43 protein-coding genes and 1 tRNA gene (1 of these 44 running past the window's edge) are annotated in these 57671 nt (G+C 62.6%); 15 read left to right on the forward strand and 29 right to left on the reverse strand.

The genetic code is table 11. The features are described 5' to 3' along the window. Positions 1–445: 445 nt before the first annotated feature. The 9 genes from NKI18_RS18415 to NKI18_RS18455 form a co-directional block, all read right to left on the reverse strand. Positions 446–1594: an adenylate/guanylate cyclase domain-containing protein gene (locus NKI18_RS18415; protein WP_352618519.1), complete on the reverse strand. Its 1149-nt coding sequence runs from the start codon at positions 1592–1594 to the stop codon at positions 446–448. A 13-nt stretch (positions 1595–1607) separates the two neighbouring features. Beyond that, complete coding sequence (locus NKI18_RS18420) at positions 1608–1955, reverse strand: response regulator (protein WP_352618521.1); 348 nt, start codon at positions 1953–1955, stop codon at positions 1608–1610. 14 nt (positions 1956–1969) lie between these two features. Beyond that, a complete protein-coding gene (locus NKI18_RS18425; protein ID WP_353020216.1) occupies positions 1970–4528 on the reverse strand; it encodes a GAF domain-containing protein in 2559 nt (852 codons plus the stop codon). A gap of 61 nt (positions 4529–4589) precedes the next feature. Beyond that, entirely contained in the window at positions 4590–5150 is a 561-nt protein-coding gene (locus NKI18_RS18430) for an SCO family protein (protein ID WP_352618526.1), read from the reverse strand. Between the two features lie 20 nt (positions 5151–5170). Beyond that, positions 5171–6178 carry an ABC transporter substrate-binding protein gene (locus NKI18_RS18435; RefSeq protein WP_352618529.1) on the reverse strand — a complete coding sequence of 336 codons (1008 nt, stop codon included), beginning with the start codon at positions 6176–6178 and terminating at the stop codon, positions 5171–5173. A 46-nt stretch (positions 6179–6224) separates the two neighbouring features. Then, positions 6225–7235, reverse strand: coding sequence for an ABC transporter substrate-binding protein (locus NKI18_RS18440; RefSeq protein ID WP_352618531.1), 1011 nt, complete (start codon positions 7233–7235; stop codon positions 6225–6227). 46 nt (positions 7236–7281) lie between these two features. Continuing rightward, positions 7282–8331: an ABC transporter substrate-binding protein gene (locus tag NKI18_RS18445; RefSeq protein WP_352618533.1), complete on the reverse strand. Its 1050-nt coding sequence runs from the start codon at positions 8329–8331 to the stop codon at positions 7282–7284. Between the two features lie 29 nt (positions 8332–8360). Next, complete coding sequence (locus tag NKI18_RS18450; RefSeq protein ID WP_352618536.1) at positions 8361–9374, reverse strand: ABC transporter substrate-binding protein; 1014 nt, start codon at positions 9372–9374, stop codon at positions 8361–8363. Between the two features lie 569 nt (positions 9375–9943). Beyond that, complete coding sequence (locus tag NKI18_RS18455; RefSeq protein WP_353020219.1) at positions 9944–11476, reverse strand: helicase HerA-like C-terminal domain-containing protein; 1533 nt, start codon at positions 11474–11476, stop codon at positions 9944–9946. 275 nt (positions 11477–11751) lie between these two features. Between NKI18_RS18455 and NKI18_RS18460 the strand changes: the two genes are divergently transcribed. From NKI18_RS18460 to NKI18_RS18475, 4 genes are all read left to right on the forward strand, one after another. Beyond that, positions 11752–13194 (forward strand): methylmalonyl-CoA mutase subunit beta, encoded by a 1443-nt coding sequence (locus tag NKI18_RS18460; RefSeq protein ID WP_352618541.1) that lies wholly within the window; start codon positions 11752–11754, stop codon positions 13192–13194. After that, a complete protein-coding gene (gene scpA, locus NKI18_RS18465) occupies positions 13191–15314 on the forward strand; it encodes a methylmalonyl-CoA mutase (RefSeq protein WP_352618544.1) in 2124 nt (707 codons plus the stop codon). Before NKI18_RS18460 ends, scpA begins: the two co-directional genes overlap by 4 nt. Positions 15315–15387: 73 nt before the next feature. After that, positions 15388–15609 carry an AbrB/MazE/SpoVT family DNA-binding domain-containing protein gene (locus NKI18_RS18470; RefSeq protein WP_352618547.1) on the forward strand — a complete coding sequence of 74 codons (222 nt, stop codon included), beginning with the start codon at positions 15388–15390 and terminating at the stop codon, positions 15607–15609. Further along, positions 15606–15995 carry a type II toxin-antitoxin system death-on-curing family toxin gene (locus NKI18_RS18475; protein WP_352618549.1) on the forward strand — a complete coding sequence of 130 codons (390 nt, stop codon included), beginning with the start codon at positions 15606–15608 and terminating at the stop codon, positions 15993–15995. Before NKI18_RS18470 ends, NKI18_RS18475 begins: the two co-directional genes overlap by 4 nt. Here NKI18_RS18475 and NKI18_RS18480 read toward each other — a convergent pair. Together NKI18_RS18480 and NKI18_RS18485 are read right to left on the reverse strand one after the other, a co-directional pair. Further along, the gene (locus NKI18_RS18480; protein ID WP_352507466.1) at positions 15992–16465 is read right to left on the reverse strand and encodes a GreA/GreB family elongation factor; all 474 of its coding nucleotides are present in this window, start codon (positions 16463–16465) and stop codon (positions 15992–15994) included. The two genes, NKI18_RS18475 and NKI18_RS18480, sit on opposite strands and share 4 nt — an antisense overlap. A 113-nt stretch (positions 16466–16578) precedes the next feature. After that, positions 16579–17388, reverse strand: coding sequence for a class I SAM-dependent methyltransferase (locus NKI18_RS18485; protein WP_352618552.1), 810 nt, complete (start codon positions 17386–17388; stop codon positions 16579–16581). 21 nt (positions 17389–17409) lie between these two features. Here NKI18_RS18485 and NKI18_RS18490 point away from each other — a divergent pair, with 21 nt between their 5' ends. Further along, positions 17410–18195: a TetR/AcrR family transcriptional regulator gene (locus NKI18_RS18490; RefSeq protein WP_352618555.1), complete on the forward strand. Its 786-nt coding sequence runs from the start codon at positions 17410–17412 to the stop codon at positions 18193–18195. A gap of 91 nt (positions 18196–18286) precedes the next feature. After that, a complete protein-coding gene (locus NKI18_RS18495) occupies positions 18287–19663 on the forward strand; it encodes a TIGR03808 family TAT-translocated repetitive protein (RefSeq protein ID WP_352618558.1) in 1377 nt (458 codons plus the stop codon). On the opposite strand, the gene NKI18_RS18500 is transcribed toward NKI18_RS18495, so the two are convergent. Together NKI18_RS18500 and NKI18_RS18505 are read right to left on the reverse strand one after the other, a co-directional pair. Then, entirely contained in the window at positions 19656–20660 is a 1005-nt protein-coding gene (locus tag NKI18_RS18500; protein ID WP_352618561.1) for an asparaginase, read from the reverse strand. The two genes, NKI18_RS18495 and NKI18_RS18500, sit on opposite strands and share 8 nt — an antisense overlap. A 26-nt stretch (positions 20661–20686) precedes the next feature. Beyond that, entirely contained in the window at positions 20687–21853 is a 1167-nt protein-coding gene (locus NKI18_RS18505; RefSeq protein WP_352618563.1) for an acetyl-CoA acetyltransferase, read from the reverse strand. A gap of 224 nt (positions 21854–22077) precedes the next feature. On the opposite strand from NKI18_RS18505, the gene betI reads away from it, so the two are divergent. The 5 genes from betI to betB are packed head-to-tail and all read left to right on the forward strand — an operon-like array spanning position 22078 to position 28380. Beyond that, a complete protein-coding gene (gene betI, locus NKI18_RS18510; protein WP_352454288.1) occupies positions 22078–22668 on the forward strand; it encodes a transcriptional regulator BetI in 591 nt (196 codons plus the stop codon). Next, entirely contained in the window at positions 22665–24194 is a 1530-nt protein-coding gene (betC, locus tag NKI18_RS18515; protein WP_352618566.1) for a choline-sulfatase, read from the forward strand. The genes betI and betC overlap by 4 nt, the downstream gene beginning before the upstream one ends. Further along, a complete protein-coding gene (locus tag NKI18_RS18520) occupies positions 24194–25201 on the forward strand; it encodes a threonine/serine dehydratase family protein (RefSeq protein WP_502900719.1) in 1008 nt (335 codons plus the stop codon). Before betC ends, NKI18_RS18520 begins: the two co-directional genes overlap by 1 nt. Positions 25202–25204: 3 nt before the next feature. Further along, positions 25205–26857, forward strand: a complete 1653-nt coding sequence (gene betA, locus NKI18_RS18525; protein WP_352618572.1) for a choline dehydrogenase — start codon at positions 25205–25207, stop codon at positions 26855–26857. A gap of 59 nt (positions 26858–26916) precedes the next feature. Beyond that, positions 26917–28380, forward strand: a complete 1464-nt coding sequence (gene betB, locus NKI18_RS18530) for a betaine-aldehyde dehydrogenase (protein ID WP_352618575.1) — start codon at positions 26917–26919, stop codon at positions 28378–28380. On the opposite strand, the gene NKI18_RS18535 is transcribed toward betB, so the two are convergent. After that, positions 28344–30614, reverse strand: coding sequence for an AGE family epimerase/isomerase (locus NKI18_RS18535; RefSeq protein ID WP_352618578.1), 2271 nt, complete (start codon positions 30612–30614; stop codon positions 28344–28346). The two genes, betB and NKI18_RS18535, sit on opposite strands and share 37 nt — an antisense overlap. A 17-nt stretch (positions 30615–30631) precedes the next feature. Further along, the gene (locus tag NKI18_RS18540; protein WP_502900720.1) at positions 30632–32146 is read right to left on the reverse strand and encodes a phosphomannomutase/phosphoglucomutase; all 1515 of its coding nucleotides are present in this window, start codon (positions 32144–32146) and stop codon (positions 30632–30634) included. A 205-nt stretch (positions 32147–32351) separates the two neighbouring features. Here NKI18_RS18540 and NKI18_RS18545 point away from each other — a divergent pair. Beyond that, positions 32352–32428, forward strand: a tRNA-Pro gene (locus NKI18_RS18545). Positions 32429–32497: 69 nt separating this feature from the next. On the opposite strand, the gene NKI18_RS18550 is transcribed toward NKI18_RS18545, so the two are convergent. From NKI18_RS18550 to NKI18_RS18565, 4 genes are all read right to left on the reverse strand, one after another. Beyond that, a complete protein-coding gene (locus NKI18_RS18550; protein ID WP_352503453.1) occupies positions 32498–34117 on the reverse strand; it encodes an ABC transporter ATP-binding protein in 1620 nt (539 codons plus the stop codon). A gap of 1 nt (position 34118) precedes the next feature. Next, positions 34119–35237, reverse strand: coding sequence for an ABC transporter permease (locus tag NKI18_RS18555; protein ID WP_352618583.1), 1119 nt, complete (start codon positions 35235–35237; stop codon positions 34119–34121). Next, positions 35230–36153, reverse strand: coding sequence for an ABC transporter permease subunit (locus NKI18_RS18560; RefSeq protein WP_352618586.1), 924 nt, complete (start codon positions 36151–36153; stop codon positions 35230–35232). The genes NKI18_RS18555 and NKI18_RS18560 overlap by 8 nt, the downstream gene beginning before the upstream one ends. Positions 36154–36312: 159 nt before the next feature. Continuing rightward, positions 36313–37905, reverse strand: a complete 1593-nt coding sequence (locus NKI18_RS18565; RefSeq protein ID WP_352569899.1) for a peptide ABC transporter substrate-binding protein — start codon at positions 37903–37905, stop codon at positions 36313–36315. Between the two features lie 382 nt (positions 37906–38287). On the opposite strand from NKI18_RS18565, the gene NKI18_RS18570 reads away from it, so the two are divergent. Together NKI18_RS18570 and NKI18_RS18575 are read left to right on the forward strand one after the other, a co-directional pair. Beyond that, positions 38288–38767 carry a TadE family protein gene (locus NKI18_RS18570; RefSeq protein ID WP_352618589.1) on the forward strand — a complete coding sequence of 160 codons (480 nt, stop codon included), beginning with the start codon at positions 38288–38290 and terminating at the stop codon, positions 38765–38767. Position 38768: 1 nt separating this feature from the next. After that, on the forward strand, positions 38769–40553 hold the full coding sequence (locus NKI18_RS18575; protein ID WP_352618592.1) for a pilus assembly protein TadG-related protein: 1785 nt from the start codon (positions 38769–38771) through the stop codon (positions 40551–40553). 16 nt (positions 40554–40569) lie between these two features. Here the strand turns inward: NKI18_RS18575 and bglA are convergent, their stop codons facing one another. From bglA to NKI18_RS18625, 10 genes are all read right to left on the reverse strand, one after another. Beyond that, the gene (bglA, locus tag NKI18_RS18580; RefSeq protein ID WP_353020225.1) at positions 40570–42198 is read right to left on the reverse strand and encodes a beta-galactosidase BglA; all 1629 of its coding nucleotides are present in this window, start codon (positions 42196–42198) and stop codon (positions 40570–40572) included. Continuing rightward, on the reverse strand, positions 42188–44221 hold the full coding sequence (glgX, locus tag NKI18_RS18585; protein WP_352618596.1) for a glycogen debranching protein GlgX: 2034 nt from the start codon (positions 44219–44221) through the stop codon (positions 42188–42190). The genes bglA and glgX overlap by 11 nt, the downstream gene beginning before the upstream one ends. Beyond that, the gene (locus NKI18_RS18590; protein WP_352618599.1) at positions 44221–45849 is read right to left on the reverse strand and encodes an alpha-D-glucose phosphate-specific phosphoglucomutase; all 1629 of its coding nucleotides are present in this window, start codon (positions 45847–45849) and stop codon (positions 44221–44223) included. Before NKI18_RS18590 ends, glgX begins: the two co-directional genes overlap by 1 nt. Positions 45850–45852: 3 nt before the next feature. Then, entirely contained in the window at positions 45853–47298 is a 1446-nt protein-coding gene (gene glgA, locus NKI18_RS18595; RefSeq protein ID WP_352618600.1) for a glycogen synthase GlgA, read from the reverse strand. Positions 47299–47301: 3 nt separating this feature from the next. Further along, positions 47302–48567, reverse strand: a complete 1266-nt coding sequence (glgC, locus tag NKI18_RS18600) for a glucose-1-phosphate adenylyltransferase (protein ID WP_352618603.1) — start codon at positions 48565–48567, stop codon at positions 47302–47304. Positions 48568–48602: 35 nt separating this feature from the next. Further along, a complete protein-coding gene (gene glgB, locus NKI18_RS18605) occupies positions 48603–50816 on the reverse strand; it encodes a 1,4-alpha-glucan branching protein GlgB (protein ID WP_352618606.1) in 2214 nt (737 codons plus the stop codon). Between the two features lie 145 nt (positions 50817–50961). Then, positions 50962–53430, reverse strand: coding sequence for a glycogen/starch/alpha-glucan phosphorylase (locus NKI18_RS18610; protein WP_352618608.1), 2469 nt, complete (start codon positions 53428–53430; stop codon positions 50962–50964). 175 nt (positions 53431–53605) lie between these two features. Further along, positions 53606–54394 (reverse strand): ATP-binding cassette domain-containing protein, encoded by a 789-nt coding sequence (locus NKI18_RS18615; protein WP_352618611.1) that lies wholly within the window; start codon positions 54392–54394, stop codon positions 53606–53608. Further along, positions 54391–55473, reverse strand: a complete 1083-nt coding sequence (locus NKI18_RS18620; protein ID WP_023679302.1) for an ABC transporter permease — start codon at positions 55471–55473, stop codon at positions 54391–54393. The genes NKI18_RS18615 and NKI18_RS18620 overlap by 4 nt, the downstream gene beginning before the upstream one ends. 88 nt (positions 55474–55561) lie before the next feature. Beyond that, positions 55562–56578 carry a sugar ABC transporter substrate-binding protein gene (locus NKI18_RS18625; RefSeq protein WP_352449223.1) on the reverse strand — a complete coding sequence of 339 codons (1017 nt, stop codon included), beginning with the start codon at positions 56576–56578 and terminating at the stop codon, positions 55562–55564. A 230-nt stretch (positions 56579–56808) separates the two neighbouring features. On the opposite strand from NKI18_RS18625, the gene NKI18_RS18630 reads away from it, so the two are divergent. Further along, positions 56809–57671: the 5' portion of an ROK family transcriptional regulator gene (locus tag NKI18_RS18630; RefSeq protein ID WP_352618614.1), read on the forward strand. 367 nt of this gene lie beyond the right edge of the window; the window shows 863 of its 1230 coding nt (coding positions 1–863); its start codon is at positions 56809–56811; the stop codon falls past the right edge of the window.

Consider the following 57671-nt stretch of genomic DNA (forward strand, 5'->3'; position numbering starts at 1 on the left):
GCGGATGGCCGCCTGTCACCTCTGATCAAATACAGCCTCACCGGCGCTGCCGACGAAGCGTCAGCCTCGAAACCCGCGCCCTCCCGCGCGAGCGGGTTAGTTCCCTGACCCAAATCCGTCTTCGGCAGGCCGAGCGTTCGGATGACCGCTTTGCGCCCGATGACAGTCATTCCCACGCCCGTCCATTCACCAAAAGCGGACATTGCTATTGCAGAGGGCGCGGGCAGCCTATGTGATGGGTTTCGGTCGCCGGCCCCGGCCCCAGGCCAACACGTGGATGGCCGGCATCCGAAACCCATCACATAGGCTGCCATCGGGTTGCTACTGGCAGAACGCACACTTTCTCCCCGTTGCGGGCGGTTTCGGGATCGGTCGTGGCTGGGATGCTTTGTGCCGACGGTTCGACGGGTCGTATCGTCCGAAAGAGACCGGAGTGCGTCTAAAGCTAGCCTGGCCGACCGAACCACCGCACGATTTCATAGGCAGGCATTGGTCGGCGAAAACCCTTCAGCGTCAGATCGCCAACAAGAACGGATTCGACCAGCGACTCGACAGCGCCGCGGACCCGTTGGCTAACGAGAATCTGGCGGGACTTGGCGGCCTCGCACAATCGGGCGGCATGGTTCGACACGGTGCCAATGACGGCATAGTCCGAGCGCCGATCAAAACCGATGCGCCCGATGGTTGCGTGGCCCCTGGCAATGCCGATCCCAAAGCCAAGCAAATAGTCCCGCTTGCGCCATCGCTCTGAGTGCCCGTCAATCGCGTCGCGCATCGCAGCAGCCATTGAGACGGCTCTCTCGCTGTGGTCGGCGCATGGCAGTGGATCGTTGAAAACCACGACGATACCGTCGCCCACGAACCGCTCCAGAGTCCCCTCGTGGCGGACAATTTGTTCACCAAGACAGGAATGATACTCGGCAAGAACTGTCATGACTTCTTCGGGTTCGGCGGTCTCCGCGAAGGCTGTAAAGCCGCGCAAATCGCAAAAGACAACGGTCACCTCGCGACGGTGGCTCTGCAAGAGCGCATCTCCATTGCCCGCCGCAACGATGAGGTCGGCGACCTGTTCGGGCAGGAACCGCCTAAGCCGCGCCATTCGCTCGAGCTCCGTCACCTGCTCAGCCACGGTTTGCTCGAGCGAGCGATTCCAGTCGGAAAGTTGCGCGGCTTGGTCCTCAAGGCGTTTGGCTTGGCTCGCGACAGTGTCGTGAAGCGCCTTCTGGCGCAGCATGGAGCGCACCCGCGCTAACAGCGCCCTGTGCTCGAAGGGCTTAGTCAGATAGTCGTCGCCACCGGCGTCCAGCCCCTCGACCACGTCGCGCGTGTCGGCTTTCGCGGTGACCAGAATAACGGGGATCGATCGCAGCGATTGATCGTGCTTGAGCACGCGTACCACACTGATGCCGTCGAGCTTCGGCATCATGATGTCGAGCAGGATCAGATCCGGCGTGAGTTCGCGGGCTTTCGCAAGCCCCTCTTCACCATCGGCGGCGGTTGCAACTTCGTAGCCATTCGCCTCGAGGCGCATGCGCAGGATCTCGAGGTTTTCCGGAGTATCGTCGACCGCGAGAATGCGAGCCGGATCGTGCACGGCGCTGCCTCCCTCAAGAAAGGAACCCGCGAATCTCGGAAAGCAGCTGGCGCGGACTGAATGGCTTGGCAATGTAACCATCGCACCCAGCAGCAAGGGCTTTCGCCTCGTCGCCCGACAACGCGTAGGAGGTGACGGCGATAATCGGAATGTGCCGGAGCGCCGGGTCGGCCTTGATGCGGCGAGCCGCTTCGTACCCGTCAATCACCGGGAGCTGAATGTCCATAAGTATCAGGTCTGGCTTGTGCGCTCCGGCTGCAGCGATGCCGGCGGCGCCGTCCGCCGCCTCGATCAGTTCGTATCCGGTGGTGGCAATGAGATCGCGGATGATCTGGCGGTTGTCCTCGGTGTCTTCCACCATCAGGATTCGTTTGCTCATGCGGCCCTCACGTCTTCATTCACCCGGATTGGTACCTTCAGACGGAATGTCGACCCTGACCCGATCACGGACTCGACGTCTATGGTTCCGCCATGCATTTCGACGATGCGCTTCGAGATCGCCAGGCCAAGACCCGTACCGCCCTTCTGCCTGGTACTGCTGTTGTCGACCTGCTGGAATTCTTCGAAGATGAGAGCCTGGTCCTTGGACGCGATGCCGGGACCGGTGTCTCGGACGGTCATCTCGAAGTGCCCGTCGACCGCATCGGCAAGAATATCGACCGCACCCGTTTCGGTGAACTTGACGGCGTTGCCTGCAAGATTGAGCAGGACCTGCGTCAAACGGCGTTCGTCCCCGCGGCCGATTGGAAGGTTCTCGGCAACAGTCGTTGAAAGCTCAAGACCCTTCGCCCGTGCCAGCGGCTCTACAGCCGTAACGGTCGATCGAACAATCTGCGCGACGGAGTAGTCCTCGATCGCCAGCGTGAGCTGGCCGGCTTCGATCTTGGAAAGGTCGAGTACGTCGTTGATGAGCCCGAGGAGGTGACGACCGTTTGCCTGCACGCGCGCGACGGTCGTCTTTGCCTTGTCCGGGAGTTCGCCGTAGATGCCGTCGACCAGCAGCTCTGTGAAACCCAAGACCGAATTGAGCGGTGTCCTGAGTTCGTGGCTCATATTCGCGAGGAACTGGGACTTGTGGCGGCTAGCTGCCTCCAGCTCCCGGCTTTTCTCCTCGATCTCACGGAACAGCTTGGCATTCTGGATCGCGAGCACCGATTGGGCTGCGAAGGTCTCCAGCAGGTGGACAACTTGCTCATGGAAGGCACCTGGCTTGTAGCGCCTGACGACCAGTGCACCGACGATCTTGTTGGGCCTCAGCAGCGGAACGATCAGGATACCGCGATATCCGGCTTCGACGATCGTCTTTCTTACAAGGAAGGATGAGGCCTCCTCGCTGAGGTCGGCAAACTGCACCGGCATGCAGCGCTCGGGTGCGTCGCCGATCCCCATGTCGGCCAGCCCGATCGTCTGGTGTGAGACTGCGGCTATAAGCTCATCGCTCATACCGAAGTTTGCGCGCGGACGGAATTGCTGCCGCGTGCTGCTGAACACGTAGATGGTGCCAGCATCCGTCTCCGACAACTGGACCGCTTTGGCGACGATCGTTTTCAGCACCGTATCGAGATCCAGCGTCGAATTGACCGCCTTGCTCACCTCACCAAGCGCCTCGAGCTCACCAACAGACGCGGCAAGCTCGCGCGTCCGTGACTGCACCGCCTCGAAGAGCCGCGCATTCTCGATGGCGATCACCGCCTGGTCGGCAAATGTCTCGACGAGCGCGATCTCCTTGGGATCGAAAGGTTGCGGCTCAACCCTCGTCATGACGAATACGCCAACGAGATCACCTTCCCGCGACAGCGGGGCAGCGAGGACGGTGCGGAATCCGCCTGCCTCAGCGATCAAGGCAACGCGGTAGTCCGGATCAGCGGTCACGTCTTCGATTTGCACGATCCGCCGTTCTTCGATTACGCGCCCTACGGCGGAGCCTCGGCCTGCGGCGAGCGCGGGAAGTGGATTGGCGTCGACATAAGCACGGAAACTGGGCGGGTAGCCATGCGTCGACACATAGCGGAATACGCCATCCAGCAACTGCACGATACCACCCTTGTCGGCACGGCAGAGCCTGACAGCCGATTCCACCAACGTATCGAGCACGACCTGCAGATCGAAGGTAGAGCGGCTGATGACCTTCAGAACGTCTGCGGTGGCTGTCTGCTGCTGAAGGGCTTCGTCGAGCTGCTGGGTGCGCGTCTCAATCTCCTGATACAGGCGCCCCAGCTGGTCGGAGGTCTGGTTGACATTAGCGGCGAGTACTCCAAGTTCGTCGCGATTGGCGACGGCAACCTGTTGGGCGAAGTCGCCGGCCGCTATCTGGCTGAGACGCGTCTCGATCTTCTTGACCGGTTCGATCAACGACCAGGAGATGATGTAGCCGAGCCCCAACGCCAGCAGGATACTGCCCACAGCAAACGAGACCACGATCAGTCTGGACGTGCCGTACGCACCCTCGGTCGTTTCGATGGCCACTACCATGTCGGCCTCGGCCATGTTGACCAGCTGGTTTGTCAGCCGCTCGAGGCTATCAGCCGACGGTATGATTTCATCAAGCTGAACCTTGCGCGCCTCCTCAGTGCGGCCGGCGCGGACGAGCTCTGCCACGTGCGTCACCCCGGCCGTCAGCCGTTCGTACTCTTCCCTGACCTGGCCAAGCACTTCCACCTCGGCTTTGGCGACGAACTCCATGCGGTCGAGGTCGTAGCCGAACTGGTTGAGCTGGCGCAGCGCCGCATCCAGCATCCGGTCGTCCTGAAGCAAAAGGGCGGTGGAGATGCCGTAGAGCTGGGTGGTCGTATCGTGCTGGACCTGGCGATAGGCTGCTATCCGGCGCTGCAACTTGATCAGCTCGTTTGTTTGATCATTGACCCCACTCAGCACCTGCAACCCGACGGCCCCGAGCACGATCAGCAGGCCGACAATCGACAGGAACGCGATCAAGAGCTTGGTCTGGACGCGCGCCGGCAGCCGGGCAACCCAGCCAACGAGCCGGTTCGTTATGCTATTTGGATTCGTCCAAGAGGCTGAGAAGGTCATCCCGGAACTCCTCCAGGTCGAACCGGACACCAAGATACTGTACTCGCAAGATGCCACCGGGGTCCACGAGCGACGTCAACAAGGTATGGTCGACATCTCCGTTCGCCGCCTTCTTCGCGATGACCCCGTATTTCCGTCCAACCTCATGGACAATCGCCGGATCACCGGTAAGAAACGACCAGCCCTTCAGATCGGCGCCAAAATTCTGCGCATATTCCTTCAAAACATCGGGCGTGTCGCGCTCCGGGTCGACGGTGATCGAAACGAAGGCGATTTTCGGTCCGAATGCACTACCCAACTTTTCCTGCACGCTGGCCATATGGGCGGTCAGCATGGGGCAGACGTCGGTACAGTGCGTATAGATGAATGAGACGGCGACCACCTTGCCGCGAAAGTCGTGCAGCGACACACGCACACTGTCCTGCGATACCAAGGTAAAGTCCGGCGCCTGTCCGATCGTCGGCAGGCGCTCGTCGTGCGGCGCGTCGTGCGCGTGTGCCGGCCCGGCCATCAGCGCCAGCAGCAAGATGCGCGCCGGCCACTCGCTCACGTTTTCATCTCGCGCTTGACCTCGTTGAAAAGGCGCCAATCCGTGCCGTTCGCGATGATCTCGTTTGGGCTCGACTTAACAATGCCGGCTTCATGCAGCCGCAGCGAGAAGAACCTCATCGTGTCCTCGGGATCGAAGTCGCGCCAATCAGAGTATGGGAGCTCGCGGAGCGACTGCACGGCGTAGTCGTATTGTTCGGTGTGTCCGCCATCCACCAGCAGGCGTGCCACCCGTTCCGGTTCGGCCGCGCAGATGTCGGCCGATTTGATGATGGCCCGGATGACGCGCTTGGTGGCAGCTGGATTCTTCTCGGCATACGCGGCGTTGACCGCCAGCATGCAGCAGTAATATTGTGACCACGGCCGGTCCTTGGAACTGTCGAGGATGACGTGGCCGACTTTGCGGGTGCGCAGGTCCTGAGCCTCAGGCGGAAAAGCCAGGAAGGCGTCGACCTTGCCCTCGGCGAAGAGCTCCGCCGGCTTTGCCTCGCCGACGATCCATTCGATGTCGCGTTGCGGATCGAGGCCGATATAGGTCGCCATAGCACTGACGAAGATATGCGGATCCGACGATAGATTGCCGCCGACGCCGACTTTGCGGCCCTTGAGATCCGCGATGCTCTTGATGTTCTCGCGTCCGAACAACTCGTAGCAGCCGACATGGACTCCGGAGATCACCTTGATCGGAGCGCCAGTGTCGACCGGAATGATTAGGGCCGTGGCAAAGTCAATGCCGAAGTCGATGTCGCCGCGCGCCAGCATCTCGGTCTGGGCGATACCGGCCTCGGCGGCCACGAAGCCGAAATCTGAGAACCCCTCTGCGCGGATCAGATCCTCGGCGACGTACTGCGGAGCGATGCAGATACCCGGCGCCGCCGCAAAGCGGGCGACCGTGGTTTCAGGTGCCGCTTCGGCGGCGGCCGCGTTGCGGCCCCTTGCAAGACCCGCACCTGCGAGCGCGGACAAGCCTGTGAGGAAACGGCGACGGTTCTGTACAATCTGCACGAGCTTCTCCTTCCCTTGAAAAAGACACCGCGTGTCGGCGATAGGTCTACGTCTTCAGCTCCTGCTTTAGTTGATCGAGAAAGCGCCAATCCGTTCCGGTGGCGATTATCTCTTGCGGGCTCGACTTGATTATGCCCGTTTCGTACATGCGCAGCGCGTAGAAGCGCATCGAGGCTTCGGCATCGAAATCCCGCCATCTGTCGTACCGGACGTCGCCAAGCGTTTGCAGCGCGAGTTCGTAGCTGGGGACGAAACCTCGATCGACCAGCTGCCCTGCAGTCCACAAGGGATCTGAGACACAGAGGTCGGCGCCCTTGAGTATGGACCGCAGGACGCGCTTTGTCGCCGCCGGATATCTGTCTACATAATCCGCAGTCGCGGAAATCATGCAGCAGAAGTGCTGCGACCACGGCGGGTCCGTGGTCGAGTTGAGGATCGTGTGGCCTACTTTCCTGGAGCGAAGTTCCTGTGTGCGGGGCGGTTGGCCGAGCACTGCATCGTACTTTCCTTCGACGAAGCCTTCCGCAAAATTGTGCTCTTCGATAACCCATTCGATGTCGTTGACGGGATCGAGCCCAACATAGGCGGCCATCAGAGAAACCAACAGGTATTGCGGCGAATCAAGCGTAAAGACCCCAACCCGCTTTCCCCGCAGGTCCGAGATGCCTTTGACGCTGTCGTTGGCGATCAGTTCGAGGCACCCGGAGTGCAGTCCGCTTAGTACCCTGATCGGCACTCCTGCATCGATCGACGCCAGATGAATCGGCACGTAGTTCACACTGAAATCCGTCTCGCCGTTTGCGATCCACGCCGAATGATCAACCTTCTTGTCACCTTGCACATAGCGGACATCGGTGAACCCCTCGGCGCGCAGCATCTCTCCGGCGAGGTACAGGCCCGCCCAGCAATAGGCGCCGCCGATGTACCGGGGCAGGCGGACCGAGGTGGTCTCCGGCAGCGGCTCAGCCCAGGCTTGTGTCGAGGTGCCGATAAGGCCCGCGGCGCCGGCTGACGCAGCGCCGGCTAGGAAACGGCGGCGGTTCTGGATGATCTGCATAAGCCTCTCCTTCCCTCGATAGGGCGCGCGGCGTGTTGGCGATTGCCTACGTCTTCAACTCCTTCTTCAGTTCGCTGAAGAAGCGCCAGTCGGTGCCTTGGGCCAAGAGCTTCTGGGGGGTGCTCTTGAGCATCCCGACCTCGTGGAGGCGCAAGGCGTAGAAGCGCAGGGTGTCCTCAGCGCTATACTCACGCCAACCGTAGGGGAGCCCCTTTATGACCTGGAGGGCATGGTCATAGCGCCTAGTATAGCCCTGCTCCACCAAGTACTGCGCGGACTGCTCCGGCTCGCTGGCGCAGAAATCCGCCGCTTTCAAGATGGCGCGGAGGGCGCGTTTGGTAGCCACCGGATACGTGCGGACGAACTCCCGGTTCCCAGCCAGCATGCAGCAGAAGTATTGGGACCAGGGCCGGTCCACGGTGCTGCTAATCACCACATGGCCGATCTGCCGCTCCCGCATCTCCTGCGGTTCGGGGGGAAAGCCTAGGTAGGCATCGATCTTCCCCTCACTTAGGAGCCGGATGGACTCGGGTCCCGGATGCGTGACGAAGTGTATGTGCTTATGGAGGTCCAGGCCCACATAAGCCGTCATAGCGGCGAGAAAGACGTATCGGCTGGAATCTAGCGCTGGCACGGCCACGGTCTTCCCCTTGAGGTCGCGGATCGACTGGATGCGATCGGTGCCGAACAGCTCAAAGCAGCCGACGTGGAGTCCTGCCAGGATGACGATGGGATCCCCCGCTTCCAGGCGGAGAAGGAGCGGGGCGGCGAAATGCGCACTGAGGTCGGCTTCACCAGAGGCGAGGGCCGGCGCAATGTCTGCGGTCCCCTCTTTTTGGAGGTAGTGCACCTCAGTGAACCCTTCGCTGCGCAGCAGTTCTTCGGCTACATACTGGGGGGCCTGACAGATGCTCGGAATCCGGATGAGCCGGATCCGCGTCGTCTCAGGCGGTGTCTCCGCAGCGGCTCGCCTGCGGTCGCTAGTCGTTTCCGGCGGTGGCTCTGAGGGAAGCGATTGCTGGACCCCAACTAGGCTGGCGGCGCCGGCTGCCGAAAGGCCGGCCAGGAAACGGCGGCGGTTCTGGATGATTTGCATGCCCACGTCTCCCCTTGAGACAAAAGGGATCAGGTTTTCAGCTCACGCTTCAACTCGTCGAGGAAGCGCCAGTCCGTTCCGTCGGCGATGGTCTGTTGCGGGCTCGATTTGATCATGCCCGTCTCCTGCATGCGCAGTGTGTAGAACCGCAGGGAGTCTTCAGGATCGAATTCCCGCCACCGGTCGTACCGGATATCCTTCAGCGTTTGGAGCGCGTAGTCATACGATGGGACGAAATCTCGATCGACCATCTGCCGGGCCACCCTCTGCGGATTCGACACACAGAGGTCAGCCGCCTTGAGGATGGATCGCAAGACCCGCTTGGTCGCCACTGGGTACCTGTTCACGTAGTCCGTTGTCGCGGAGACCATGCAGCAGAAATACTGTGACCATGGGCGGTCGACGGCATTGTTGAGTATCGTGTGGCCGATCTTCTTGGCGCGCAGCTCCTGCGGCTGGGGCGGCGTGCCGAGGAATGCATCGATCTTTCCTTGGACGAAGAGCTCCGTCGGGGTGGCGTCTTCAGTCAGGACCCATTGGATATCGTTCACGGGATCGAGCCCGACATAAGCGGACATGAGAGTCAGCCACACGTGTCGCGAGTTATTGAAACCATCCACGCCCACCCTCTTGCCCCGCAGATCCGCGACGCTGCGGATGCTCTCCTTGGCGATCAGTTCGAGGCATCCCGAGTGCAACCCGGTTAGCACCTTGATCGGCACGCCGGCATCGATCGACGCGATCTGATTCGGCGGAAAATTCACAGAGAAATCCGTCTCACCACGTGCGATCCACTCCGATTGGTCGACGCTCCTATCGCCTTCTACGTAGCGAACGTCGGTGAAGCCCTCTGCGCGCATCAGTTCCCCGGCGATGTAAGCGCCTGCCCAGCAGTAGGAACCACCAACCCACTGCGGCAGACGAACCGTGGTCGTTTCCAGCGGCGGTTCCGCGTGTAGTGACTTCGGAAGTCCGACGATACCGGCAGCGCCTGCCATTGCAGCACCGGCCAGGAATCGGCGGCGGGTTTGCATGATCTGCATCGGAACGCTCCTCTCTTCCGAACTGCAAAAAGGCAATCCTGGCCGGAACCGAGCAAAAGAGATTTCGGCAGAGGTAGGTGGTCTCGTGAGCGCGACGAGTAGTTGTGGATTCTAGCGCGCCCAGTCCGATGCGGGAGTCTTGCGCTCTCAGTCGCCGGCTCATGTATTAGCAATCGACGATATGCCACGATACGCCCAATTTGCGTTGGTTGCGAGCGCAAAACTTACTCCGCCAAACATCCTGCCAACGCCTCGCGGCCAGGAGACCGTTTGCGCGGTTGCGAATGCCACTTCGAGTTTCTTGCGACCGTTCCGAATGATCGCACAAAAGTCTGCTTCGGGTCAGATTGAGAAACTAAAGCTGGCTTACAGACGTCCGCTATCGTCATCCTGAGGTCCCGGAGCCGCCATTCCGCTTGGGCCCCGATCAAGACGTTCGGCGCATCGCCGCCAAGCGGCCGCTCTTTCCGCATAGCCGCCGTCCGCTGTCCTCCAGATCTGGCTACTGGCGCTTGATGCCAAGACAGAATTTGCCAACACAGATGCCCGCCCTTCGGTGCGATGCCCCCTCACCGCCCTCTGGACAGGCTCCCCAAAATCCCGCGGACGATCGCCCGTCCGACCGACGAGCCGACCGAGCGCACGACTGCTTTGATCGCCGCCTCCGCCACCGTCTGACGGTTGGAGGGCCGCGGCGCGCGGCGGCCGCCGGCTGGCTGGGGGTCGTCATTGCCGAAGCCGGGAATGGTCCAGCGCGAACGGCCGCTTTCCTGTTGCTGCGCCTGCGCCTCCTGGGCGTCCTTGGCCTTCTTCTGCAGCATCTCGAAGGCCGATTCGCGGTCGATGGTCTGGTCGTATTGTCCGGCAACCGGGCTCTCGGTGATCAGCTTGCGGCGCTCGTCGGGCGTGATCGGGCCAAGCCGCGATGACGGCGGGCGGATCAGCGTCCGCTGCACCATGGACGGCACGCCCCCGGCTTCCAGCGTCGAGACCAGCGCCTCGCCCGTGCCGAGCTGCGTGATCACGGTTGCGCAGTCGAAATCGGGATTGGGCCTGAACGTCTCGGCCGCCGTCTTGACGGCCTTCTGTTCGCGCGGCGTATAGGCACGAAGTGCGTGCTGCACCCGGTTGCCGAGCTGGGCCAGCACCGTTTCAGGGATATCCAGCGGATTCTGCGTGACGAAATAAACGCCGACGCCCTTCGAGCGGATCAGCCGGACCACCTGCTCGACGCGGTCGATCAGCACCTTCGGCGCGTCGTCGAACAAAAGATGCGCCTCGTCGAAGAAGAAGACCAGCTTCGGCTTGTCGGGATCGCCGACCTCGGGCAGTTCCTCGAACAGCTCCGACATCAGCCACAGAAGGAACGTCGCATAGAGCCGCGGATTCATCATCAGCTTGTCGGCGGCGAGCACGCTGATGGCGCCGCGTCCATCGCGCGTGGTGCGCATGATGTCGGATATCCGCAATGCCGGCTCGCCGAAGAAATTCGCGGCTCCCTGCTGCTCCAGGACCAGCAGCGTGCGCTGGATCGCGCCGACCGAAGGTTTCGTCACATTGCCGTAGCGGGCGCCGATCTCTTCGGCGCGGTCGGCGATATTGGCCAGCAGTGACTGCAGGTCCTTCAAATCGAGCAGCAGAAGGCCTTCCTCGTCGGCGATGCGGAAGGCGATGTTCATGATGCCTTCCTGCGCGTCGGAGAGGTTCATCAGCCGCGACAGAAGCAGCGGCCCCATCTCCGAGATGGTGGCGCGGATCGGGTGGCCCTGTTCGCCGAACAGATCCCAGAAGATGACCGGGAATTCCTGGAATTCGTAAGGATCGAGCTTGACCTGCTCGGCCCGCTTGACCAGGAAATCCTGCGCTGTGCCCATCATGGCGATACCCGACAGGTCGCCCTTGATGTCGGCGCAGAATACCGGCACGCCGGCATTGGAGAAACCCTCGGCCAAAATCTGCAGGGTCACCGTCTTGCCGGTGCCGGTCGCGCCGGTGACCAGGCCGTGACGATTGCCATACTGCAGCAAAAGCTGTTCGGGCCGCTGATAGCTGTCGTCCGGCTTGCGGCTGGCCCCTATGAAGATACTGGTATCGTCGGCCATGTGTCCGGTCTCCGCAAACCCCTAGGATTGAATGCCCTGATCCCTTGAAGAAAAGGGAGCCCCGCCGCAGGTATAGTGAGGCCATTGCGCAGCGACAATGGGCACCGTCGAAAATGGCTTTTGGAGCTTGCGGAACCTGCCCATGTTTGGCAATCGGTTGACGGTCGGCATCACGGAAGGCGTGTTGCACGGCATGTGTGCTGCATTGTGATATCGGGCCGGGGACCGTAGACTGACATAGTCGGCCGCTGCGGCCGCTAGAACGAGGAGAACCGATGGGCGCCGGTGCCTTGACCCAGGATGCCGAACTTCCGAACGCCGACCGGCAACGATGGCTGGCGCTGGCGGAGAAGGCGCTGGCCGGCGGGTCCTTCGAGGAAAAGCTCGTCTCACATACGGACGACGCCATCCGCATCGAGCCGCTCTACGAGCGTTCGGTCACGGCGGAGCCTGTCGTGCGCGCCAACCCGGGATTACCGTGGATCGTCAGCCAGCGCATCGACGATCCGGACATAGGCCGCGCCAGTGCGCAGGCGCTGGAAGACGTCGCGCAGGGTGCCACCGGACTGTCGCTTGTCTTCGAGGGTGCGCCGAACGCCTTCGGCTATGGCTTGCCGAGAACGGCGGAGGCGCTGGAGGGCGTGCTCGACGGCGTGCCGCTCAACCGCATCCAGATCCGCATCGACGCCCATCCCTGGAGCCGTGCCGTGGCCGACTGGCTGGTGGCGTTTTTGACCAAGCGCCGCTCCGACCCGGCAAAGCTCAACCTCTCCTTCGGCATCGATCCGGCGGCGATCTTTGCCGGGACCGGCAGGCTGCGCATGTCGATCGAGGCTTTGCAGGCTTCGATGCCGCAGTCGCTGGCGCATTTCTTTTCGATGGGGGTGCCCGGCGTGCTACTGGAGGCCGACGGGCGGGTATTCCACAATGCCGGCGCCACCGAGGCGCAGGAGCTTGGCACCATGCTCGCCTCGGCCGTCTCCTATTTGAGGCTGTTCGAGAAGGCGCGCCAGCCGCTCGTCTACGCGGCGCCGCATATCGGTTTTGCGCTCAGCGTCGACCAGGACCAGTTCGTGTCGACGGCCAAGGTCAGGGCGTTGCGCAGGCTGTGGGCGCGTGTCCAGGAGGCCTGCTCGATACCGCCCTCCACCGCCAGCATCCATGCCGAAACCTCCTTCCGGATGATTACGGCGGCCGACCCGGAAACCAACATCCTGCGCACCACCATCGCCGCTTTCGCGGCTGCCGCCGGCGGCGCGGATTCGATCGCCATCCTGCCGCACACGATCGCGCACGGCCTGCCCGCGGGCTTTGCCCGCCGCGTTGCCCGCAACGCGCAACTGATCATGGCCAGCGAAAGCCACGTCGATCACGTCGCCGATCCGGTTTGCGGTTCGGGCGCCGTCGAAGCGCTGACTGCGGAGCTCTGCGCGGCGGCCTGGCAGGAGTTCCAGCAGATCGAGGCGGAAGGCGGCGTGCTGACCAGCCTTGAGCAAGGCCACATCCAGAGGCGCGTCCAGGCAGCTTCCGCCCGCCGCAACGCAGCCTACCAGGCGGGCGAACGGGCGATCGTCGGCACGACGCTGCACCCGTCGAAGACCGAGCGTCCGGTCGAGACGCTGGCGGCGGAGCGGCGGCCTGCCTTCACCGAAGGCGTTGCGGTGTGCGAGCCGCTATTTCCGATCCGCATCGATCAGTCGATCGGAGCCGTACCATGATCCCGGATTTCAGCCAGATCGGCTGGTCGCCGCCACGGCGGGTGCCGGTCGAGGTCAAAGGCCAGCGGATGACGCCGGAAGGCATCGCCGTCAAGCATCTCTACAACCAGGGCGATCTCAAGGGCTTGCCGCACCTCGATACCTATCCGGGCCTGCCGCCTTTCGTGCGCGGCCCCTATCCGACGATGTATGTCCAGCAACCCTGGACGATCCGGCAATATGCCGGCTTCTCGACGGCCGAAGAGTCCAACGCCTTCTACCGGCGCAACCTTGCCGCCGGCCAGAAAGGCCTGTCGGTCGCCTTCGATCTCGCCACGCACCGCGGCTACGACAGCGACCATACGCGCGTCGCCGGCGATGTCGGCATGGCCGGCGTCGCCATCGATTCCATTCTCGACATGCGCCAGTTGTTCGACGGCATCCCGCTTAACGAGATGACGGTATCGATGACGATGAACGGCGCGGTGCTGCCGATCATGGCGCTCTATATCGTCGCGGCGGAGGAACAGGGCGTCGCGCAGAAGGATCTCACCGGGACCATTCAGAACGACATCCTGAAAGAGTTCATGGTGCGCAACACCTACATCTATCCACCAAAACCTTCGATGCGGATCGTGTCGGACATTTTTTCCTACACGTCGAAGCACATGCCGAAATTCAATTCGATTTCGATCTCCGGCTACCACATGCAGGAGGCAGGTGCGACGGCGGACCTCGAGCTCGCCTACACGATTGCCGACGGTATCGAATATGCCCGCGCCGGCGTCGCGGCCGGCCTCGACATCGACCGTTTCGCGCCGCGCCTTTCCTTCTTCTGGGCGATCGGCATGAATTTCTTCATGGAAGTCGCGAAGCTGAGAGCAGCGCGCCTTTTGTGGGCCAGCCTGATGCTGAAGAACTTTTCGCCGAAAGACGAGCGCTCGCTGTCGCTGCGCACCCATTGCCAGACTTCGGGCTGGTCGCTGACGGCGCAGGATCCCTACAACAACATCATCCGCACCATGATCGAGGCGATGGCGGCGACTCAAGGGCATACGCAGTCGCTGCACACCAATTCCTTCGATGAGGCAATGGCGCTGCCGACCGACCATTCGGCCCGCATCGCCCGCAACACACAGCTCATCCTGCAGAAGGAATCCGGCACGACGCGCATTATCGACCCGTGGGGCGGCTCCGCCTATGTCGAACGGCTGACACATGATCTGGCGGCGCGTGCGCTTGCGCATATCGAGGAAGTCGAGAGCCTCGGCGGCATGGCTGCGGCGATCGAAAAGGGCCTACCGAAGCTGCGCATCGAAGAGGCTGCCGCGCGTACCCAGGCGCGCATCGATTCAGGCGAACAGATCGTGGTCGGTGTCAATGCCCACCGTCCCGGCGCGGACATCGAAGTCGACGTGCTGAAGATCGACAATGCCGAGGTCAGGGCACGGCAAATGTCGAAGCTGCAGCGGCTGAAAGGCACGCGTGACGTCGCCGCCGTCGAGAGCGCGCTCGATGCGCTTACCCGTGCTGCCGGGAGTAACGGAAACCTGCTGGAATTCGCCATCCGGGCCGCACGCGCCAACGCCACGGTCGGCGAGATTTCGCTGGCGCTGGAAAAGGTTTTCGGCCGCCATGTCGCCTCGGTGCAGACGATCTCCGGGGTCTATCGCAACGCGCTCGGCGACAATCCGGTGGTCGACCGGCTGCAGGACAAGATCGTAGCGTTCGAGGAAAAGTCCGGCGGCAAGCCGCGCATTCTGGTCGCCAAGATGGGGCAAGACGGCCATGATCGCGGCCAGAAAGTGATCGCCACCGCCTTTGCCGACCTAGGCTTCGACGTCACCGTCGGGCCGATGTTCCAGACTCCGGACGAGATCGCCAGGCTGGCGGTCGAGCATGACGTACACATCGTCGGCGCCTCGTCGCTGGCAGCAGGCCATTTGACGCTCATTCCCGAACTCAAGCTTGCACTGAAGAAGTTGGGCCGCGACGACATGCTGATCGTCGCCGGCGGCGTCATCCCGCCGCAGGATTACGACTCAGTCCGGCAGGCAGGCGCCACTGAAATCTTCCCGCCCGGCACGGTCATCCCGGAAGCTGCGGAGCGGCTGATGGATCGGCTGCTGCAGGCCGGCTGACGCTTTGTTATAATGTCTGTTGTAACAAGAAGCACGCTGAGTTATAATCAGCGTTGCAACAGGATGCCTCACCATGAACACGACCATTCGCAAGATCGGCAATTCCGAAGGCGTGATCCTGCCGAGGGAGCTTCTCGACCGCCTGAACCTGAAGGCTGGCGACCAGCTTCAAATCGTCGAAACAGGTGACGGCCTTGCGCTGAAGCCGGTGGACGACAGCTTCGAGCAGCAAATGAAAGCCGCCCGCGAGGTCATGGACAAATACAAGGTCGCGCTTCAGAAGCTCGCCGAATGAGCTGGGAGTTTCTGACGCGGCGTGCAGTCGAAGCGATGCACGCGGAGCAGTTGCGCCGACACGGCGGAGCACAAGGCTTGAGGGATGAAAATGCCCTCGAATCGGCGCTCGCTCGCGCCGAAAACAAGGCCAACTGCGGAGACCCGTCGGTTGAGGAATTCGCAGCCACCTATGTCTTCGGCATTGCCAGAAATCATTCCTTTGTGGACGGCAACAAACGCACGGCCATTGTCGCGGCCGGCGCATTTCTGATTGTGAATGGTTATGCCCTGTCGGCCAATGACGGCATGCTTTACGAATTCGTCATGGGCGTCGCCGCCGGCGAAATCGACGAGGCTGGTGCCGCGGCGTTCTTCCGCGATCATGTCGTCAAACTCGAAGACTAACTGTCGGAGAGCTTGACGATCTCCCATTCCTTGCCGTTGACCACGGCAACTTCGCCGACCTTCTTGCCGAACAGCGCCATCGCCATCGGCGACATATGGGAAATTGTCCCTTTGCCCGGATTGGCTTCGTCCTCGCCGACGATCTTCCAGTGCACCTTCTTGCCGTCGTCGCTTTCCAGGGTGACACCCATGCCGAAACGAACCAGGTCGCTGCCCGGTTCGGGCACCGAAAGCTCGGCGCTTTCACGCCGCGCCGTCCAATAGCGGAGATCACGCGACACCAGCGCGATGCGCTCGCGGTCGGCCCTCTTCTCGGCTCTGCCCAGTTCGTCGCGCAGAGCGGCCACCTCGGCATCGATCAGCGCCATGCCGCGTTCCGTGACCAGATTGCGGTGATGGCTGATCGGCCGCTCGCCGATGCCGGCGATGGCGTTTTCGCTGTCTTCCTCGCGGGTGAAGGCCCTGCTCATCCGACGAACTTAGGCTTGCAATGGCGACTCCACAAGCCATTGCTGATGAAGCTCAGTAACAGCTGCTTGGGGTGTAAAGCTGACCATGCGAATGCCTCAACGCGCTATCGCGCTTAGAGCGCCGTAAGGCTAAGGTCCGGCTGCGCAATTAGATAGCGGAGCCCCTTGGTTCCGACGTCGCCTCGCTCAGCGATATTGAAGCCGAGCCGGCCGAGATCCGCTGCGATTTTGTCCAAATCGACGTAACCATGCCGGTGGAGCCGAAACGTGCTCTTCCGGCGCGGCGGTTTTGCAAAATCGACAATAAGCACGCGACCGCCCGGCTTCAGGACGCGGAAGGCTTCTCTGCCAAAATCCTCGCGGCCCTTCTTCGGAAGATGGTGGAACATCAGCGTGCTGAGGACGACATCAAATTCCCCATCCTTGAAAGGCAGTTCCTGAGCGGTGGCGGTCGAGAACCCGACTTGTAACCCGGCCCGCCGGGCCTTTGCCGTTGCGCGCGCAACCATTTCGGCGGAGGCGTCGACGCCGTCCACACGCCCCTCCGGCCCCACCTTCTGTCTGACGAGGAGCGCGGTGGTGCCGGTGCCGCACCCGACATCCAGGACCACTTCTCCCGGTTTCAGCTCCGCAAAGCTTAATATCCTTTCGCGAAAAGCACGTTCGCGACCGAAGGTCAGAAGCCACGCCAGCATATCGTACAGGGCGGCGGAATGAAGCGTGATGCCGACATGCGGCGCCTTCTCCTCGCCGGCGGCCGGTCTGCGGTCCTTGGCGGACAGCCGCCCGTGAGCGCTTTGCCATATCAATAAGCTCGCGACTACGACGAGTGCACCAGCATGAAGCAGGAGGACGGGAACTCCCAAGGAAAAGACCGCATTTGCCTGTCCCAACGAGAAAAATGCCGCGAGCACCACGGCCACTTTGACGAGCGCGACTAGCGCATGCCCTCCAACTATTGTTCCGAAAAGACGTTGGTGCATTGCTTTATCTCCGGCCAGCCGTGCATCGCGCTGGGCCTTCCGCAAGAGCATAGGATACTGGACAGTGTGTCCAGTATCAGTTTTACTGGCCACATCGCACCGACGCGCCCAATACTGGACGATTTGGTGTCCTTTGGCCGGAAAAGGATGTTGCCGATGCCAGCCGGACCGATCGACCGTCGGGTCGCCAGGACCCGCAGCCGACTGCAGCAGGCGCTTTTCAGACTGACCGCCGAGAAGGGATATACGGCGATCACGGTCGAGGATATCTGCAGGGAAGCCGATGTCGGCCGCTCGACTTTCTACACACACTATCCCGACAAGGACCGCTTGAGGAAAGCAACGATCGACGACCATCTGAAGACCTTGCAGGCGCACGGTGCCGAACGCTATTCGCAGCGAAACGCCAAGGGCTTTTCCTTCAGCGGTCCGGTGTTCGAGCATGCTCTTGCCACGCGGGAGATGCACCGTGCGCTGATGGGCGGGAAAAAGCGCGAAATGCCAGAAGAGATCCGCGGCTGGATAAGCAGGCAGGTTCGCCATGAGTTGGCGAATATCCAAGGTGATCAAGGCGGGGCCAGACTTGAGATCGCCACACGCTTCATCGTTGGCGCGTTCTTTGAAGTGATGCACTGGTGGCTTGAGAGGGATACGAAGCTGTCCCCCGCGGAGATCGACCAGACATTCCTGCAACTTGCCTTCAACGGGGTAAATGCGGTGATCGCTGAGCCAACGAGGATCGAATAGGGGCCAAGCGTCAGATTTTCACCACGAGTTCGACCGGGCTAGTCTGGCACGAATCCTGCGGCGTGAGCGTTGGACGCAAGGATCTGTGCCGATGTTGAACAGACGAACGCTGCTTGCGCAGACCGCCGGCTTTGCCGTCATGGGGCTTTCGCTCGGCAAGGCAGCGGCGAAAAACCTTCCCGGCATCGAGAAAGCCGCGATGCGTGGCGCGATCAACGCGACCGAGCGCGGCGTCCGGCCCGGCGCGCTAGACGATCAGAGCAAGGCTTTCACCAAGCTGCTGCGCGACGCGCACGACCGCGACATGCCGGTGTTCCTGCCGCCGGGGATCTATATCGTTTCCAACCTGTCGCTGCCCGGCCGCGTGCGCCTGTCCGGCGTGCCGGGCGCATCGCGGATCGTCTATGGCGGCAATGGCCATCTCATTATGGCCGAACGGGCCGAGCATATCGAACTCAGCGGGCTGGTGTTCGATGGCAGCAACCGCTGGATGGGCGACTACACGCAAGGCCTGCTCGATCTGCGCCGCATCGCCCATCTGGTCGTCGACAACTGCCAGATGACCGGCAGCGGCAAGAACGGTCTGGCGCTCGAACATGCCTCGGGCCGAATCGAGCGCTCGGCGATATCCGGTGCGGCCGATGCCGGCATCTATTCGGTCGAGGCCGATGGCCTGGAAATATCAGGCAATAGCGTCTCCGACTGCGCCAATGGCGGCATCTTCGTGCACCGCTGGCAGGCGGCGGAAGACGGCACCATCGTCAGCGGCAACCGGATCGAGCGCATCCAGGCGCGCAGCGGCGGAACCGGCCAGAACGGCAACGGCATCAATGCGTTCCGCGCCGGCAACGTCATCATCTCCGGCAATATTGTCTCGGATTGCGCGTTCTCGGCGATCCGCGCCAACAGTTCCAGCAATTTGCAGATCACCGGCAACACCTGCTCGCGTTCGGGCGAGACGGCCGTGTATTCCGAATTCTCGTTCGAAGGCGCCGTCATCGGCAACAACATCGTCGATGGTGCTGCGAACGGTATTTCGATCGTCAACTTCAACGAAGGCGGCCGCATGGGCGTGTGCTCCGGCAACATCGTCCGCAACCTGTCGACCAGCGGTCCCTACCCTGCGGACGCGCCCGGCTTCGGCGTCGGCATCAGCGTCGAGGCCGACACCACCGTTTCCGGCAATGTCGTCGAGAATGCGCCGCTCTACGGCATGCAGATCGGCTGGGGACCGTTCATGCGCAATGTGGTCGCCACGGGAAACATCGTCCGCAAGGCCGGAACCGGCATCGTCGTCAGCGTGGTCGAAGGTGCCGGAACGGCAATCATCTCCGACAATGTCATCGACCGAGTCCAGAACGGCGCGATCGTCGGCCAACGCTGGGCCGAGCGAGTGACCGGTGACCTCGCCGCATCAGGCAATGCCGGCTACGCGCATTTGACCGTCGAGCGCAACCACGTCAGTTGAGGGTGGCCGTCGGCCGGAGCGCGCCGACCTTGGCGCCGATCCGGCTCTCGACGGGCGGATTTGCCTGTTCGATCAATTTCGCAGCGAGCGCCTGGTCGGCGTGCAGCAGCTTAGCCAGCACGGCCGCGACCATCACTTCAGCGGCGCGGCCGGCGCCATCGTCGCATTTCAGCGCGATGCCAAGGCCGAGCTCCGGAAGGGCGGCGCAAAAAACACCTTCGGCGCCTCCCTTGACGAAAATCCGGCCCGGCGCGGCCTCCATCATCGCGACATCGGACCTGCCCGTGCCGGCGACGAAAAACGGCTCGGCCATGCAGGCAGAAAGCAGCCGCTTCGCCGCCCGGGCGCGCACCGGCTCGAAGCCGGCACCTGTCGCCATGCGGGCAAAGCCAAGGGCAAAGCTGCGCAACGGCACGGCATAGGTCGGAATCGAGCAGCCGTCGGTGCCGCGGTGATCGGCGTCATGGGCAGCACCGGTCACCGCCTGCATCGCTTCGCGCACCATCTCCTGCGAAGCATGGCCAGCCTTGACGTAACCACGATGGGCGATGCCGCTGTGAACGCAGGTGCATAGGAAGCCTGAGTGCTTGCCGGAACAATTGTTGTGCAAGGTGTTCGGCGCACGGCCGGCGCGCGCGAGCGCCAGCGTCGCCCCGTGGCTCGACGGCCAATGCGCACCGCATTCGAGTGCCGTCTCGTCGAGGCCGGCTTTCGCCAGCATGGCGCGCGCCAGCTCGACATGTGGCGGCTCGCCGGAATGGGAGGCGCAGGCCAGCGCCAGCTCCCGGTCACCGAAGCCGTAGGCATCGGCAGCGCCGCTCTCGACCAGCGGCAGCGCCTGGATCGCCTTGACCGCCGAACGCGGGAACACCGGCTGTGCCGTGTCGCCGATCTCCCAGACAGGCTTGCCGTCAGCGTCGAAGACGGCAACAGCGCCGCGATGGGCGCTCTCGACGATTGCGCTGCGCAAGACTTCGACCAGAACCGGATTTGTCATGTCACCTCCCGCAAATGCGGGCGGGTTTATCTGATCCGGTCGAGAATGGAAACGTAGTTGGCGACCGCGGCGCCGCCCATGTTGAAGATGCCGCCGAGCTTTGCTCCCGGCACCTGGATGCCGCCCGCCTCGCCGACGAGCTGCATGGCGCCCAGCACATGCATGGATACGCCGGTGGCGCCGATCGGATGGCCCTTGGCCTTCAGCCCGCCCGACGGATTGACCGGCAGCCTTCCATCTTTCGCCGTCTCGCCATCCAGGGCCAGCTTGGCGCCCTCGCCCGGCTTGGCCAAGCCCATCGCCTCATACTCGATCAGTTCGGCGATGGTGAAACAGTCATGCGTCTCGACGAAGGACAGGTCGCCGAGCGTCACGCCCGCCTGCTTCAGCGCCTGGTTCCAGGCCTGCTCGCAGCCTTCGAAGGCGAGAATGTCGCGCTTCGACATCGGCAGGAAATCCTGAACATGCTCATTGGCGCGGAAGGCGACGGCGCGGCGCATCTTCAGCGCCGTGGCCGTGTCGGCAAGGACAAGCGCGGCGGCACCGTCCGACACCAGCGAGCAGTCTGTGCGCTTCAGCGGACCGGCGACGAAGGGGTTTTTTTCGCTTTCCTGCCGGCAGAACTCGTAGCCGAAATCCTTGCGCATCTGCGCGTAGGGATTGTCGACGCCGTTCTTGTGGTTCTTGGCGGCGATCATCGCCAGCGCATCCGATTGGTCGCCGTAGCGCTGGAAATAGGCTTGGGCGATCTTGCCGAAGACGCCAGCGAAGCCTGCCGGCGTGTCACCGTCCTCCGGCAGATACGAGGCCTTGAGCAGGTTCTTGCCGATCTCGGGACCGGGCGTCGTCGTCATCTGCTCGGCGCCGACCACCAGCACGATACGGGCGGCATTGGCGTCGATGGCGCGGATGCCTTGCCTGACCGCCGCCGAGCCGGTGGCGCAGGCGTTCTCGACGCGGGTCGCCGGCTTGAAGCGCAGCCGGTCATCGGCCTGGAGGACCAGGCTCGCGGTGAAATCCTGGGCGGAAAACCCGGCGTTGAAGTGGCCGAGCACGATCTCGTCGACGTCATCTGGACCGATGCCGGCATGATCGAGCGCCTCGACTGCCACCTTGGTGATCAGGCCCTCCAGCGTCTCGCCTTCGAGCTTGCCGAAGCGCGAATGCGCCCAACCGACGATGCATGCTGTCATGGCGATCTCCATCCTGTGGACCCGGGCTACGCGATACTGCGCGCGCATCAGCATTGTTCAAGCATGAACCGTTTCGCAGGCCTCGTGAAGGGGCCAGAACCGCACAATCGCTTGATCTTGATCATCTGGTCATAGTGCCTGGCTTTTGCCAGCAAATCAGGTCGGATTTTTGTTGATTGATGCGTCAATAAAAAATAATCTTGTCCCAACAGGCCGGAGCAGGAATGCCGAAACTCGGAATGGAGCCGTTGCGCCGCAGGGCGCTCATCGACGCAACGATCTCGGCGATCGGCGAGCGCGGTTCGCTTGATGTGACGATGTCGGAAATCGCCGGGCGCGCCGGCGTGTCCTCGGCGCTTGCCCACCATTATTTCGGCGTCAAGGACGAATTGCTGTTGGCGACGATGCGGCACATCCTGAGCGAGCTCACCGCCGATACGCGCCGTGCACTTCGCGCGGCCGGCACGGCGCGCCAGCGCGTCTCGGCGGTGGTCGCGGTCAATTTCTCCGACATCCAGTTCCAGCCCGAAACGATCGCCGCCTGGCTCGCCTTCTATGTCGAGGCGCAGAAATCGGCAGCACTCCGCCGGCTGCTCAAGGTCTATGCGCGCCGGCTGCATTCCAATCTGCTCAGCGGGCTGGCCGGCATCCTGCCGAGAAGCGAGGCCGACCGGGTCGCCGAAGCGACCGCGGCGCTGATCGACGGGCTCTATATCAGGCGCGCGCTGAAGGACGGTGTTCCCGATGCCGCGACCGCGATTGCACTGGTCGAGGACTATCTCGAAACGAAGCTCAGCGGACGGCAGAAGCAGTGACATCCAAGCGACCCAACATCCTGATCGTCATGGTCGATCAGCTCAACGGAACGCTGTTTCCGGATGGGCCGGCGGACTTCCTGCACGCGCCGCATCTGAAGGCGCTCGCCGCGCGTTCGGCGCGTTTTTGCAACAATTACACGGCCTCGCCGCTCTGCGCGCCGGGCCGCGCCGCATTCATGAGCGGCCAGTTGCCGTCACGCACCGGGGTCTATGACAACGCCGCCGAATTCGCGTCTTCGATCCCGACCTTTGCCCATCATCTGCGCGCCGCAGGTTATCACACCTGCCTCTCCGGCAAGATGCATTTCGTCGGGCCGGACCAGTTGCACGGTTTCGAGGAGCGGCTGACCACCGACATCTATCCGGCCGATTTCGGCTGGACACCCGACTATCGCAAACCCGGCGAGCGCATCGACTGGTGGTATCACAATCTCGGCTCCGTCAGCGGCGCCGGTACTGCCGAGATCACCAACCAGCTGGAATATGACGACGAGGTCGCCTTCCATGCGGTGCAGAAGCTTTATGATTTTGCCCGCGTCTCCGACGATGCCGCACATCGGCCCTGGTGCTTGACGGTTTCCTTCACCCATCCGCACGATCCTTACGTCGCACGGCGGCAATACTGGGACCTCTACGAGGATTGCCCGGCGCTCGAGCCTGAGGTCGGCTTCATTCCCTACGACAGGCAGGACCCGCATTCGCAGCGGCTCTACCGCGCCAGCGACTATGACAGGTTCGACATCACCGCTGAGCAGATACGCCGCGCACGGCGCGGCTATTTCGCCAATATCTCCTATCTCGACGACAAGCTCGGCGAATTGATGTCGGTGCTCGAGCACACACACATGCTCGACGACACGATCATCCTGTTCTGCTCGGACCATGGCGACATGCTGGGCGAGCGCGGCCTGTGGTTCAAGATGTGCTTTTTCGAAGGTTCGGCGCGGGTGCCGCTGATGATCGCCGGCAAGGGCATCGCCGCCGGCCTGATCGGCACGCCGGTCTCCAATCTCGACGTGACGCCGACGCTTTGCGACCTCGCCGGCATCGACATCAGCGCGATTGCGCCGTGGACTGACGGCCAGTCGCTGCTGCCGTTGCTGAACGGAAAGAAACGCTCCGCGCTGGTGCTGATGGAATATGCCGCCGAAGGCTCCAATGCGCCGATGGTGGCGATGCGCGAGGGCCGCTACAAATTCATCCATTGCGAGATCGATCCGCCGCAACTGTTTGATCTTGAATCGGATTCGCAGGAACTGACCAATCTCGCCGCCGATCCGGCCAATGCGGCATTGGTGGCCGCTTTCACCGACAAGGTGCGGGCGCGCTGGGACATGGCGGCCTTCGACGCGGCGGTGCGTGCCAGCCAGGCACGCCGCTGGGTGGTCTACCCGGCGCTGCGCAACGGCACCCATTATCCCTGGGAATTCCAGCCGCTGCAGAAGGCATCGGAGCGCTACATGCGCAACCACATGAACCTCGACCTGCTCGAAGAGCAGAAGCGCTTTCCGCGAGGCGAATGATGGCAGATAGTCTCGTCCCCTCGCTCGACCATCTCAGGCAGGCCTATGCCGTCACCTCCAAGGCGACGCAGGTTACGCCGCTGCTGGAATCGGCGGCACTCGCGCGCGAGACCGGCGCCGCCCGCGTCTTCGTCAAGGCCGAATCGCTGCAATGGGCAGGATCGTTCAAGGTGCGCGGCGCCTACTGGCGGCTGAAGAAGCTCTCGCCTGACGAAGCCAAAAAGGGCGTCGTCGCCTACTCCTCCGGCAATTTCGCGCAGGGGCTAGCGGCGGCTGGCCAAGCGCTTGGCATTCCCGTCACCATCGTCATGCCGATCGACGCGCCGGCCGCCAAGCGCGACGCCACATTGGGTTACGGCGCGCGCGTGGTGCTGACTGACCATGGCGAGCGCGCGCGTGAGGAAGTCGCCGCCGCCAAGGCGCGCGAGATCGCTGCGAGCGAAGGCCTGGCGCTGCTGCACCCGTTCGACGATCCGGAGATCGTCGCCGGCCAGGCCGGTGCCGGGCTGGAGGCACTCGACCAGATCGCCGCCAGGCAAGCGGAGGCCGATCTCTTGTTCTGCTCGGTCGGCGGCGGCGGCCTGATCGGCGGTGTTTCACTGGCCTTTCACTATCTGTCGCCAGCCACGAAGATCATCGGCGTCGAGCCGGAAGGTTTTGACGGCATGGGCTCGTCGCTCGCGCATGGCGCCATCGAAACCATGCCGATCGGACCGAAATCGATCTGCGACGGGCTGATGTCGCGGCGGCCCGGCGACGCGCCGTTCGCAGCGGTGAAGGCCGCCGGCGTTCGCGGCGTTACCGTCGACGATGCTTCGGTGCGGCGCGCCATGCGCCTCGCCTTCGAGCGGCTGAAGCTGGTGCTCGGGCCATCCGGCGCTGCTTCGCTGGCGGCGTTGCTCGGCGGCAAGGTCGACGTCACCGGCAAGACCGTTCTCGTAATGGCAACCGGCGGCAACGTCTCGCTGGCCGATTTCATTGCGCATATGAACCACGGGCGCGCATGAACCATGCTTGAAGCGGATTTCGTCATCATCGGCTCCGGCTCGGCCGGTTCGGCCATGGCCTACCGGCTGTCGGAGGACGGCAAGCATTCGGTGATCGTCATCGAATATGGCGGCAGCGATATCGGCCCGCTGATCCAGATGCCGTCGGCACTGTCGATCCCGCTCAATATGAGCCTCTACGACTGGGGCTTTGCCAGCGAGCCGGAGCCGCACCTCGGCGGCCGCGTACTGGCGACGCCGCGCGGCAAGGTCATCGGCGGCTCGTCGTCGATCAACGGCATGGTCTATGTGCGCGGCCATGCCCGCGACTTCGACCATTGGGCCGAACAGGGCGCGACCGGCTGGGGCTTTGCCGATGTGCTCCCGTACTTCAAGCGCATGGAGGACAGCAATGGCGGCGAGAATGGCTGGCGCGGCCACGGCGGCCCGCTGACTGTGCAGCGCGGCTCGAGGACGAACCCACTCTACGGCGCCTTCGTCGAGGCAGGCCGTCAGGCCGGTTTCGAGCTGACCGACGACTATAACGGCGCGAAGCAGGAAGGCTTTGGGCCGATGGAGCAGACCATCCGCGGCGGCCGTCGCTGGTCGGCCGCGAGCGCCTATCTGAGGCCGGCGCTGAGGCGGAAAAATGTCAGCCTGGTCAAGGGTTTCGCCCGGCGGGTAATCATCGAGAATCAACGCGCCACCGGCGTCGAGATCGAAGTGCGCAAACGGATTCAGGTGGTCAGAGCGCGACGCGAGGTGATCGTGGCCGCGTCCTCGATCAACTCGCCCAAGATCCTGATGCTGTCCGGCATCGGCCCCGGCCAGCACCTTAGGGAGAACGGCATCCCGGTGATCGCCGACCGGCCCGGAGTCGGCCGCAATCTGCAGGACCATATGGAACTTTACATCCAGCAGGAATCGACAAAGCCGATCACGCTGAACTCCGTCTTGAACCCGTTCTCGAAGGCGCTGATCGGGGCACAATGGCTGTTCTTCAAATCCGGCCTCGGTGCCACCAATCATTTCGAGGCGGCCGCCTTCGTGCGCTCGCGCGCCGGCGTCGACTATCCCGATATCCAGTATCACTTCATCCCGGCCGCGGTCCGCTATGACGGCAAGGCGGCGGCCAAGGCGCATGGTTTCCAGGCGCATGTCGGGCCGATGCGGTCGAAGTCGCGCGGTTCAGTCACGCTGCGCTCGCCCGATCCCAAATCGAACCCGGTGATCCGCTTCAACTACATGTCGCATCCGGACGACTGGACGGAGTTCCGCCACTGCATCCGGCTGACCCGCGAGATCTTCGGGCAAGCGGCCTTCGATCCGTACCGAGGCAAGGAACTGTCGCCGGGCTCGCATGTACAATCGGATGAAGAGCTCGACGCCTTCATTCGCGACCACGCCGAAAGCGCCTACCACCCTTGCGGCACCTGCAAGTTGGGCCGTGCCGATGATGCGATGAGCGTCGTCGATCCGGAATGCCGCGTCATTGGCGTCGAAGGGCTTCGGGTCGCCGATTCCTCGATCTTTCCACGCGTCACCAACGGCAATCTCAACGCGCCGTCGATCATGACCGGCGAGAAAGCCGCCGACCACATTCTAGGGCGTACGCCGCTGCCACCGTCCAACCAGGAACCATGGATCAATCCGCGCTGGCAGGTGTCGGACAGATAGGCCATGATCCGGCGGACGCATATTCCGCATGCCGCGACAAGACGATTTGGAGAACAGTCATGCGCGCCCAGCCAACGGCATCGCATTATGTCAACGGCCGCTATATCGACGACGAGCGCGGCGCAGCGCTGCCGGTTATCTATCCGGCAACCGGCGAGACCATCGCCATGCTGCGCTCGGCGACGCCGAACGTGCTGGAACTCGCGATCGAGGCCGCGCGTGCGGCACAGCCGGCCTGGGCGCGGCTGAAGCCGGTCGAGCGCGGCCGCATCCTGCGCCGCGCCGCCGACATTTTGCGCGCGCGCAATGCCGATCTGGCGCGCATCGAGACGCTGGATACCGGTAAGCCTATCCAGGAGACGCTGGTTGCGGACGCCCCGTCGGCGGCCGACTGCCTCGAGTATTTCGGCGGTGCCGTCACCGCCTTTAATGGCGAGGCCATCGATCTCGGCGGTCCCTTTGCCTATACCCGGCGCGAGGCGCTCGGCGTTTGCGTCGGCATCGGCGCCTGGAACTACCCGATCCAGATCGCCGGCTGGAAATCCGCTCCCGCGCTCGCCATGGGCAATGCGATGGTGTTCAAGCCGTCGGAGAACACGCCGCTTTCAGCGCTGGCGCTCGCCGAAATCTACACCGAGGCCGGGCTGCCCGACGGGCTGTTCAACGTCGTGCAGGGTTTTGGCGATGTCGGCGCCGGCCTTGTCGGCCACGATGTCGTCGCCAAGGTCTCGGTGACCGGCTCGGTGCCGACCGGCCGCAAAGTGCTGTCGCTCGCCGGCTCGAAGATGAAGCACGCGACGATGGAGCTCGGCGGCAAGTCGCCGCTGATCGTCTTCGAAGACGCCAACCTCGAAAACGCCATCGGCGGCGCGATGCTCGGCAATTTCTATTCGACCGGCCAGATCTGCTCCAACGGCACGCGGGTCTTCGTGCAGAGTAGCATCCATGACCGTTTCGTCGAGAGGCTGACCGAACGGACGAAGAAAATCCGCATCGGCGATCCGCTCGATCCGGACACGCAGATGGGGCCGCTGGTCTCGAAGGCGCAGCACGACAAGGTGGTCTCTTACATCGAGGCCGGCAAGCAGGATGGCGCGGTGCTCGCCTGCGGCGGCAACGTGCCTTCGCTGCAGGGTTTTCAGGGCGGCTTCTTCGTCGAGCCGACGGTGTTCACCGGTGTCGTCGACACGATGCGCATCGCCCGCGAGGAGATTTTCGGGCCGGTCATGAGCGTGCTGAAATTCGACAGCGAGGACGAGGTGATCGATCGCGCCAACGATACCGAATTCGGCCTCGCCGCCGGCGTGTTCACGCGCGACCTGGCGCGCGCCCATCGTGTCATCGCCGAACTGCAGGCCGGCATCTGCTGGATCAACGCCTACAATCTGACGCCGGTCGAAATCCCCTTCGGCGGCTTCAAGCAGTCCGGCATCGGCCGCGAGAATTCGCTCGCGGCACTGGCGCTTTATTCGCAGCTGAAGTCGGTCTACGTCGAGACGGGTGATGTCGCCAGCCCGTACTGATCCTTGGGCGCCGTGCCGTCCAGATACTGCGTCAGCGCGCAGACGAGATGATAGAAGATGCTGGCCGGCACCTCGCTCGCCAAGGAGCGGCCACGCTCGTCAATGCGGTCGATCCACAGGCCGAGCGGTGCCGGATTGATGTGCCAGCGGAACAGCCGGCCGACACGCGCCTCGATTTCCGGCTTCAGGTCGGGACCGCCCGAACCGTCCAGCGCGATCGCCGCCTTGATCGCTTCGGCCTGCGGCCAGCTGCGCGAGACGCGGTCGAGCGGCAGTCCTTGCCGCGACACGGCGCCGTAAGCGAGGCCCGTGGCGCGGTTCAGGCCATTGGCAATCGCCGACGCGTAAAGCTTCCGGGCAAGGCCGGTCAAGCCGCTCTGGCCGCTGCGCCCGGCGAAGTCAACCAGCAGCGAGGCCCATTCGAAATGATGGCCGGGTTCGGTCCACGTGCCCTTCCCGCCAGGGGCCGGCCGCCATTCATGGTCGAAATACTCACCCAGCGTCCAGCTTTCCGGGTCGAAGAAATGGCTGCGAAATAGATCGACGATGCGCGCGGCGCGACGAAGATAGGCGCGCTCGCCGGTCGCCTGATGCCAGGCCAGGAATGCCTCGAGCAGATGCATGTGCGGGTTGGAGCGGCGCTCGCCCTCGCCGCTCGAGGTCTCGCGGAAGCCGGTCAGGCGTTCGTCCTCGAGATGCGCGTCGATAAACGCAAAGGTCTCCTGGCCAAGCCGCAACGCATCGGGATTGCCGCACATATGGGCATGCGCCAGCGCCAGGAGCACGCAGGAATGGTCATAGGCATCCTCGGCGGCGTCGGCGACGGTGCCGTCGACGTTGAGCGTGCGTACCCAGCCGCCATTGTCGGTACGTCCGTGCCTAGCCATGAATTCGAGGCCGTGGCTGATCAGCCGATCGGCCGGGCCGTTCCAGCCGCGCGCCTTGGCGACGGCGAAGGCGTAGATCTGCCTGGCCTGCGTGCGCATGCGCTTGGGTTTCATCAGCGGGGCGGCATCGAAGCCGAGCGCCTCGTGGAACCCGCCGTGGCGCTCATCGACGCCGACCGTCGACCACAACGGCACCGTCTCCTCGAACAGCCAATGGTGCACGCGGCGCTGCCAGGCGCCGCTTTCGATGACGCGGTCGTCGGCGGGCGTGAACCTGGTCTCAAGGCGGCCGCTTTTTTCGAGCTGCTCGACGATCTTCTTGACGTTCTGGCTGTGACTGACCGGAGCAACGAAAGTGGCGTCGGCGGTCGACACGATGGCGACGTCCTTCAGGCCTATGGCCGACAGCAGGCGGCCGTCGCTGCGGATATAGGAGTTCTCGCAATCGATGGCGACGACATCGCCGACGATGACATTGCCCTGCGTGTCGGAGGGACCGACGTCGAGCAGCGATTGCCAGGAGCCGAGATCGTTCCAGCGAAAGCCGGCCGGCACCATGGCGATGCCGCTGGCGCGCTCCATGATCGCATAGTCGATCGATGTCGATGGGATGGCGGCATAGAGATCCAGAGGCATGTAGAGGCCGGAAAGATCCGATGTCGCAGCCTGGTAGGCAGCCTCTGTGGCACTCCAGATGTCGGGCTGGAAGGCCATGAACGCGTCGCGCATGGCACTGGCGCGAAACAGGAAGATGCCGGTGTTCCAGTAGAAATTGCCGGCCTCGAGATAGCTCTGCGCCGTGGCGAGATCGGGTTTTTCGACGAAACGCGAGACATCGCAGATGCCATCGCGCTCGCCGGCCACCTCGATGTAGCCGTAACCGGTCTCGGGTTGGGCGGGCTTGATGCCGAACACCACCAGCCTGCCTTGGCGCGCGGCCGCCGTGCCGGCCTCGATGCTCCGCCAGAATTGCTGTGGCGTCGCGATCTCATGATCGGACGGCACCACCAGCACCAGGCTGTCGCCGAATTCCGACAGCGTGCGCAGGCTTGCCAAGGCGACGGCCGCGGCGGTGTTGCGTCCGGTCGGCTCGAACAGCGGGCCGCCGCCGGAAAGCTCGTGACCGGCAATGTCGGCATGAACGCGGTCGGCATGCCTTTCCGAGGCAATCAGGAAAACCGGCGTTTCGCCTTCCGGCCGCGCGGTCAACCGGCGCAGCGTCTTGGCCAGCATTGAGCCGTCGCCCGAGAAATCATGGAACTGCTTGGGATTGTCCTCGCGCGACAACGGCCACAGCCGCGAGCCGACGCCGCCGCTCATCACAAAACTGACGATCCGTTCGGTCATGAAAACAAGCCTCGTGCTCAAAAGGTCTGATTGTAGGCGCCGACTTCGGGGCTGCGGCGCAGCACCGCATCGACGGCTTCGAACATCTGCCGGCGCCGTTCGGACGATACCGGGCTCTCCACCACCACCACAAGCTCCGGCTTGTTCGATGATGCGCGCACCAACCCCCAGGTACCATCCTCCGCCACGACCCTGACGCCGTTGACGGTGATCAGTTCGGCGATCTTCTGGCCGGCGAAGACCGCGCCGTCGTCCTTCATCTTGCGAAAGTCGCCTACGACGCGCTCGACGACGCCGTATTTGAGCTCGTCGGCGCAGTGTGGCGACATGGTCGGCGTGCCGAAGGTCAGCGGGAGATCGCGATAGAGGTCGGCCATGCTGCTTTGCGGGCTGCGATCCAGCATCTGGCATATGGCGATGGCCGTGATCAGGCCATCGTCATAGCCGCGGCCGATCGGCGGATTGAAGAAGAAATGGCCCGATTTTTCGAAACCGGCGGCGGCGCCGAGTTCGGCGACGCGCCGTTTGATATAGGAGTGACCGGTTTTCCAATAGTCGGTGACCGCGCCATTTTCCCGCAACACCTTGTCAGTCATGAACAATCCGGTCGACTTGACGTCGACGACGAAAGTCGAGCCGGGATAGAGGTGCGAAATGTCGCGTGCCAGCATGACGCCGACCTTGTCGGCGAAAATCTCGTTGCCTTCATTGTCCACCACGCCGCAGCGATCGCCGTCGCCGTCGAAGCCTAGCCCGACATCGGCGCCCGTTTCCAGCACCTTGTCGCGAATGGCGTGCAGCATCTGCATGTCTTCGGGGTTGGGATTGTAATTGGGGAACGTATGATCAAGCTCGACGTCGAGCGGGATCACCTCGCAGCCGATCCTTTCCAGTGCCTCGGGAGCGAAAGCCCCGGCGGTGCCGTTGCCGCAGGCGGCCACCACCTTGAGCTTCCTCGAGATACGCTTTCCCGCTGTCAGATCGTCAAGGTAGGTTTTGCGGAAGTCCGCAACGAAGTCATAGGAGCCGCCACCGACAAGATCGAAATCGCCGGAGAGCACGATCGCCTTCAACGCACTCATCTCCTCCGGACCAAAAGTCAGCGGGCGCGCCGCGCCCATTTTGACGCCGGTCCAGCCATTCTCGTTGTGCGAGGCAGTGACCATGGCAACGGACGGCGTGTCGAGCGCGAACTGGGCGAAATAAGCCATCGGCGACAGGGCAAGCCCGACATCCTTGACCCGTGCGCCGGCCGCCATCAGCCCGGAAACCAGGGCCAGCTTTATGGCAAGCGAATAGGAGCGGAAATCGTGACCGGTGACGATGTCGGGTCCGGCACCCAGGCGACGGATCAGCGTGCCGAGCCCCATGCCGAGCGCCTGGACGCCAATCAGATTGAGTTCCGGCGTTCCGTTCGAGCCGGGATGGCCGAACCACCAGCGCGCATCATATTCGCGAAATCCGGACGGCTTGATCAGCGCCGAGGTTTCAAACTCAAAAGTGTTTGGTCCGACATCGCTAATGATCTTCATCGACAAGGCTGCAAACTCCAGGCGGCTGAATCAGGTGCTTCGAGGCAAGTGGACGGTTACCCAGAAGCCCTTTAAGCCGTGTTTGTGCGACAGGAAACTGAAACCTGTATGACGTGGCGGCGAAAGCGAAAGAAATGCGACAGAAGCGCTGCCATTGGCGCTTGCAGTAACCAAACGCGGCGGCTATAAGCCCGCGGTCTGGTCACGGAGTGTAGCGCAGCCTGGTAGCGCACATCGTTCGGGACGATGGGGTCGCAGGTTCAAATCCTGCCACTCCGACCAGAAAAACAGCGGCTTAGCTGTTTTTGTTCCCGAAACAACCACCATCCGCCGCAGTTCTGACCAATCGCGCTATGCGCTCAGGCGAAATCGCGTCACGTCGATGGCCGCGGCCATCAGTGTCTGCGTATAGGTTGCCTGCGGATTGCTGAAGATCGCCTCGGCCGGTCCCTCCTCGACGATCTTGCCCTGCTTCATGACGATGATGTAGTCGGCCATGGCGCGCACGACGGCGAGATCGTGGCTGATGAACAGATAGGACAGCTCGTGGTCGGCCTGCAGCTTGCGTAGCAATTCGACGATCTGCTTCTGCACGGAGCGGTCCAGCGCCGAGGTCGGCTCGTCCAGCACCACCACTTTAGGCTTGAGTATCATGGCGCGCGCAATGGCGATGCGCTGCCGCTGACCGCCGGAGAATTCATGCGGATAGCGGTTGCGCGTGTTCGGGTCGAGCCCGACTTCGAGCAAGGCATCGACCGCGCGGAGATCGCGCTGCCTGCCCGACAGATTGGGCTCATGGACCAGAAGCCCCTCGGTGATGATCTGGCCGACGGTCATGCGTGGCGACAGCGAGCCGAACGGATCCTGGAAAACCAGCTGCAATTCGCGCCGCAGCGGCCTCATCGCCTGGCGGTCGGCGTGGGAAATGTCGCGGTCACCAAGCCGGATGATACCGTCGCTGGGCAGGAGCCGCAGCAAGGCGCGGCCGAGCGTCGATTTTCCCGAGCCGGATTCGCCGACGATGCCGATCGTCTGGTTGCGCTTCAGCCGTATCGAAATGCGATCGACGGCGCGCAGCAGCAGCGGCTCGCCGCCAAGAAATCCGCCGCCGATCTTGAAGGTCACCTCGACGTTTCTGCCTTCAAGCAGGACAGGGGCATTCGGAGGCGGCGGCGCCTTGGTGCCGGTCGGTTCGGCGGCAAGTAGCATCTTGGTGTAGCCGTGCTGCGGGTTGGCGAAGATCGCTTCCGCCTCGCCCTCCTCGACCACCTCGCCATAGCGCATCACATAGACCCGATCGGCAAAGCGCCGGACGATGCCGAGATCGTGGGTGATGAAGACGATCGCCATGCCGAGCTTGCGCTGCAATTCGGCGAGCAGCATGAGGATCTGCGCCTGGATGGTGACGTCGAGCGCGGTCGTCGGCTCGTCGGCGATCAGTATGTCGGGGTCGTTGGCCAGCGCCATGGCGATCATGACGCGCTGGCGCTGACCGCCCGACAACTCGTGCGGGTAGGATTTCATCCGCCGCTCCGGATCGGGAATATGGACCAGCCGCAGCAGCTTGAGCGCCTCCTCGCGCGCCGCGGCGGCGCCAAGTCCGCGATGCTTGCGGATCGGCTCGATCAGCTGGTTGCCGATCGAATAGAGCGGGTCTAGCGACGTCATCGGCTCCTGGAAGATCATGCTGATCTTGCGGCCGCGGATCTTGTTGAGCTCGGGTTTGCTCAAGGTCAAAAGATTGCGGCCGCGATAATCGACTGTGCCGCTGGCTTCGCCGTTCGAGGCGAGCAGGCTCATCGCCGCCATCATCGTCTGGCTCTTGCCGGAACCGGATTCGCCGACGACGGCGACGGTTTCGCCTGATTTGACGTGGATATTGATGCCCTTCACCGCCTCCACCACACCGTCGAGGGTGCGGAAGCGGACGCGAAGGTCCTTGACGCTGAGGATGGTATCGGAAGCAGCCATCTCAACGATCCTTCGGGTCGAGCGCATCGCGCAGCCCATCGCCGACGAAATTCAGCGCGAACAGCGTGGAGACGAGAAAGAAGGCCGGGAAAAGAAGCAGCCAGTTGGCCGAGCCGATGTTCTGGGCGCCAACCGAGATCAGCACGCCCCAGCTGGTCATCGGCTCCTGGACGCCAAGCCCGAGGAACGACAAAAAACTCTCCAGGATAATGACCTGCGGCACCAGCAGCGTCATGTAGATCACCACCGGCCCGAGCAAATTGGGGATCACATGGCGCAGCAGAATGCCTCGCTGGCCGACGCCCATCGCTTCCGCCGCCTGGACATATTCCTGCCGGCGGATCGACAGCGCTTGTCCGCGCACGATGCGCGCCATGTCGAGCCACAGCACCGCGCCGACCGCCAGGAACATCAGCACGAAGTTCCTGCCGAAGAACACCACCAGCATGATGACGAAGAAGATGAACGGCAAAGAATAAAGCACGTCGACGACACGCATCATCACCTCGTCGACCCTGCCGCCGGCAAGGCCGGCGGTGGCGCCGTAGAGCACGCCGATGACCACGGCCACAATGCCGGCAAGCAGGCCGATGGCCAGCGATATGCGCCCGGCCATCAGCGTTCGGGACAGGAGATCGCGACCGGTATTGTCGGTGCCGAACAGGAAATATTGCTGCTTGATCGAGGCACTCATCACCATTTCGAGACCGTCCGGCGATTTGCTCTCGATCTTTGTGTCATCAAAGGTATCGGAACGATCAAGGTAGCGAATGTTGCGGTCGTCGATCGGCTTGGACGATTTTGCGGTAACGAACACACGGCTGCCCTCCTGCCGCCACTCCTTGATGTCGACGCGCATACGCCTGATCGCCTCATCAAGAGCGCCTTCGATCATGTCGGCCTTCGGATAGGCGGAGAAGCTCGGCGGCGTACGGACATAGTCGGCATAGATGGTGGTGTATTGGTGCGGCACGAGATAGGGCCCAAACACGCTGATGACGGCGATGAAGGCAAGATAATAGAGGCTGAACATGGCCGCGCGATTGGCCTTGAGGCGCGCCCAGGCGTCGCCCCACAGGGACCGGCCGACGACCGGTGCGGCAACTGCAATATCAGTCATAGCGCACCCTCGGATCGACGACCCCATAGAGGACGTCGACGATCAGGTTGAAGACAATGGTGAAGAGCGCGATGACCACCACCGTCCCCATCACCAGCGTGTAGTCGCGGTTGAGTGCAGCAACGACAAAATGGCGGCCGATGCCCGGGATAGAGAAGATGGTCTCGACGATGACCGAGCCGGTGAGAAGGGCTGCGGCTGCCGGACCGGTGAAGGAGACGATCGGCAGGATGGCGCCGCGCAGCGCATGCTTGACGACGACCGACCAGTCGGACAGGCCGAGAGCGCGCGCGGTGCGGATGTGATGCGAGTGCAGCGATTCGATCATCGAGCCGCGCATCAATCGGGCGACGATGGCGATCTGCGGAAGAGCGAGCGTCAGCACCGGGCCGACCTTATTGATGAGGGCTCCATCGCCCCAGCCGCCGATCGGCAGCAGCTTCCAGGTCAATCCGAATGCAAGCTGGATCACCGGGGCGATGACGAAGGTTGGAATGGTGCTGCCGGCGGTCGCCAGCGCGATCACCGAATAGTCGGCAAGCTTGTTCTGGTTGAGCGCGGCAACACTGCCGAGCACGCTGCCGAGGAGCAGCGCCAGAATGAGCGCCGAAGCGCCGAGCTGGATTGAGATCGGCAGGCCCTCCTTGAACAACTCGCCGACGGTGAAATCCGGCATGTTGTAGCTGGGGCCGAAATTGCCGCGCAGAAGATTGCCGAGATAGTGGAGGTACTGCAACCAGAGCGGATCGTTGAGGCCGAACTGAGCTTCGAGATTGGCCCTGATCTCGGGGCTCAGGCCCCGCTCCTGGTTGAACGGGCCGCCCGGCGCGACGCGTATCAGGAAGAACGCCATGGTCACGATGACGAACAGCGTCGGAATGGCGGTCAGAAGCCGCCGGAATACGTAACGCAGCATCGGTGCCCCGCTTGATCCAGAACAACGCGCGTCCAGCTGGACGATTGCGCTCTAGCCTTCAAATCTTCGCATCGGCTTTCCGGAAATCGATCCGATTCACGGAGGTCCGATGCGACGGCAAGCCACCGCGCATTCGATGCGCGGTGGCCCGGCCAGGGATCAGTCCTTGCTGATGAAGCGGGACGGATGGATGTCCATCACATTGTCGTCGAAGCCATGCAACTTCGAGGAAACGATATCGTGGTAGCTGTAGTAGAGAAGCGGGATCTCGCCGACGTCATCGATGAGGATGCGCTCGGCCTCGGCGAGTTCCTTCATGCGTTCTGCAGGGTTGCCGCCGGCGGCCGCCGCCTTGTCCATCGCCGCCTCGTATTTTGGGCTGTTGTAGACCGAATAGTTGTTGCCGCTGGCTTTGCGGGAGATGCCGAGGAAGGTTTCGGGATCCTTGTAGTCGGCAATCCAGGCGGCGCGCGCCACGTCATAGTCACCCTTCTGCTCGAGGAAGGAGTAGTGGGTCTTGGTGTCGGTATTGAGGAGTGTGATCTCGACGCCAAGCGGCTTCAGCTGTTCCTGAATGGCGACCGCTGTGTTCTTGTGGTTCTCCGAAGTGTTGTAGCGGATCTGCATTTTCAGCGGATGCTCGGGTGTATAGCCGAGTTTCTCGAGGATCTTCTTGGCAGCGTCCTCGCGGTCGATCTGCGGCATGTCGGCGTATTTGGCCATTGCCGGCGTATAGCCCTCGATGCCGGGAGGCACCATGGAATAGCCGGGCAGCATCGAATTCTGCCAGACTTTCTCCGCCAGGAAGTCGCGATCGATCGCCATCGAGATGGCGTTGCGCAGCTCGACATTATCCCACGGCGCCTTATCGGTCTTGATCGCATAATAGTAGATGCCGAGATATGGCCCGACACGGACCTGGTCGCCGAATTTGGTCTTGAGATCGGCGAGTTGTTCGGTCGGCAGGTCGCCGTAACTGTCGAGTTCGCCCGCCTCGAAACGCTTCATCGCCGACGAGCGATCCTCGGTCGGGATGTAGTTGACGACGTCGAACTTGACGCTCGCGGCGTCCCAGAATTTCGGATTCTTGACCAGCTTCAAATGGTCGTTGGGAATCCACTCCGCCGCTGTAAAGGCCCCGTTGGAGACCAGCTTGCCTGCCTTGATCCAGTCGGCGCCAAGCTTTTCGATAGACGCCTTGTTAACAGGATAGGTCGCCTGATGGGTCAGCATCTCCAGGAAGTACGGCGTTGGCGCCTTCAGCGTGACTTCGAGGGTATTTGCGTCAATCGCCTTGACGCCCATATCCTCCGGCTTGCCCTTCTTGGTATTGACCTCCTCCGCATTCTTGACGGGATAGAGCATGGAAGCGTATTCGGCAGCGGTGGCCGGATCTTCCAGCCGACGGAAGGAATAGACGAAGTCGTCCGCCGTCACCGGGCTGCCATCCGACCAGAGGCCGTCCTTGCGCAGCTTGAAGGTGTAGACCTTGCCGTCGTCGGACACCGTCCAGCTTTCGGCGGCGCCCGGAATGAGGTTCGTCTTCTGGTCATGCATGACCAGTCCCTGGAACAGGTCGCGTATGATATCGGCTTCGTAGACCGTCGAGGTCTTGTGCGGATCGAGCGTCTCCGCTTCGGCGGCGGCTCCGCGGTTGTAGACGGTCTCGGCGAAAGCCGGCGTGTAGAACGTACCGGCGGCCAAGACCATGGTCGTGGCGAGTACCGTCGCCTTCAGCACATGTTTCAGCATGGAGTTCTCCCTAATGACGTCGCCCTTCGGCCACGTCTCTAAGTGTTGACGCCCCGAAACCGATTGGTTGGTTCCTTTCGAGCGCGCAGCCGGTTCCCTTTTCCGGCAGCTGGTGGCCAAACAGTAACGTGGAGATTTTTTATTTCAACAGACTCTCGGGGTCACCCAAAGTAAGGGGGCCGGGGCAGTCGTTTTGCGGGCGGCCAATCAATGGTCGAAACCATGAGTTTGACTGGGTTTCCCGGCCAGAACGCCGATCTGGGAAATAATCTGGCCGATCATTTCAGTTTACCGGAATGTATTAATTGGTTCTTAGGCAACCAAGGGTTACAAACTTCGATGGGATCGGCACATCGACCTTGGGTTCCAACGGGCAAGGGCAATGAACAAGATAGACAGTAATACTGTCGCATTGAAGCGTAAAATATTGCGCCAAGTACGGACGAATCTACGCAAAATTGGAGAAGAGTCCGGAACTTCCGCGGTCGAGTTCGCCCTGCTTTCCCCAATCTTTATCCTTCTTTTGCTCGGAATGGTTGCATATGGTATCTATTTTGGTGCAAGCAACTCCTTGCAGCAAATCGCCGCCGATGCCGCCCGCACCGCAATTGCCGGATTGAATCAAACCGAGCGCCAGGCGCTGGTGGCGAGTTTCGTCAAAAACAATGCCAGTGGATACCCGTTCGTCGATTCCGGCAAGCTGACCTATCAGGCGACGGACAGCACGGCCGACGGAAATCAGTTCGTCGTGTCGATCCAGTACGATGCCAGCAACCTGCCGATCTGGAACCTGTTGCCCAGCCTTGCGATGCCGCAAACCACGATCTCACGCAGGTCGACCATCAGGATTGGAGGCATTTGAAATGTCGCAGTTCTTGCTGAGGGGCATCGGGCGGATCGCTCGCTCGATGGTTGGCGACGAGAAGGCGAACTTTGCCGTCATGACGGCGCTGATAGCACCGTTCGCGCTGGGGTTGGCGGCCTTCGCTGTCGACGAAGGTTCGATCTACACGGAGCGCAGGGAAGCCCAGGCGATGACCGATCTGGCGGCGATCACCGCGGCGTCGAACATCAACAATATGGAAGCCGCGGCGGTAACCACGCTCAGTGACAACCGAATGCCCGGCATCATTGTTCAAAAGGCAGGTCAGACAATCGTTCCCACGGTTGGCAAAACCGTCGTGTCGGTCACCGGCGGCCGATACTCAGCGGCGTCCTCCGTTGGTGTCGACAAGCGCTTCGAAGCCGGCAAAACGCCTTACAACGCCGTTCGCGTCACTCTGCGAAAAATCCCCGCCCGGTATTTCGCCAGTTCGCTCATCCCTACTCCGGTTGTCGGCACCGAAGCCATTGCCAGTGTGACCCCGCAAGCGATGTTCTCGGTCGGGTCCAGGCTCCTCAGCGTCAATGGCGGCATCCTCAACGCGCTTCTCAGCAAGTTGCTGGGCGCCAACATTTCGCTCAGCGTCATGGACTACAACGCGCTGATCTCGGCCGATGTAAACGTGCTTTCGTTCGTCGATGCCCTTGCCGTACAGTTGCAACTGACAGGTGTCAGCTATTCCGACGTGCTGGCGTCAAAAGCGACGGTAGGCCAGATCGCGACCGCCATGGCCAATGCGTCCGGGTCGGGCAGCGCCAGCAAACTTGTGCTGCAGACGATCGCGTCGAGGGCCACCAACACAGTCAAGATACCCCTCAGTCATCTTATAGATCTTGGCTCGATCGGTAAGCTCGGCCTCGGACAAAAGTCTCCCGGCTTTTCCGTCGACGCAAGCGCGATGGGCATGCTGGGTGCCGCCGCCTCGCTGGCCAATGGCTCAAACCAGGTCCAGGTCGATCTCGGCGCCACTATTCCGGGACTTACCTCCACCACGCTCGCCATCGCCATCGGTGAGCCAATGCAATATTCACCCTGGCTGGCCGTCGGGGAAAAAGGCACCGTGGTGCGCACCGCGCAGACGCGCATCAAGCTGGTCACCACAGTGGGCATCGGCAATTCCAATCTCGGCGGCGGCATCAGCCTGCTGTCCGTCAACCTGCCTCTGCATGTCGAAGTCGCCTATGCGGAAGCCAAGCTGACCGACATCAGCTGCCCGACGGGCCGGCCGGATAGCATCAAGGTCTCGATCGCCGCGCAGCCTGGCGTGGCCTCGCTGCACCTTGCCACCAGCGACGCCGACAACAACCCATCGGCCTTCGCCGATTTCAGCAATCCGCAATCGTTCTCCGATGCCACGATTGCACAGGTAAGCGTAAAGCTTCTGCTGCTCACCCTCAATCTGCTCGATGTGAAGGGTTCGTCATCACTTGCCATCACCAACAACGATCCGACCGCATTGACGTTCGACAGCACCGATATCGCCAACAAGACGATAAAAACTGTCGCCACAAAAAACCTGACGCAATCACTCACGACATCGCTGGTCAGCGGCCTCTCGCTCTCGGTCAATGCACTGGGCCTCGGGCTGGACGTGACGGCCCTGCTCGGAACGGTTAAGCCGGCGGTGGTAACGGTTCTGAACGGCGTGACGGCGCCGGTCGACGAACTGGTCTATAACGTGCTTGCAGCTGTCGGCGTGCATGTCGGCGAGGCCGATGTGCGGGTTGTCGGCGCGACTTGCGGGCGCTCCGTGCTCGTTCAATGAGATAATGAAATAGAGCTCAGCCGATCCGGCCGAGGAAGCAGCCCAGCGGCGGCAGCGACAGAGTTCTTTCCTGCAAGACGCCGGCAGCACCGCCAAGGTCTATCGGCCCTATCGCTTGCAGATCCGGTGGCAATTGCCAGCCGGCCGGCTCGTCGGCGAAATTGAAGACACACAGCAGCTTTTCGTCACCGCCTTCGCGAATGAAAGCAAGGACGTCGCCTTCGGCATCGAGGAACCGGATCGAGCCTCGAACCAGCGCCGGATGCTGCTTGCGCAAGGCCAGCATCGCCCGGTAGCTCGCCAGGACGGAGGTTTGCTCGCCGTCCTGGACGTCGACCGCCTGGGCGCGATGGCTTGCCGGGGCCGGAAGCCACGGCTTGCCGGTCGAAAAGCCGGCATTGTCGGCGCCAGCCTCCCAGACCATCGGCGTTCGGCACCCATCCCGTCCCTTGATTGCCGGCCAGAAGCGGATGCCGAAGGGATCGCGCAAAGCCTCGAACGCCGGTTCGGCCTCCTCCAGCCCGAGTTCTTCGCCCTGGTAGAGGCAGATCGATCCGCGCAGGCAAGAAAGCAGCACGATCGAGAATTTCGCCACCCTGTCCGGATCGCCGCCCGGCCTTGTCCATCGACTGACATGGCGCACGACATCGTGGTTGGAGAACGCCCAGCAAACCCAGCCGTCGAACACCTTACTCTCGAAGGCCTCGACACAGCCACGCACATGCGACGCCGAGAATTGCGGGCCGAGCAGGTCGAACGTGTAGGACATTTGGAGCTTGTCGCCACCGCCGGTATAGGCGGCGAGTGTCTGCAAGGAACGGGTTTCGTCGCCAATCTCGCCGACAGCGACGCGGCCTTCATATTCGTCAAGCAAGGCCCGGAAGCGCCTGAGGAAAGCAAGGTTTTCCGGCTGGCTCTTGTCGAACAGATGCTCCTGATAGAGGTAGGGGCTGGTTGCCGTATTGGTGCCGGCGACGCTTTCCGCCAAAGGCGGGTTGCTGCGCAGCCAGCGGTCGTGGACGTAATAGTTGACCGTATCCAGCCGGAAACCGTCGACGCCGCGCTCGAGCCAGAACCGCACCGTTTCCAGCAAGGCGTCCTGCACTTGCGGGTTGTGGAAATTCAGGTCCGGCTGCGAGGCGAGGAAATTGTGCAGGTAATATTGCCTGCGCGTTGCGTCCCATTCCCAGGCCGGGCCGCCGAAAAGCGACAGCCAGTTGTTGGGGGCGGTGCCGTCGGGCTTCGCATCGGCCCAGACGTACCAGTCGGCCTTGGGGTTGTCGCGGCTCGTGCGGCTTTCGACGAACCATTCGTGCCGATCCGACGAGTGCGACAAGACCTGATCGATGATCACCTTCAGGCCGAGCCGGTGTGCCTCGGCAACCAGCGCGTCGAAATCCTCTGATGTGCCGAACATCGGATCGACGGCGCAGTAATCCGAAACGTCGTAGCCCATATCGGCCATTGGCGACTTGAAGAAAGGCGACAGCCAAACCGCGTCGACACCGAGCGATGCGACATGGGCCAGCCTCGAGGTGATGCCGCTGAGATCGCCGCTGCCGTCGCCTGTCGTATCCTGGAAGGAGCGCGGGTAGATCTGATAGATGACGCAGCCGCGCCACCATTCGGCATTGTCAGCCATCATGGCTCTCCCCTGCGCCCGCCCGCGCTGTCCTGCTTTCGATCATGAACAGGACCGTTCGCCCAGGCACCGGCCGCGAGATATCGCTACTATCCGGTTCGATAGCTGGGCGCCAAAGAAAACCCGCCCGTTCCGGCAGCGTGAACATGCAGGCCCGGCGGTCGCCGTTGATGATCACCGCAAGGCGACTGTTCTCACCGCTCCCGAGAACCAGGACCAGCCGGTGCCGCCTGGCATCGTGCCAGGCGGCCTCGTCGAGCGGCATGCCGGTTTCCGTCAGCCAGGCTACGTCTGGGATTTCCGAGCCCGCAGGCGGTTCTCCGGTCAGGAATGTTGTGTCCAAAAGCGCCGGCACGGCACGACGCATCTTGGCGAGCAGAACCGTGTACAGCTCCAGCGCCCGGTCGCGCCCGGCCCAGTCGAGCCAGGTGATGTCATTGTCCTGCGCGTAGGCGTTGTTGTTGCCGCGCTGCGTGCGGCCGAACTCGTCGCCGGCCGTCAGCATGATCGTGCCGCGCGAGGCAAAGAGCGTCGCCAGCAGCGCGCACTGGTCATCGAAACGGGCCGTAACGATTGACTGGTCGCCGGTCTCGCCCTCGAGGCCATTGTTCCAGGACAGGTTGTCGTCGTGGCCATCGCGGTTCTGTTCGCCATTGGCCTCATTGTGCTTGTGCTCATAGGCAGCGATATCGGCCAGCGTCATGCCGTCATGCGCGGCGATGAAGTTGATGCTGCGGCTCGTTGTCTGGCCTGGTTTGGCAAAGACATCGGACGAACCGGCAAGCCGCGTCGCCAAGGCACCGATAATGCCGCCCTCGCCGCGCCAGAAACGGCGGATATCGTCACGGCATTTGTCGTTCCATTCGAGGAAGGGCGGCGGAAAATTGCCGAGCTGATAGCCATCCGGTCCGATATCCCAAGGCTCGGCGATCAGCACCCGGTCGCCAAGAACAGGATCTTTGCGAATGGCGTTCAGCAGCGGCGCATCGGCGTCGAAAACGCCGTCGACGCGGCCGAGGATCGGCGCTAGGTCGAAGCGGAAACCGTCGACACCGGCGCGCTGGACAAAGTGACGAAGCGCGTCGAGGACCATTTCCCGGACGACCGGATGATCGCACGCAACCGTATTGCCGGTTCCGGTGTCATTGACCAGAGCGCCGTCCGGCTCGTGCCGATAATAGGCGCGGCTGTCGAGGCCGCGCAGCGACAATGTCGGGCCGAGCCGGTCGCTTTCGCCGGTGTGGTTGAACACCAGGTCGAGAATGGTGCCGATGCCGGCCTCGCGCAGCGCGGCGACCGTTCCGCGCAACTCGGCCAGACCGCCGGGCGCCAGTCGCGGATCGAGCGCCATGAAGGTCACGGGATTATAACCCCAGGCGTTGCGCAGACCGAGCGGCGGTAAATGCCGTTCGTCGATCGATGCAGTCACCGGCATCAACTCAATGGCTGCCACGCCGAGTTTTTGCAGATGCTCGACAACGAGGGGGTGAGCGAGCGCTCCAATGGTGCCGCGTTGCTTCTCGGGAATGTCCTTATGCAGCTTTGTGAACGCGCGTACCGGCACCTCGTAGATGAGGCCGCCGGACCGAAACAGAGGCGGCAAGGCAGGCAAGGGTTCCGGCAAGGCGCCGGCGATGGCTTTCGGCATCAGCGGCGCCGTGTCGGCCCCCTCGCCCCGGCGCGCGGCTAGCCGGCCGTCATAGGCATAGGGCCTGTCGATCTCGACGGCATAGGGATCGGCCAGCAGCTTGTCGGGATCGAACCAGAAACCGTGTTCCGGCGCGTAGTCGCCATCGGCACGGAACCCGTATCGGGTGCCGGCGGCGAGACCGGCAACAAAAAGTGCGTGGACGCCCTCGCCTTCCGACTGGAGTTCCAGCCGGTCGATTTCGCGGTTGCCGCGCGCGTCGAAGATCGAGACCCAGATGCGCCGAGCCGACGAGGACCATGCGGCGAAGCGGATGCCGCCCTCCCCGGCAAGCCCGCCAAATCGCGGACGATAGCCGGCGGATAGTCCCGACGACATCAGGTGATGACGCTCGGCTTGGCGCGGCCGGTATGGCTGCGAATCCCGGCAATGTCGTCGGCCGCCACGATCAGATCGGCAAGCGCCTCCTGGGTGTCGAGATCGTGACGGTTCTTGTCCGGCTCGTAGCGCTCGACATAAAGCCGCAGCGTCGCGCCCGAGGTGCCGGTGCCGGACAGGCGGAAGACGACGCGTGAGCCGCCTTCGAACAACACCCTGATGCCCTGGTTCTTGCTGACCGAGCCGTCGACCGGATCGTGATAGGCGAAATCATCGGCGCTGGCGATCATCATGCCGCGCATGCTGGTGCCAGGCAGCGAGCCGAGCTTGGCGCGCAGCTCGTCGACAAGCGCGTTGGCACGATCGGTCTCGACCTCCTCGTAGTCGTGGCGCGAATAATAGTTACGGCCATAGGCCGCCCAATGCTGGGTGACGATCTGCTTGGCGCTTTCGCCGCGCACGGCAAGGATGTTGAGCCATAAAAGCACAGCCCACAGACCGTCCTTTTCGCGGACATGGTTGGAGCCGGTCCCCGCACTCTCCTCGCCGCAGATCGTTGCCATGCCGGCATCGAGCAGATTGCCGAAAAATTTCCAGCCGGTCGGCGTCTCGTAGATGCCGATGCCGAGCTTTTCGGCGACCCGGTCGGCAGCACCGCTGGTCGGCATCGAGCGGGCGATGCCTTTCAGCCCGGCCTTGTAGCCCGGCGCCAGATGGGCGTTGGCGGCGAGCATCGCCACCGAATCAGACGGGGTGATGAAAATCCCCTTGCCGATGATCAGGTTGCGGTCGCCGTCGCCATCCGAGGCGGCGCCAAAGTCTGGCGCATCCGGCCCCATCATCTCGTCGTAGAGGTGTTTTGCATGCACCAGATTGGGATCGGGATGATGGCCGCCGAAATCCGGCAGCGGAATGAAATTGCGGGCGGTGCCGTTGGGCGCGCCGAGCCGGTTTTCGAGGATCTCCTTGGCGTAGGGGCCGGTCACCGCATGCATGGCGTCGAAGCGCATGCGGAAGCCCGACTTGAACAGTGCCCGCAATGCGTCGAAATCGAACAGGCTTTCCATCAGTTCGGCATAGTCGGCGACAGGATCGATGATTTCGACGGTCATGTCCCCCGTCTTGACCGTGCCGATCGTGTCGATGTCGACCTGCCCGATATCGGCGATCTTGAAGCTTGAAATCGCCTTGGTTTTTTCGAAGATCGCGTCGGTCAGCTTTTCCGGCGCCGGGCCGCCATTGCCGGCATTGTACTTGATGCCGAAATCCTCATGCGGACCACCCGGATTGTGGCTGGCCGACAGGATGATGCCGCCAAAGGTCTTGTATTTGCGGATGACATGCGAAGCGGCCGGCGTCGACAAGATGCCGCCCTGCCCGACCATCACCTTGCCGAAGCCGTTTGCCGCGGCCATGGCGATGGCCTTCTGGATGACCTCGCGGTTATAGAAGCGGCCGTCGCCGCCGATCACCAGGGTTTTGCCCTCGAATCCGTCCAGCGCGTCGAAGATCGACTGGATGAAGTTCTCGGCATAGTGCTCCTGCTGGAACACCGGGACTTTCTTGCGCAGCCCGGAGGTGCCGGGCTTCTGGTCGGGATAGGGTTTGGTGGCGACGGTGCGGATCATCAGTCAGGCAGCCCTTTTCGAAAGCAGCAAGCGATAGAGTTGGACATATTTTTCGGCGCTTTTGTCCCACGAAACGTCGGCCTTCATGCCTTGCCGCTGCATCGACGTCCACACTGCGGGATTGGCATGCGCCTCGACAAGGCGGCGGACGGCGTGCAGCAAGGCGCCGGCATTGGCGGGCGCAAACTGGAAACCGGTCGCAACGCCGGCAGAGATGGCGGCTTCGTTGGCATCGATGATCGTGTCGGCAAGGCCCCCGGTGCGCGCGACCACCGGCACGCAGCCATAGCGCAGGCCGTAAAGCTGCGTCAGCCCGCAAGGCTCGAAGCGCGATGGGATCACAATGGCGTCGCAGCCGCCCTGCATGGTGTGGGAGAGCCCCTCGTCATAGCCGACGACGACGCCGATGCGACCGCGATTGCGGGCTGCGGCGGCAAGCAATGCGCCTTCGAGCCCGGCATCGCCGGAGCCGAGGATCGCCAGCCGCGCACCTCTTGCAACGATGCCGTCGACGGCCGCCGCCAATATGTCCATGCCCTTTTGCCAGGTCAAACGGCTGATGACGCAGACGATCGGGCTGTCATCGCGATCGAGGCTGAAGCGGTCCTCGACCGCGGCCTTGTTGGGCATTCGCGCCTTAAGCGTCTTTGCCGTGTAGTTGGAGACCAGATGCTTGTCGGTTTCCGGGTTCCATATCTCGGTATCGATGCCGTTGACGATGCCATGGAGATCGACGGAGCGCATGTTGATCAGGCCGTCGAGGCCCATGCCGAATTCAGGCAAGCGGATTTCCTGCGCATAGGTCGGGCTGACCGTGGTGATCGCCCAGGCGGCCTGCAGGCCGGCCTTGAGGAAGCCGACGCCGCCGTAATATTCGACGCCGTCGAGCGCCATCGCCGCTGCCGGCAGGCCAAGCTCGCCAAAAATGCCGGCGCCGAACTGACCCTGGAAGGCGAGGTTGTGCACGGTGATCATCGACGGCGTGCCGACCGCCTTGCCGTAGCGCATGTAGGCGAGCGTCATTGCCGACTGCCAGTCATGGGCATGGACGATATCGGGCAGGTAGCCCGAGATGGAGCCCCCGGCGATGTCACCGCCTACCTGGCTCAAGGCAGCGAACCGCCGCCAATTGTCCGGCCAGTCGGCGCCGGCCGCGTTGCCGTATGGACCGCCGGGGCGGTCGAAAAGATGCGGCGCGTCGAGCACGAACAGGTCGAGGCCGGCGATCTGGACGGCGTGCACCGACGCCTTGCCGCCCTGCAGCAGCGGATATTGCTGAACCGCCTTCTTTTTCTTGAAGGCGCCCATCACCTGCGGGTAGCCGGGGACGAGCGTGCGCATGGTGACGCCCTTGCCGGCCAATGCCATGGGCAAGGCGCCGGTTACGTCGGCGAGCCCTCCGGTCTTGACCAGCGGAAAGATCTCGGGCGCCACCGACAGAACCTGCATGCACTACGATCCCAGCCTGTTGATCATGTCCTGCGTCACCAGGCAGATGCCTTTTTCCGAAACGCGGAAACGCTTGGCGTCGAGGACAGGATCCTCGCCGACCACCAGCCCCTCTGGAATCCTGACGCCGTGATCGATGACTACGCGCTTCAGCCTGGCGTTGCGGCCGACATGGACGTCGGGCAGCATGACGACCTCCTCCAGCGTCGAATAGGAATTGATGCGCGCGCCGGTGAAGATCAGGCTTCGCTTCAGCGAAGCGCCCGAAACGATGCAATCGCCCGACACGAGAGACGACACAGCCGACCCGCGGCGGCCATCCTCGTCATGCACGAACTTTGCCGGCGGCTTCAACTCGGCGTAAGTCCAGATCGGCCAGTCGCGGTCGTAGAGGTCGAGTTCCGGCGTGATGTCGGTCAGGTCGATATTGGCTTCCCAATAAGCATCGACCGTGCCGACGTCGCGCCAATAGGCCTCGTTCTCGGCGGTCGAGCGCACGCAGGATTTGGCGAAGCGATGGGCGATCGCCTTTCCGTGCTCGACGATGTAGGGGATGATGTCCTTGCCGAAGTCGCGGCTCGAGCCGGGCTCCGCCGCATCGCGACGCAATTGCTCCATCAGGAACTTGGTCTTGAACACATAGATGCCCATCGAGGCCAGCGCGTAATCCGGTTTGTCGGGAATGCCGGGCGGATCGGCGGGCTTTTCGATGAAGGAGATGATGGTGTCCTTGGGATCGACATGCATGACGCCGAAGCCGGTGGCTTCCATCCGCGGCACTTCGAGGCAGCCGACGGTGACGTCGGCGCCGGCCTCGACATGCTGGCGCAGCATCATTTCGTAGTCCATTTTGTAGATGTGGTCGCCGGCCAGGATGACCATGTATTCCGGCCCGTAGGCCTCGATGATGTCGATGTTCTGGTACACGGCGTCGGCGGTGCCCTCGTACCATTGCGTTTCCGACACACGCTGGCTGGCCGGCAGGATATCGAAACTCTCGTTGCGCTCGGGCCGCAGGAAGTTCCAACCGCGCTGCAGGTGGCGGATCAGCGAATGCGCCTTGTACTGGGTGGCGACGCCGAGGCGGCGGATACCGGAATTGAGCGCATTGGACAGCGCGAAATCGATGATGCGGGTCTTGCCGCCGAAATAGACCGCCGGCTTGGCGCGGCGGTCGGTCAGTTCCTTGAGCCGGCTGCCACGGCCGCCGGCCAGCACATAAGCCATGGCGTCGCGTGCCAGCGGCTGTGTTCGTTTTATTTCAGCCATTCCTATCCTCCCAGGTTAGATGCTCCAGACATAGCTCAGTCCGGGACGAATTCGAGCATGATCGTCGACAGCGGCGGCAAAAGCATCGTCGCCGAAATGCCTCCTCCTTCCGCCTGAGCCTCGACGCCGCCGCTATTGCCCTTGCCGGAACCGCCATAATCCGTGGCATCGGTGTTGATGATCTCGCGCCATTTTCCGGCGTGCGGCAACGGCACGCGGTAATTGTCGCGCGGCACTGGCGTGAAGTTGGAAATGACGGCGACCGGGTTGCCGCCCGGCGCGCTGCGCAGCCAGGCAAATACTGAGTTCGCGCTGTCGTCGACGATCAGCCAGGAAAAGCCCTCCGGCTCGCAGTCGCGGGCATGCAGCGCGGGGCGCGAGCGGTAGAGATAGTTGAGATCGCGCACCGTCTGCCAGACGCCGCGGTGGAGCCGGAAATCGAGCAGGTTCCAGTCGAGCGCGCGCCCCTCGCTCCACTCGCGGCGCTGTGCGAACTCCTGGCCCATGAACAACAGCTTCTTGCCGGGATAACCCCACATGAACGCGTAATAGGCGCGCAGCGTCGCGAATTTCTGCCAGTCGTCGCCGGCCATCTTGTTGAGCAGCGTGCCCTTGCCGTGCACCACTTCGTCATGGGACAGCGGCAGCACGAAATTCTCGCTGAAGGCGTAGACCAGACCGAAGGTGATGTCGTTGTGGTGATGCTTGCGGAAGATCGGCTCCTTGGAGAAATACTCCAAAGTGTCATGCATGAAGCCCATGTTCCACTTGAAACCGAAGCCCAGTCCGCCTTCATGCACCGGCTGCGAGACTTTCGGCCACGAGGTCGATTCCTCGGCGATGGTCATCACACCTGGATGGTGGCCGTAGACCTCCTTATTCATACGCTGCAGGAAGCTGACCGCTTCGAGGTTCTCCCGCCCGCCCTTCTCGTTGGGAATCCATTCACCGGCCTTGCGAGAATAATCGAGATAAAGCATCGAGGCGACCGCATCGACGCGCAGTCCGTCGACGTGATATTTCTCGGCCCAGAACAGCGCATTGTTGACCAGGAACGAAATCACTTCGCGGCGCCCAAAATTATAGATCGCGGTGTTCCAGTCGGGATGGAAGCCCTTGCGCGGATCGGCATGTTCGTAGAGCGCGGTACCGTCGAACTTTGCCAGACCGTGTTCGTCAACCGGGAAATGCGCCGGCACCCAGTCGAGGATGACGCCGATGCCTGCACGGTGGGCGCCGTCGACGAAGCGGGCAAAACCGTCCGGATCGCCAAAGCGGGCAGTCGGCGCATAGAGACCCGTCGTCTGGTAGCCCCAGGACGGGTCATAAGGGTGTTCGGAGATCGGCATGAATTCGATGTGGGTAAAACCGGTCTCGACCACGTAAGGGATCAGCCTGTCGGCGAGCTCATCCCACGACAGGAAGCTGCCGTCGTCGTGAAGCCGCCATGACCCGGCATGGACCTCGTAGATCGATACGGCTTCGCGCCTGTGGTCGGCATTGCGCCAGTAGTTCCGGTGCGCCTCGTCACCCCATTCATGCGCCGGCGGCAGTGCCGTCACCGAGGCGGTGGCCGGGCGCAGTTCGGACTTGAAGGCGAACGGATCGGCTTTGAGCGGCAATCTCACGCCATCCGGCCCGATGATTTCATATTTATATGGGCGGCCAGCGCCGATGTCGGGAATGAACAGCTCCCAGATGCCGGTGTCGCGGCGGACGCGCATGGTATGCCTGCGGCCGTCCCAGTCGTTGAAGTCGCCGACCACCGAGACGCGCCTTGCATTGGGCGCCCACACCGCAAAATGCACACCCGATGCACCTTCATGGTCGATGAGATGGGCGCCGAGCTTGTCGAACAGCCTGAGATGCGACCCTTCGGCGATGTAATAATCGTCCATCGGGCCGAGCACGGGACCGAAGGAATATGGATCGGTCAGCCACCAGTCACCGCCGGAATTCCTGGCGTGATAGCGCAGCGGCTGGCGTTTGCGCAGCGACAGTTTGCCTTCGAAGAAACCGCGGTCGTCGCGTCTCGACAGCTCGCCGGCCTTCTTGCCGGTCAGCGTATAGGCGGTGACGAACTCGGCATGAGGGACGAAGCAGCGGGCGACAAAGCCCTTTCCCGCCTCATGCACGCCAAGCACGGCAAACGGATCGCCGTGCGTGCCGGCGACAATCGCCGCGACATCGCCGGCTGGCGCCAGTCCGTCCGGCCCGCTTGTCGCAACGGTCGCGCGCGGCTTGCTCATCAGGCAGTGACCCTCCCCGGGCACCAAGTGTATGTTTCTAGTGGAGTTTTGAATTCGACATTCGCATGCCGCCTTACCCTCCAAGGGATGCGAGGGTCAAATCACTCCACTAGGGCCACATTGTTCCTGGTCTCATGCAATCACATCAGGCGGGCACGTGCCAGATGTCTTTCGCATATTGGCGGATCGTGCGGTCGGACGAGAACCAGCCGACGCGCGCGACATTGCGGATGGCTCTGGCATACCAGTCCGGGCTGTTGCGCCAGACGGTATCGACGTCGCGCTGGGTGGCGGCGTAGGCATCGAAATCCGCGGCGACCATGAACCAGTCGCTCTGGTAAAGACCGTTGATCAGGTCGCGATAACGGTCCGGATCGTCAGGTGAAAAGACTCCGGATGAAACCGCGGCCAGCGCCTGCGCCAATTCAGGCGATCCCTCGATCACAGCGCGCGGATCGTAACCATTGTTGCGTCGCTCGGCGACCTCATCGGTGGTCAGGCCGAAGATGAAGATATTGTCGTCGCCCACGCATTCCTTGATCTCGACATTGGCGCCGTCGAGCGTGCCGATGGTCAGCGCGCCGTTCAGCGCGAATTTCATGTTGCCGGTGCCGGATGCTTCCATGCCGGCGGTCGATATCTGCTCCGAAAGATCGGCGGCCGGCATCATGATCTCGGCCAGGCTGACATTGTAGTTCGGCACGAATACCACTTTCAGCAAGCCGCGCACCGCCGGGTCGCGGTTGATGACCCGGGCGACGTCATTGGCAAGTTTGATGATCAGCTTGGCGTTGTGATAGCTGGGCGCCGCCTTGCCGCCGAAGAATTTGACGCGAGGCATCCAGTCGCGCTCCGGATGCGAGCGGATCTGGTCGTAAAGCGCGACCGCTTCGAGAATGTTCAAGAGCTGGCGCTTGTATTCGTGGATGCGCTTGACCTGGATGTCGAACAGCGCCGATGGGTCGACCTTGATGCCGAGCCGGTCGGCAACGAGCTTGGCAAGCCTCGCCTTGTTCGCCCGTTTGACGGCGGCGAACTTGTCGCGGAAGGCGGCGTCCTCAGCGAAAGGATCAAGCCGCTTTATCTCGTCGATGTCGTCGAGGAAGCCGTCGCCAATCGCCTCTCGGGTGAGTGCAGTGAGGCCGGGATTGCACTGTATCAGCCAGCGCCGCGGTGTGATCCCGTTGGTCTTGTTGTTGATGCGATCCGGGTAGAGCCTGTGGAGGTCGGCAAACACCGTCTCCTTCATCAATTCGGTATGCAGTGCCGACACGCCGTTGATCGAGTGCGAGCCGACAAAGGCCAGATTGCCCATACGCACGCGGCGATCGCCATTTTCCTGGATCAGCGAGATGCGGCTGATCTGCTCGTCCGAGAACTGGTCGGAGGCGCGCGCCTCGAGCAGCACCTCGGCGTTGATGGCGTAGACGATCTGCATGTGGCGCGGCAACAGCCGCTCGAATAGCGGCACGGGCCAGCTTTCCAGCGCTTCGGGAAGCAGCGTGTGGTTGGTGTAGCCGAAGGTGCGCTTGGTGATGCTCCAGGCCTGGTCGAAATCCATGCCGTGGACATCCATCAACAAGCGCATCAACTCGGGGACGGCGATGGCCGGATGGGTGTCGTTGAGATGGATCGCCGCCTTGTCGGGCAGCGATTGCAGGTCGCCATACTGGCTGAGATGACGCTGGACGATGTCCTGCAGCGAGGCGGTGGAGAAGAAATACTCCTGCCTGAGCCGCAGCTCCTGGCCGGCCTTGTGGGAATCGGCCGGGTAAAGGACGCGCGACAACGCATCGGCCTTGTTGCTTTCGGCGAGCGCGCCGATGTGATCGCCGGCGTTGAACTTGTCGAGCAGGATCGGGTCGACCGGCATGCCGGACCACAGACGCAGCGTGTTGACGCGGTTGGCCCGCCAGCCGACAACCGGCGTATCATAGGCGACTGCCAGAACATGTTCGGTCGGCTTCCAGACGTGGCGCTCGAGCCGGCCGTCGTTCGACGTGACCGATTCCACCGAGCCGCCGAAGCCGACCTCGAAGGAGCGTTCGCGGCGCTCGAACTCCCAGGGATTGCCGTGATCGAGCCATGTCTCGGGCAGCTCCACCTGCCAGCCGTCATGGATCTCCTGCCGAAACATGCCGTTGGCGTAGCGGATGCCGTAGCCATGCGCGGGGATATTGACGGTCGCCATGCTTTCCATGAAGCAGGCGGCGAGCCGGCCAAGACCGCCATTGCCAAGGGCAGCGTCCGGTTCGAGCGTAGCAATGATGTCGAGGTCGACGCCAAGCGACGACAGCGCCTCGCGCATATTGTCCATCAGGCCGAGATTGGAGAAGGCATCGCGCATCAGGCGGCCGATGAGGAATTCCAGTGACAGGTAGTAGACGCGCTTTTCCTGCTGGGCGTAGGCCTCTTGGGTCGCCTGCATCCAGTGATCGACTATGCGGTCGCGTACAACCTTGATCGAGGCGGTGAGCCAATCGTACTGGGTTGCAACGTTGGTGCCCTTGCCGACCCTGTATTTGAGGGCTTGCAAGACTTCCTCGGCGAGCGTCTTGGGATCCGGGTTTTTGAGCGTGGGCAGAGGAGCTTCGGTTGTCATCGCGCGCGTCATGCTGCCTCTCGTGACGTTGCCAGGATCATGCGGCTTTCACCATCTCTGCCAATGCTAGTGCATCCCACCGGATGTTCAATCGATTCGGGTGATCGCAAGCCGGGTTGCCCTGCGGCAATTTGGCATTTGGAAACAGCGCGTTTGGGCCCCTCGGCGATGGGCCTCAAGTTCTTGCTCAAGCCGCCAGCGCCGCTTCCGGCGGCACCTTGGCGCCAGTCATGAAGGCGACGGCGTCTGACATCGTATACTGCTTCGGATCGATGACACACAGGCGACGGCCGAGCCGGTGAATGTGGATGCGGTCGGCCACCTCGAAGACATGCGGCATATTGTGTGAAATCAGCACGATAGGCAGGCCTCGGCGTTTGACGTCGAGTATGAGTTCGAGCACGCGGCGGCTCTCCTTGACGCCGAGCGCGGCCGTCGGCTCATCCATGATGACCATCTTCGAGCCGAAGGCGGCGGCACGCGCCACCGCCACGCCTTGGCGCTGGCCGCCGGAGAGCGTTTCCACCGCCTGGCTGATGTTCTGGATCGTCATCAGGCCAAGTTCGGTGAGCTTGTCGCGGGCACGCTTTTCCATCGCCGGACGGTCGAGCATGCGCAGCCATTCGCCGAGGAACCCGGGCTTGCGGATCTCGCGGCCGAGGAACATGTTGTCGGCGATCGACAGCGCCGGCGACAGCGCCAGGTTCTGGTAGACGGTCTCGATGCCGGCCTCGCGCGCCTCCATCGGCGATTTGAAGGCAATAGGCTTGCCTTCAAGCCGTATCTCACCTTCGTCGGGGGTGACCGCTCCGGAAATGGCTTTGATAAGCGACGACTTGCCGGCGCCGTTGTCGCCAATGACAGCAAGGATTTCGCCCGGATAGAGGTCGAAGTCTGCGCTGTCGAGAGCGGTGACGCGGCCGTAGCGCTTGACCAGGCTGCGCGCGGTAAGGATCGGTTCGTGAATCTGGTTCATGCCGAGATCTTCCTGATCCACTGGTCGATACCAACAGCGATGATGATAAGGGCGCCGACGGACAATTGCGTCCATTGCGGATCTGTCCCCCAAAGCCTGAGGCCGAGCGCGAACACGCCGACGATCAGCGCACCGAAGATGGTCCCGAGGATGGAGCCGCGGCCGCCGAACAGCGAAGTGCCGCCGATCACCACGGCGGTAATCGAATTGATGTTCTCGAACTGCCCGGCCTGCGGCGAGACCGATCCGATGCGTCCGATCAGGGCCCAGCCGGCGATGGCGCAAATGATACCAGTCAGCGTGTAGACCGCGACCAGCATCCGGCTGACCCGCACACCCGACAGCTCCGCGGCCTCCGGGTCGTCTCCGACCGCATAGACATGCCGGCCCCACGCGGTGTGATTGAGCACGTACCAGGCAATTGCCGCCATGATCAGCACCAACAGCACGCCATAGGTGAAGACGGCGCCCCCGATCCTGAACGATCCGCCGAAAAACTGCAGCAGCGGCGCCGTCGTCTCGAGATCCTGGCTGCGGATGGTCTCGTTACCGGAATAGATGAAGTTGATGGCAGCGTAGATCGACCAGGTGCCGAGCGTCACGATGAAGGGCGGCAGTTTCACCCAGGCGATGAGAATGCCGTTGATCAAGCCGCAAATCGCGCCGACAAGCAGCCCGACGGCAACGGCCACCGGCGCTGGAACACCGTAATGCATGGCAAACTGGCCCATGACGACCGAGCTCAGCACCATGATGGCACCGACGGACAGGTCGATGCCGGCGGTGAGCACCACCAGTGTCTGCGCGATGCCGACCATGCCGGTTATCGCCACCTGCTGGAGGATCAGGGTGAGGGTGAAAGGAGAAAAGAAGCGTCCGCCGACAACGACTGCGAACAGAGCCACCGAGATGATCAGGATGATCAGCGGCACCATGGCAGGGCTTTTGTGCAAGCGGTGCTGGATGCTCTCCAGCGTCGAGCGGGAATGCGTCTCGAATGAAGCGACGCTGGTGTCGCTAGTGGCCAGGACCGTCTCGAATTCCTGCGGTCCCTTGCTCCTGGTTGTTTCGACGCTCAAGTCGACCTCCCGCCTGTGATGTGGAGCGGCCGAAACCGCTCCACATTCTCTATTGTTCTTTTGAAGTTGAGCCGATCAGGGGATCAAATCAACCCCAGCACTTGCTGAGGCCTTGCTTCGTGTCGATGGATTCGATGCCGGCGGCAGGCTTGTCGGTGATCAGCGTCACGCCGGTGTTGTAGAAGTTCAGACCGGGCGACGGCTCAGGCTTCTTGCCGCTGTCGGCAAAGGTCTTGATCGCCTCGATGCCGAGCGAGGCCATGAGCAGTGGATATTGCTGTGAAGTGGCGCCGATCACGCCCTCGGCAACGTTCTTGACACCCGGGCAGCCGCCATCGACCGAGACAATCAGGACGTCCTTCTCCTTGCCGACGGCCTTCAGCGCCTGGTAGGCGCCCGCGGCCGCGGGTTCATTGATGGTGTAGACGACGTTGATATCCGGATCCTTCTGCAGGCAGTTCTCCATGGCAGTGTGCCCGCCATCCTCATTGCCGCTCGACAGATCGTGACAGACATTGCGTGCGTCGGTTTCGTCGCCGATCTTGTTGGGGTCGCCGAGGTCGATGCCGAAGCCCTTCATGAAGCCTTGATCACGCTGCACGTCGACGGAGGGCTGGCTGGCGATAAGATCCATGTAGGCGATGTGCGCGTCCTTGGCCTTGTCGCCCAAGGTGGCCTTTGCCCAGGAGCCGATAAGCTCGCCGGCCTTGAAATTGTCGGTCGCAAACGTCGCATCGGCGGCGTCGGCAGGCTCGAGCTGGGTGTCCAGAGCGATCACCAGCACCCCTGCATCACGCGCCTTCTTCACCGCCGGCACGATGGCCGCAGTGTCGGTGGCGGTGATCAAAATACCCTTGGCGCCGTCGGCGATGCAGGATTCGATCGCCGCAACCTGGCCCTCATTGTCACCTTCCGCCTTGCCGGCGTAGGCCTTCAGATCGACACCAATTTCCTTGGCTTTCGCGGCGGCACCTTCCTTCATCTTGACGAAGAAGGGATTGGTGTCGGTCTTGGTGATCAAGCAGGCGCCGACCCCGGCGGCCGATGCCGTCGATGCAAACGCCATCAAGCTCAGTCCGGCCGCGGCAAACACGGTGGATTTCAACAGTTTTGACGTGGTCACGATTTTCCTCCCATGGAACCATTTAGGACGCCGGCCAACCGGCATCTGCAGCGCGTCCGACGAAATCTCCCAGTGTCGACGCCGATCTCAAGAGACACCAGTCCGCCAGCACTGTCAATAATTAAATCACTCTTATTTATTATTGACATCGCAGGATTGTTCACCCACTCTAGACCAAAAGCATTGAGGGGAAAACGACGGGAGGAACAGGGGTGGAGACCGGCGTTACGAGGCACGGTTCGCCCGATGCGGCCGAAAGCCGTCTGCACCGCGGCACCAATCAAAGCGGCATGCGGGACCACAATGAGCGGCTGGTGCTGTCGCTGGTGCGTCAGCACGGCAGCCTGGCCAAATCCGATATTGCGCGCATGACGGGCCTTTCGGCGCAGACAGTGTCCGTCATCATGCGCGAGCTGGAGGAGGACGACCTGCTCGTCCGCCAGGCGCCGTTGCGCGGCAAGATCGGCCAGCCCTCGATACCCATGGCGCTCAATCCCGACGGCGCCTATTTCATCGGCCTGAAGATCGGCCGCCGCAGCGCCGAGCTGGTGCTGATCGATTTCCTCGGCAATGTGCGCTCGATGCTGCAGCATTCATACCGCTATCCGGCGCCGCGCGAGACGGTGGAATTCGTCACGAGCGGCATGAAGAAGATGCGCAGCGAACTCACCCCTGCGCAGGACAAACGCATCGCCGGGCTTGGCATCGCCATGCCGTTCGAATTGTGGAACTGGGCCGATACCGCCGGCGCGCCGCGTGAAATCATGGACGAATGGCGCCATCGCGACATCCGCGCCGACATCCAGGCGCAATGCGAATTTCCAGTCTATCTGCAGAACGACGCCACCTCGGCCTGCGGCGCCGAGCTCGTGTTCGGCCAGGCGGCGGGTGCGGCACGCGATTTCGTCTACTTCTATATCGGCGCCTTTGCCGGCGGCGGCATCGTGCTGAACGGCCGGCTGTTTGGCGGCCCGACCGGCAATGCCGGCGCGCTGGGCTCAATGCCAGTGCCCGGGCCGGACGGCAAGCCGACGCAGTTGATCGACGTGGCGTCGATCGCCATGCTGGAAAAGGC

Source organism: Mesorhizobium sp. M0800 (assembly GCF_040320095.1).
GTDB lineage: Bacteria > Pseudomonadota > Alphaproteobacteria > Rhizobiales > Rhizobiaceae > Mesorhizobium.

What these genes read in the sequence shown, in the direction of transcription:
- NKI18_RS18420 (WP_352618521.1), bottom strand. Translation starts at nt 1,955, where the DNA reads ATGGTGGAAGACACCGAGGACAACCGCCAGATCATCCGCGATCTCATT.
- NKI18_RS18440 (WP_352618531.1), bottom strand. Translation starts at nt 7,235, where the DNA reads ATGCAGATCATCCAGAACCGCCGCCGTTTCCTAGCCGGCGCTGCGTCA.
- NKI18_RS18445 (WP_352618533.1), bottom strand. Translation starts at nt 8,331, where the DNA reads ATGCAAATCATCCAGAACCGCCGCCGTTTCCTGGCCGGCCTTTCGGCA.
- NKI18_RS18450 (WP_352618536.1), bottom strand. Translation starts at nt 9,374, where the DNA reads ATGCAGATCATGCAAACCCGCCGCCGATTCCTGGCCGGTGCTGCAATG.
- NKI18_RS18455 (WP_353020219.1), bottom strand. Translation starts at nt 11,476, where the DNA reads ATGGCCGACGATACCAGTATCTTCATAGGGGCCAGCCGCAAGCCGGAC.
- NKI18_RS18460 (WP_352618541.1), top strand. Translation starts at nt 11,752, where the DNA reads ATGGGCGCCGGTGCCTTGACCCAGGATGCCGAACTTCCGAACGCCGAC.
- scpA (WP_352618544.1), top strand. Translation starts at nt 13,191, where the DNA reads ATGATCCCGGATTTCAGCCAGATCGGCTGGTCGCCGCCACGGCGGGTG.
- NKI18_RS18470 (WP_352618547.1), top strand. Translation starts at nt 15,388, where the DNA reads ATGAACACGACCATTCGCAAGATCGGCAATTCCGAAGGCGTGATCCTG.
- NKI18_RS18475 (WP_352618549.1), top strand. Translation starts at nt 15,606, where the DNA reads ATGAGCTGGGAGTTTCTGACGCGGCGTGCAGTCGAAGCGATGCACGCG.
- NKI18_RS18480 (WP_352507466.1), bottom strand. Translation starts at nt 16,465, where the DNA reads ATGAGCAGGGCCTTCACCCGCGAGGAAGACAGCGAAAACGCCATCGCC.
- NKI18_RS18490 (WP_352618555.1), top strand. Translation starts at nt 17,410, where the DNA reads ATGCCCTCCAACTATTGTTCCGAAAAGACGTTGGTGCATTGCTTTATC.
- NKI18_RS18495 (WP_352618558.1), top strand. Translation starts at nt 18,287, where the DNA reads ATGTTGAACAGACGAACGCTGCTTGCGCAGACCGCCGGCTTTGCCGTC.
- NKI18_RS18500 (WP_352618561.1), bottom strand. Translation starts at nt 20,660, where the DNA reads ATGACAAATCCGGTTCTGGTCGAAGTCTTGCGCAGCGCAATCGTCGAG.
- NKI18_RS18505 (WP_352618563.1), bottom strand. Translation starts at nt 21,853, where the DNA reads ATGACAGCATGCATCGTCGGTTGGGCGCATTCGCGCTTCGGCAAGCTC.
- betI (WP_352454288.1), top strand. Translation starts at nt 22,078, where the DNA reads ATGCCGAAACTCGGAATGGAGCCGTTGCGCCGCAGGGCGCTCATCGAC.
- NKI18_RS18520 (WP_502900719.1), top strand. Translation starts at nt 24,194, where the DNA reads ATGGCAGATAGTCTCGTCCCCTCGCTCGACCATCTCAGGCAGGCCTAT.
- betA (WP_352618572.1), top strand. Translation starts at nt 25,205, where the DNA reads ATGCTTGAAGCGGATTTCGTCATCATCGGCTCCGGCTCGGCCGGTTCG.
- betB (WP_352618575.1), top strand. Translation starts at nt 26,917, where the DNA reads ATGCGCGCCCAGCCAACGGCATCGCATTATGTCAACGGCCGCTATATC.
- NKI18_RS18535 (WP_352618578.1), bottom strand. Translation starts at nt 30,614, where the DNA reads ATGACCGAACGGATCGTCAGTTTTGTGATGAGCGGCGGCGTCGGCTCG.
- NKI18_RS18540 (WP_502900720.1), bottom strand. Translation starts at nt 32,146, where the DNA reads ATGAAGATCATTAGCGATGTCGGACCAAACACTTTTGAGTTTGAAACC.
- NKI18_RS18550 (WP_352503453.1), bottom strand. Translation starts at nt 34,117, where the DNA reads ATGGCTGCTTCCGATACCATCCTCAGCGTCAAGGACCTTCGCGTCCGC.
- NKI18_RS18555 (WP_352618583.1), bottom strand. Translation starts at nt 35,237, where the DNA reads ATGACTGATATTGCAGTTGCCGCACCGGTCGTCGGCCGGTCCCTGTGG.
- NKI18_RS18560 (WP_352618586.1), bottom strand. Translation starts at nt 36,153, where the DNA reads ATGCTGCGTTACGTATTCCGGCGGCTTCTGACCGCCATTCCGACGCTG.
- NKI18_RS18565 (WP_352569899.1), bottom strand. Translation starts at nt 37,905, where the DNA reads ATGCTGAAACATGTGCTGAAGGCGACGGTACTCGCCACGACCATGGTC.
- NKI18_RS18570 (WP_352618589.1), top strand. Translation starts at nt 38,288, where the DNA reads ATGAACAAGATAGACAGTAATACTGTCGCATTGAAGCGTAAAATATTG.
- NKI18_RS18575 (WP_352618592.1), top strand. Translation starts at nt 38,769, where the DNA reads ATGTCGCAGTTCTTGCTGAGGGGCATCGGGCGGATCGCTCGCTCGATG.
- bglA (WP_353020225.1), bottom strand. Translation starts at nt 42,198, where the DNA reads ATGATGGCTGACAATGCCGAATGGTGGCGCGGCTGCGTCATCTATCAG.
- glgX (WP_352618596.1), bottom strand. Translation starts at nt 44,221, where the DNA reads ATGTCGTCGGGACTATCCGCCGGCTATCGTCCGCGATTTGGCGGGCTT.
- NKI18_RS18590 (WP_352618599.1), bottom strand. Translation starts at nt 45,849, where the DNA reads ATGATCCGCACCGTCGCCACCAAACCCTATCCCGACCAGAAGCCCGGC.
- glgA (WP_352618600.1), bottom strand. Translation starts at nt 47,298, where the DNA reads ATGCAGGTTCTGTCGGTGGCGCCCGAGATCTTTCCGCTGGTCAAGACC.
- glgC (WP_352618603.1), bottom strand. Translation starts at nt 48,567, where the DNA reads ATGGCTGAAATAAAACGAACACAGCCGCTGGCACGCGACGCCATGGCT.
- glgB (WP_352618606.1), bottom strand. Translation starts at nt 50,816, where the DNA reads ATGAGCAAGCCGCGCGCGACCGTTGCGACAAGCGGGCCGGACGGACTG.
- NKI18_RS18610 (WP_352618608.1), bottom strand. Translation starts at nt 53,430, where the DNA reads ATGACGCGCGCGATGACAACCGAAGCTCCTCTGCCCACGCTCAAAAAC.
- NKI18_RS18615 (WP_352618611.1), bottom strand. Translation starts at nt 54,394, where the DNA reads ATGAACCAGATTCACGAACCGATCCTTACCGCGCGCAGCCTGGTCAAG.